Annotated in this window: 50 protein-coding genes, 2 pseudogenes and 1 riboswitch (2 of these 53 running past the window's edge); of the genes and pseudogenes, 30 read left to right on the top strand and 22 right to left on the bottom strand. The window is 67.6% G+C overall.

The features are described from left to right. Window positions 1-2158, bottom strand: the 5' portion of a protein-coding gene (locus QRM95_RS12450) for a DEAD/DEAH box helicase (protein WP_285248027.1). It extends 1310 nt beyond the left edge of the window; 2158 of the gene's 3468 nt are visible here — the first part of the coding sequence; its start codon is at window positions 2156-2158; its stop codon lies beyond the left edge, outside the window. Between the two features lie 220 nt (window positions 2159-2378). On the opposite strand from QRM95_RS12450, the gene QRM95_RS12445 reads away from it, so the two are divergent. The 4 genes from QRM95_RS12445 (at window position 2379) to QRM95_RS12430 (ending at window position 5648) form a co-directional block, all read left to right on the top strand. Then, on the top strand, window positions 2379-3224 hold the full coding sequence (locus QRM95_RS12445; RefSeq protein WP_285247898.1) for a DMP19 family protein: 846 nt from the start codon (window positions 2379-2381) through the stop codon (window positions 3222-3224). A 225-nt stretch (window positions 3225-3449) separates the two neighbouring features. Further along, window positions 3450-4151, top strand: a complete 702-nt coding sequence (locus QRM95_RS12440) for a protein tyrosine phosphatase (RefSeq protein WP_285247897.1) — start codon at window positions 3450-3452, stop codon at window positions 4149-4151. Between the two features lie 167 nt (window positions 4152-4318). Then, on the top strand, window positions 4319-4897 hold the full coding sequence (locus QRM95_RS12435; protein ID WP_285247896.1) for an RNA polymerase sigma factor: 579 nt from the start codon (window positions 4319-4321) through the stop codon (window positions 4895-4897). Further along, a complete protein-coding gene (locus QRM95_RS12430; protein WP_285247895.1) occupies window positions 4890-5648 on the top strand; it encodes a hypothetical protein in 759 nt (252 codons plus the stop codon). The genes QRM95_RS12435 and QRM95_RS12430 overlap by 8 nt, the downstream gene beginning before the upstream one ends. A gap of 23 nt (window positions 5649-5671) precedes the next feature. Here the strand turns inward: QRM95_RS12430 and QRM95_RS12425 are convergent, their stop codons facing one another. Then, window positions 5672-6220: a COG4315 family predicted lipoprotein gene (locus QRM95_RS12425; RefSeq protein WP_285247894.1), complete on the bottom strand. Its 549-nt coding sequence runs from the start codon at window positions 6218-6220 to the stop codon at window positions 5672-5674. Window positions 6221-6411: 191 nt separating this feature from the next. Here QRM95_RS12425 and QRM95_RS12420 point away from each other — a divergent pair, with 191 nt between their 5' ends. Both QRM95_RS12420 and QRM95_RS12415 read left to right on the top strand, forming a co-directional pair. Then, a complete protein-coding gene (locus QRM95_RS12420) occupies window positions 6412-6912 on the top strand; it encodes a sigma-70 family RNA polymerase sigma factor (protein WP_285247893.1) in 501 nt (166 codons plus the stop codon). After that, window positions 6909-7565: an anti-sigma factor family protein gene (locus QRM95_RS12415; RefSeq protein ID WP_285247892.1), complete on the top strand. Its 657-nt coding sequence runs from the start codon at window positions 6909-6911 to the stop codon at window positions 7563-7565. The genes QRM95_RS12420 and QRM95_RS12415 overlap by 4 nt, the downstream gene beginning before the upstream one ends. Here QRM95_RS12415 and QRM95_RS12410 read toward each other — a convergent pair. Together QRM95_RS12410 and QRM95_RS12405 are read right to left on the bottom strand one after the other, a co-directional pair. After that, complete coding sequence (locus tag QRM95_RS12410; RefSeq protein ID WP_285247891.1) at window positions 7552-8055, bottom strand: SRPBCC family protein; 504 nt, start codon at window positions 8053-8055, stop codon at window positions 7552-7554. The two genes, QRM95_RS12415 and QRM95_RS12410, sit on opposite strands and share 14 nt — an antisense overlap. A gap of 29 nt (window positions 8056-8084) precedes the next feature. Continuing rightward, window positions 8085-8921 (bottom strand): DUF1206 domain-containing protein, encoded by an 837-nt coding sequence (locus QRM95_RS12405; RefSeq protein ID WP_285247890.1) that lies wholly within the window; start codon window positions 8919-8921, stop codon window positions 8085-8087. Window positions 8922-9155: 234 nt separating this feature from the next. Between QRM95_RS12405 and QRM95_RS12400 the strand changes: the two genes are divergently transcribed. Both QRM95_RS12400 and QRM95_RS12395 read left to right on the top strand, forming a co-directional pair. Further along, window positions 9156-10736, top strand: a complete 1581-nt coding sequence (locus QRM95_RS12400) for a fimbrial protein (protein ID WP_285247889.1) — start codon at window positions 9156-9158, stop codon at window positions 10734-10736. A gap of 4 nt (window positions 10737-10740) precedes the next feature. After that, entirely contained in the window at window positions 10741-11187 is a 447-nt protein-coding gene (locus tag QRM95_RS12395) for a hypothetical protein (protein ID WP_285247888.1), read from the top strand. 44 nt (window positions 11188-11231) lie between these two features. Here QRM95_RS12395 and trmB read toward each other — a convergent pair whose 3' ends face one another. Then, complete coding sequence (gene trmB / locus QRM95_RS12390) at window positions 11232-12155, bottom strand: tRNA (guanosine(46)-N7)-methyltransferase TrmB (protein WP_285247887.1); 924 nt, start codon at window positions 12153-12155, stop codon at window positions 11232-11234. A 143-nt stretch (window positions 12156-12298) separates the two neighbouring features. Between trmB and QRM95_RS12385 the strand changes: the two genes are divergently transcribed. Beyond that, window positions 12299-13654: a CynX/NimT family MFS transporter gene (locus QRM95_RS12385; RefSeq protein ID WP_285247886.1), complete on the top strand. Its 1356-nt coding sequence runs from the start codon at window positions 12299-12301 to the stop codon at window positions 13652-13654. Next, complete coding sequence (locus QRM95_RS12380; protein ID WP_285247885.1) at window positions 13654-15060, top strand: MFS transporter; 1407 nt, start codon at window positions 13654-13656, stop codon at window positions 15058-15060. The genes QRM95_RS12385 and QRM95_RS12380 overlap by 1 nt, the downstream gene beginning before the upstream one ends. Here the strand turns inward: QRM95_RS12380 and QRM95_RS12375 are convergent. After that, entirely contained in the window at window positions 15057-15815 is a 759-nt protein-coding gene (locus QRM95_RS12375; RefSeq protein ID WP_285247884.1) for a class I SAM-dependent methyltransferase, read from the bottom strand. The genes QRM95_RS12380 and QRM95_RS12375 overlap by 4 nt on opposite strands. Window positions 15816-16131: 316 nt before the next feature. Between QRM95_RS12375 and QRM95_RS12370 the strand changes: the two genes are divergently transcribed. Beyond that, window positions 16132-18027, top strand: coding sequence for a DEAD/DEAH box helicase (locus tag QRM95_RS12370; RefSeq protein WP_285247883.1), 1896 nt, complete (start codon window positions 16132-16134; stop codon window positions 18025-18027). An 89-nt stretch (window positions 18028-18116) separates the two neighbouring features. Here QRM95_RS12370 and QRM95_RS12365 read toward each other — a convergent pair whose 3' ends face one another. Beyond that, window positions 18117-18767: an MBL fold metallo-hydrolase gene (locus QRM95_RS12365; RefSeq protein ID WP_285247882.1), complete on the bottom strand. Its 651-nt coding sequence runs from the start codon at window positions 18765-18767 to the stop codon at window positions 18117-18119. 20 nt (window positions 18768-18787) lie between these two features. Continuing rightward, the gene (locus QRM95_RS12360; RefSeq protein ID WP_285247881.1) at window positions 18788-19090 is read right to left on the bottom strand and encodes a putative quinol monooxygenase; all 303 of its coding nucleotides are present in this window, start codon (window positions 19088-19090) and stop codon (window positions 18788-18790) included. A gap of 300 nt (window positions 19091-19390) precedes the next feature. Between QRM95_RS12360 and betT the strand changes: the two genes are divergently transcribed. From betT to QRM95_RS12345, 3 genes are read left to right on the top strand one after another with little or no spacing between them, the layout of a single operon-like run. Further along, complete coding sequence (gene betT, locus QRM95_RS12355; protein ID WP_285247880.1) at window positions 19391-21565, top strand: choline BCCT transporter BetT; 2175 nt, start codon at window positions 19391-19393, stop codon at window positions 21563-21565. Further along, window positions 21562-23058, top strand: coding sequence for an aldehyde dehydrogenase family protein (locus QRM95_RS12350; protein WP_285247879.1), 1497 nt, complete (start codon window positions 21562-21564; stop codon window positions 23056-23058). The genes betT and QRM95_RS12350 overlap by 4 nt, the downstream gene beginning before the upstream one ends. 5 nt (window positions 23059-23063) lie before the next feature. Beyond that, window positions 23064-24647 (top strand): GMC family oxidoreductase, encoded by a 1584-nt coding sequence (locus tag QRM95_RS12345; protein ID WP_285247878.1) that lies wholly within the window; start codon window positions 23064-23066, stop codon window positions 24645-24647. Window positions 24648-24716: 69 nt separating this feature from the next. Here the strand turns inward: QRM95_RS12345 and QRM95_RS12340 are convergent, their stop codons facing one another. The 5 genes from QRM95_RS12340 to QRM95_RS12320 form a co-directional block, all read right to left on the bottom strand. After that, the gene (locus QRM95_RS12340) at window positions 24717-25730 is read right to left on the bottom strand and encodes an aldo/keto reductase (protein WP_285247877.1); all 1014 of its coding nucleotides are present in this window, start codon (window positions 25728-25730) and stop codon (window positions 24717-24719) included. A gap of 41 nt (window positions 25731-25771) precedes the next feature. Further along, complete coding sequence (locus tag QRM95_RS12335; RefSeq protein ID WP_285247876.1) at window positions 25772-26398, bottom strand: nucleoside/nucleotide kinase family protein; 627 nt, start codon at window positions 26396-26398, stop codon at window positions 25772-25774. 9 nt (window positions 26399-26407) lie between these two features. Then, entirely contained in the window at window positions 26408-26767 is a 360-nt protein-coding gene (locus QRM95_RS12330) for a DMT family transporter (protein ID WP_285247875.1), read from the bottom strand. A 2-nt stretch (window positions 26768-26769) separates the two neighbouring features. After that, entirely contained in the window at window positions 26770-27093 is a 324-nt protein-coding gene (locus QRM95_RS12325) for a DMT family transporter (protein ID WP_285247874.1), read from the bottom strand. Window positions 27094-27103: 10 nt separating this feature from the next. Then, window positions 27104-27169: riboswitch (guanidine-III (ykkC-III) riboswitch) on the bottom strand. Between the two features lie 68 nt (window positions 27170-27237). Further along, the gene (locus QRM95_RS12320) at window positions 27238-27822 is read right to left on the bottom strand and encodes a HutD/Ves family protein (protein ID WP_285247873.1); all 585 of its coding nucleotides are present in this window, start codon (window positions 27820-27822) and stop codon (window positions 27238-27240) included. 115 nt (window positions 27823-27937) lie between these two features. Here QRM95_RS12320 and QRM95_RS12315 point away from each other — a divergent pair, with 115 nt between their 5' ends. Continuing rightward, complete coding sequence (locus QRM95_RS12315; protein ID WP_285247872.1) at window positions 27938-28549, top strand: phosphoribosylanthranilate isomerase; 612 nt, start codon at window positions 27938-27940, stop codon at window positions 28547-28549. Window positions 28550-28620: 71 nt separating this feature from the next. Beyond that, window positions 28621-29022, top strand: a complete 402-nt coding sequence (locus tag QRM95_RS12310; protein ID WP_285247871.1) for a YccF domain-containing protein — start codon at window positions 28621-28623, stop codon at window positions 29020-29022. A 3-nt stretch (window positions 29023-29025) separates the two neighbouring features. Here the strand turns inward: QRM95_RS12310 and QRM95_RS12305 are convergent, their stop codons facing one another. Both QRM95_RS12305 and QRM95_RS12300 read right to left on the bottom strand, forming a co-directional pair. After that, entirely contained in the window at window positions 29026-29847 is an 822-nt protein-coding gene (locus tag QRM95_RS12305) for a 2-phosphosulfolactate phosphatase (RefSeq protein WP_285247870.1), read from the bottom strand. Then, window positions 29844-30713 (bottom strand): DUF4031 domain-containing protein, encoded by an 870-nt coding sequence (locus QRM95_RS12300; RefSeq protein WP_285247869.1) that lies wholly within the window; start codon window positions 30711-30713, stop codon window positions 29844-29846. Before QRM95_RS12300 ends, QRM95_RS12305 begins: the two co-directional genes overlap by 4 nt. A gap of 153 nt (window positions 30714-30866) precedes the next feature. Here QRM95_RS12300 and QRM95_RS12295 point away from each other — a divergent pair, with 153 nt between their 5' ends. From QRM95_RS12295 to clpB, 6 genes are all read left to right on the top strand, one after another. Continuing rightward, window positions 30867-31241: a TOBE domain-containing protein gene (locus QRM95_RS12295; RefSeq protein ID WP_285248026.1), complete on the top strand. Its 375-nt coding sequence runs from the start codon at window positions 30867-30869 to the stop codon at window positions 31239-31241. Further along, window positions 31238-32074 carry a molybdate ABC transporter substrate-binding protein gene (modA, locus tag QRM95_RS12290; RefSeq protein WP_285247868.1) on the top strand — a complete coding sequence of 279 codons (837 nt, stop codon included), beginning with the start codon at window positions 31238-31240 and terminating at the stop codon, window positions 32072-32074. Before QRM95_RS12295 ends, modA begins: the two co-directional genes overlap by 4 nt. A 123-nt stretch (window positions 32075-32197) precedes the next feature. Continuing rightward, window positions 32198-32632, top strand: coding sequence for an SRPBCC family protein (locus tag QRM95_RS12285; protein ID WP_285247867.1), 435 nt, complete (start codon window positions 32198-32200; stop codon window positions 32630-32632). Window positions 32633-32657: 25 nt separating this feature from the next. Beyond that, window positions 32658-33500 (top strand): ABC transporter permease, encoded by an 843-nt coding sequence (locus QRM95_RS12280; RefSeq protein ID WP_285247866.1) that lies wholly within the window; start codon window positions 32658-32660, stop codon window positions 33498-33500. Next, complete coding sequence (locus QRM95_RS12275) at window positions 33497-34609, top strand: sulfate/molybdate ABC transporter ATP-binding protein (protein ID WP_285247865.1); 1113 nt, start codon at window positions 33497-33499, stop codon at window positions 34607-34609. The genes QRM95_RS12280 and QRM95_RS12275 overlap by 4 nt, the downstream gene beginning before the upstream one ends. A 130-nt stretch (window positions 34610-34739) precedes the next feature. Next, window positions 34740-37382, top strand: coding sequence for an ATP-dependent chaperone ClpB (gene clpB, locus QRM95_RS12270; RefSeq protein WP_285247864.1), 2643 nt, complete (start codon window positions 34740-34742; stop codon window positions 37380-37382). Between the two features lie 44 nt (window positions 37383-37426). Here the strand turns inward: clpB and QRM95_RS12265 are convergent, their stop codons facing one another. Further along, window positions 37427-38104: a septum formation family protein gene (locus QRM95_RS12265; RefSeq protein WP_285247863.1), complete on the bottom strand. Its 678-nt coding sequence runs from the start codon at window positions 38102-38104 to the stop codon at window positions 37427-37429. A gap of 272 nt (window positions 38105-38376) precedes the next feature. On the opposite strand from QRM95_RS12265, the gene QRM95_RS12260 reads away from it, so the two are divergent. Continuing rightward, window positions 38377-38610, top strand: a complete 234-nt coding sequence (locus tag QRM95_RS12260; protein WP_018760828.1) for a DUF3073 domain-containing protein — start codon at window positions 38377-38379, stop codon at window positions 38608-38610. 208 nt (window positions 38611-38818) lie between these two features. Then, window positions 38819-39589, top strand: coding sequence for a VOC family protein (locus tag QRM95_RS12255; protein WP_285247862.1), 771 nt, complete (start codon window positions 38819-38821; stop codon window positions 39587-39589). Between the two features lie 53 nt (window positions 39590-39642). Here the strand turns inward: QRM95_RS12255 and purM are convergent, their stop codons facing one another. The 3 genes from purM to QRM95_RS12240 are packed head-to-tail and all read right to left on the bottom strand — an operon-like array spanning window position 39643 to window position 42827. After that, window positions 39643-40788 carry a phosphoribosylformylglycinamidine cyclo-ligase gene (gene purM, locus QRM95_RS12250; protein ID WP_285247861.1) on the bottom strand — a complete coding sequence of 382 codons (1146 nt, stop codon included), beginning with the start codon at window positions 40786-40788 and terminating at the stop codon, window positions 39643-39645. Further along, complete coding sequence (gene purF, locus QRM95_RS12245; protein WP_285247860.1) at window positions 40785-42455, bottom strand: amidophosphoribosyltransferase; 1671 nt, start codon at window positions 42453-42455, stop codon at window positions 40785-40787. The genes purM and purF overlap by 4 nt, the downstream gene beginning before the upstream one ends. 57 nt (window positions 42456-42512) lie before the next feature. Further along, a complete protein-coding gene (locus tag QRM95_RS12240) occupies window positions 42513-42827 on the bottom strand; it encodes a hypothetical protein (protein WP_285247859.1) in 315 nt (104 codons plus the stop codon). Window positions 42828-43138: 311 nt separating this feature from the next. On the opposite strand from QRM95_RS12240, the gene QRM95_RS12235 reads away from it, so the two are divergent. The 3 genes from QRM95_RS12235 (at window position 43139) to QRM95_RS12225 (ending at window position 47313) form a co-directional block, all read left to right on the top strand. Next, on the top strand, window positions 43139-44245 hold the full coding sequence (locus QRM95_RS12235; protein ID WP_285247858.1) for an S-(hydroxymethyl)mycothiol dehydrogenase: 1107 nt from the start codon (window positions 43139-43141) through the stop codon (window positions 44243-44245). Continuing rightward, window positions 44242-44862 (top strand): MBL fold metallo-hydrolase, encoded by a 621-nt coding sequence (locus tag QRM95_RS12230; protein WP_285247857.1) that lies wholly within the window; start codon window positions 44242-44244, stop codon window positions 44860-44862. Before QRM95_RS12235 ends, QRM95_RS12230 begins: the two co-directional genes overlap by 4 nt. 96 nt (window positions 44863-44958) lie before the next feature. Then, the gene (locus tag QRM95_RS12225) at window positions 44959-47313 is read left to right on the top strand and encodes an FdhF/YdeP family oxidoreductase (RefSeq protein ID WP_285247856.1); all 2355 of its coding nucleotides are present in this window, start codon (window positions 44959-44961) and stop codon (window positions 47311-47313) included. A gap of 194 nt (window positions 47314-47507) precedes the next feature. Here the strand turns inward: QRM95_RS12225 and QRM95_RS12220 are convergent. Beyond that, window positions 47508-49092, bottom strand: a pseudogene (locus QRM95_RS12220) (HNH endonuclease signature motif containing protein). A 368-nt stretch (window positions 49093-49460) separates the two neighbouring features. On the opposite strand from QRM95_RS12220, the gene QRM95_RS12215 reads away from it, so the two are divergent. From QRM95_RS12215 to fdhA, 3 genes and pseudogenes are all read left to right on the top strand, one after another. Beyond that, window positions 49461-50765 carry an aromatic ring-hydroxylating oxygenase subunit alpha gene (locus QRM95_RS12215; protein ID WP_285247855.1) on the top strand — a complete coding sequence of 435 codons (1305 nt, stop codon included), beginning with the start codon at window positions 49461-49463 and terminating at the stop codon, window positions 50763-50765. Beyond that, entirely contained in the window at window positions 50762-52174 is a 1413-nt protein-coding gene (locus tag QRM95_RS12210; protein ID WP_285247854.1) for a ferredoxin reductase, read from the top strand. The genes QRM95_RS12215 and QRM95_RS12210 overlap by 4 nt, the downstream gene beginning before the upstream one ends. Before the next feature lie 136 nt (window positions 52175-52310). Then, window positions 52311-53525: pseudogene (gene fdhA / locus QRM95_RS12205) on the top strand (formaldehyde dehydrogenase, glutathione-independent). A gap of 177 nt (window positions 53526-53702) precedes the next feature. Here the strand turns inward: fdhA and QRM95_RS12200 are convergent. Together QRM95_RS12200 and QRM95_RS12195 are read right to left on the bottom strand one after the other, a co-directional pair. Beyond that, on the bottom strand, window positions 53703-56210 hold the full coding sequence (locus QRM95_RS12200; RefSeq protein WP_285247853.1) for a GcvT family protein: 2508 nt from the start codon (window positions 56208-56210) through the stop codon (window positions 53703-53705). Window positions 56211-56455: 245 nt separating this feature from the next. Then, window positions 56456-56827 carry the final stretch of an MFS transporter gene (locus tag QRM95_RS12195; RefSeq protein ID WP_285247852.1) on the bottom strand. The gene runs 1035 nt beyond the window's last position, so 372 of the gene's 1407 nt are visible here — the last part of the coding sequence; its start codon lies off the right edge, out of view — the gene reads right to left on this strand; it ends in the stop codon at window positions 56456-56458.

Raw genomic sequence — 56827 nt, 5'->3', positions numbered from 1 at the left:
CGGACGCAAGCCCATGGTCCTTGGCGGCGCACATCAGTGCCAGCGCCTGCACGGTCTTGCCCAGGCCCATATCGTCGGCCAGGACGCCTCCCAGCCCGTGCTTGTACAGGAAGCTGAGCCAGTTGTAGCCTTCCAGCTGGTACGGGCGCAGCTCGGCGTTCAGGGACGCCGGCAGCGGCAAACCGTCCACCCCGCCCTCCAGGAGCCCGCCCACGGCCGAGCGCCAGGCGGCGGCCTGCTGGTCCACGATGCCCAGCTGCGCCAGCTCGTCCCAGAGTCCTGCCTGGAAGCGGCTGATCTGCAGAGGGGCATCCTTGTTGTCCTGCAGCGAACGGGCTTCCTCGATCAGTGCCCGCAGCTGGTGCAGTTCCGGCAGGTCGAGCGAGAAGTAGGCGCCGCTGGGCAGCAGCATCTTGGTCTGGCCGGAGGCGAGTGCGGAGAACACGGCCGCGAAGGACACGGGCTGGCCTTCCAGGGAGATCTGGATGCCGAGGTCGAACCAGTCCCGCTGTTCGGTGGCCTTGGTGGAGATGGACACCACCGGAGCTTCCTCCGCTTCGCGGTAGTCGGCGATCTCGCCCACGGTTTCCACGTCCACGTCCGGGGCTTCCCGCAGCCTGGGCAGCACTTCCTCGGTGAACGCCAGCGTATCCAGGCCCGTGAGTTCCACCGACGCCGCCAGGCGCGGCGTGCCCCAGCCGCCGGTGGCTGACTCGCCCAGGGCGGCCACGGTGTCCCAGGGCTGGCCGATCCCTTCCAGGATGCGGGACTCGGCGGTGTCGTCCCGGTACCCCTGATCGCCGGGGTGCCGCCACAGCGGTTGCGCCGTGACCAGTTTCCCGGTGCGGTAGTGCCACTCCCAGTGCAGCCGCACCCGGTGGTCCGCCCCGTAATTGGCCAGCAGGGACAGGGTGGGGACGCCCAGCTCGGGAAGTTCCACGGACTCATCCCGCGCCGTGACCCGGGCCGCCTGCTTGAGTTTCGGATAGAAACCCGTGAGGAACCGCGATTCGTCCTTGGCGGGAATGTGGAGGGCGCTGCCGGCCGTGACGAACGCCAGCAGCTCTTCGCTCAGCCCGTTCTCCAGCGGCGCCAGCGTTATGGCGCCGTCCGGATCCGGGACACCCGGCAGCGCGGCCTCACCGGAGGTGAAGAAGAGGCCGTGCGCGGGCCGGCCGATGGTGCCCACCGCTGCCGGATCAACCTCTTCCCCCGCCACGGTGATGGTGGGGGACAACTCCAGCCCGGCGTCGGACACCGCACTGCCGGACCCGTCGGGATCCGCCGGTGCTCCGAACCTGCTCAGGGAAAGCCCGACGGCGGCGGGGGCCTCCGCGACCCGGACCGGCTCGGTGCCGCGCGAGTGGACCAGGGCCAGCCCGATCTTGCGGGCATCGGAAAGCAGGCCCCACAGGTTCTTCCCGGCATAGGAGTTCATGCCCAGCCACAGGCCGGAAGAATTGTGCATCCGGCTGGGGGACGACGAGTGCCCGGCCAGGAACTCCTGCATCCATTCCACGTGCGCGTGGTTGGATTCGCGCCGGAAGTTCAGGTAGCTCAGCGTGTTCCAGGAAACGTCCCCGCGGATCCACTTGCCCTTGGCCCCCATGATGACGGGCCGGACCTTGAGCTGGCGCACGCCGCGTACCGGGTCGCGGCGGCCGGTGTAGGAGAAATGCGGCGGCGGCTCTTCAACCTCGAACTGCAGCGCCAGGGGAACGCCGCTGGTGGACGGGGCGGCGCCGGGCTGGGAAATCAGCGGGCTGAGGGCCTGCTCCCAGTCCGAAAGGGCCGCGGAGGGGGCGCGGGAGACCTGCGTGGCCGTGGACGGGGCCAGCAGCTGCATCCGGATGGCCGGATTGTCCTCCGCCGCAAAGAGCAGGGCGGCCACATGCTTGCAGTCCTTGCGCACGGGGCAGCTGCAGACGCCTACGGTGCAGCTCCAGCCGCCTGCCTTGCGGACCAGCTTGGCGGTCGTGGAGTACGGAACTTCCGCGCCGCCCCGGACCTTGCCCAGCATGAGCCCGGTGCCGGCGTCGAACGACATGCCCGAAACCCTGCTGGCCATGGCATACGCCAGCCCGGCCGCGAGGGAGCGGTCGTTGATGGCGGGTGTCTGTATTGCCAGTGCCGCACTTTCGTCCGGTTGGGATGGCATGGTGCGCGCTACTTTCGGCAGGCCACGGCGGAGCCGGGTCCGGTGGTTGGTTATCTGATCCATCTTAGTTCTCCCGGCAGCAGGCCCACGTTCCGCGCTCTTTCTTGGGCCGCCTCGAAAACTTCGCTTGACGTTCACCTCCTCCTCAATGCTGCCGTGAACTGGCCCCCGTAGCGTGAAAAGCGTCCGGAGCACCACCAGCCCAGCAGCGAGGATTTCCATGATCACCACGCCCCAGCCCGTCGTCCTGACCAGCAGCAGCATCGAAGCGAGCGATGAGGAAGTGGTCCAGGCCAACGTCACCGTCGTCGACGCCATGCATACGGCCCTGCTCCGCACCGAGGAAATGTCGCCGGTGGCCGTCCGCAGCTACTACGTCGACTTCTACCTGACCCAGGCGCTGGAGGGCGGCTTCGCCCAGTACGCCTTCCTGGCGGTCGACCGCGCCGCGACGGACACGCTCATCCGCGAAGGCATGGCGGGCATGGGCGCCACCGCGCACTTGGAACTGTTCAACCGCGCCGTCGAATGCTACGACGCGCTGTCCGAGGAGGAAACGGAACTCTACCTCGACGGCAGCGTCGATAACAGCGGCGACGTTCCCGACGCCGTCCTCCGGATGGAGGAGCTGGACGGCGAATTCGAGGAACTGCTGGAGCAGGAGAACATCACGGCGCTCAACGCCGGCTGGCTGCGCCGCCAGGCAGACCTCGTGGTGCTCGACGACGAGGAGGTGGGCCCGTACATCCAGGGCCTGGTTGCGCTTATCCCGGACCTGCCCGAACGCCGGGCCCAGGCCGACGCCGAAGCCCTCGAGGACGCCCCCGACTTCGAAGTGATCATCCGCGAACTGTGCGACATTGCCGGCGTCGAGCTGACGAAGATCACCATGGGCGACCCCAACTACATTCACGACGGCGGGAAGACCCTGGCGTGGCACTTCAGCACCGACAACGGCGACTTCCTCATGGTGGAAGAGGAGGACGAGGCGTTCATGATCAACCCCGAGACCCAGGAAATCGTGGCGGCCGTGGAATTCGAGGACGCAGACCTGGTGGAGGCCTAGCAGCGCCGGTGGCCGCTCCGTTCCCGGCGCGGCCATAGGGTTTCCAGGGACATGGAAAAGGCGCGGGGCAGCAGTGCGTCAGCTGGCCCGCGCCTCCCACACCAAGGGGCCGGAAAAATAAAAAACAGACACCCGTAACCTCCGCGACGTCCACGGCGATGTAGTCAGTGATGGGTCCGCCCGCCGGGCCCAATCCGATGTGTTGTCTAGGTTTGGAGAAGTTAAATGTCTGTGTTTACCGTGCTCGCCACCAGCAAAGTCGCCGCCGGAGTCCTGGCTGCAGGAACCCTGGCCGTTGGCGGAACCGGCGCCGCCGCCATCTCGGGCGTCCTGCCCGCCCAGGCCCAGCAGACGGCCCATGAAGTCTTCGGTGCACCGGCCCCCAAGCTCGGCGCCGACGCCGCAGCCAACGGCCAGGCCACCCCGGCGCCCACCGCCACCGCCGCCGTTTCCGACGCCCTGAAGACCGCTGACGCTTCCTCGGATGCCAGCGCGAAGGCAACCGGCACCGCTGCGGCCGGTGACGAGAAGGTTTCCGCCAACGCCACTGCCTCCGGCGAGGCCAAGACCGCTGTTGACGCTGCCGGTCCGGCTGCCCTGGGCCTTTGCACCGCCTTCGCCAATGGCGGACTGAACGCTTCCTCGACGGCGTTCTCCTCGCTGTCCATCGCCGCCAAGGGTGACGCGAACATCAAGAGCTACTGCGCTGACGTCGTGGCCAAGGCCGATGTCGCCGCCAAGGCTGCCGCTGCAGCCAAGGGTTCCGCCTCGGTTGAGGCCGAAAAGCCCGCGGTTCCGTCCGTGCCTGCTGTGCCGGCTGTCCCTGCCGTTCCGGGCGCCGAGGGCAACACCACTGTTCCCGCTGTTCCGGCCGTTCCGGCTGTGGGCGGCAACACTGCCCACGCCCCTTCAGTTTCGGTCCGCTAAGGCAGTTGGCTAGTCTGGACTGCGGCTGCAGCCGCAGTCCGGGCAGCCGGGCGGGGTGCGCATGCCGGGGACAGCACCCCTGAACAACCCGCAAGAAGGCAGCCGGAAGACCACGGGAACTGGCAGTCCGTACCGGAAACCGGGATAGGCGCGAGCCGGATCCCGGGATGGAGGAGCCGCTGGTGCTAGACACTTTGGCCCAAGAAGAGTTCGACATATTCGACAACGCAGCCGGAACGGATCCGGCCGCGTTGTTCGCTGCTGCCTACAGAACCTTCGCGGGGCCGGTGCAGGGCTACCTCAAAGCACGCGGACTTGATGACCCCGAAGCCGTCACCCAGGACGTCTTCATGGCGTTCTATCCCAGGATCGGCAACCTCACCGGCGGGATTCAGGGCGCCAAGTCGCTGATCTTTTCCATTGCCCACGCCCGCATGGTGGACCACTACCGCCGGCTGGAGCGGCGCCCGCAGCTGACACCCTACGACCCCCAGCATGACGGCCGGACAACCCCGTCCGCGGAGGACCACGCCGTTGAACTGACCGGCGGAGCCGCCGCCATGCTGGAAGGACTCAGCGAAGAACACCAGGAGGTCCTGGCCCTTCGCGTCGTGGCTGACCTGTCCATCGAACAGGTGGCCGCCATCATGGGCAAGAGCGCCGGAGCCATCAAGCAGCTCCAGCGCCGCGCCCTGCAGAACCTTAAGGCCCAAACGCTCAAGAGAAACCAGGCGAATCATGAGTGACACCGCAGGATCCCGCAACGACGGGGTGGTTGCCCAGCTCCTGCTGGAGGCAGGCCTCGACGACGACGGCCAGCTCCGTGACGCCCTGCTCGACCTGCGTTCGCTGGCAGCCGGGGCCCCGGAGCCTTCAGCCGGGATCGCCGCCCTGATGGCCGGCGCGCCCGCCGCGGCCCCAGCCACCACCGTGCTTCCCGCCGCGGCCCCGGCAACAGCAGCGCTTCCCGCGGCCAAACCGGCAGATGAACTGGCCGCCCGCCGCAGGGCCAAGCGCCGTATCACGCTCACCACGCTCTCCGTTGCCGCGTCCCTCGCGGCCGGCGGCGCTGTCGCCGCAGCCTCAGACCAGGGATTCCGTGACTCGTTCAGCCAGCTGAACCAGGCAGTCACCTCCTTCGTGACCGGTTCCACCGCTGCACCCGCAGGCAGCAAGGGCGGGGAGGTGCCGGCGCCTGGCCCCGCGGTGACCCGGCCCGTGGCCGCGAGCCCGGAAGCCGTTCCAGCGGCACCCGCAACCTCTCCGGCACCGGCCGGCGGGTCGTCGTCGTCCGCTGCTTCGCGGCCGGGCAACACCCCCACCCACGGATCGTCCGCTTCCCCGGCCCCGAAGCCTGCCGGGGTTCCGGAGCCGTCACTGCCCACGGACGTCCCCGGGGATGTCAGGAAGGGCCTGGAACAGGCACCGAAACTGCCGGTCCCCGTCCCCACCGGGGTCCCGCTCCCTGGGAAAGCCACAGAGGTTCCCCTGAAGTAATCCGGACCGCAGTCGGGGGCCGGTCAGTAGGCCTGCCCCGCCGCCTTGGCCATGGCCCCTGACGGATCGGACAGGAACCATACGCCGCCGACGCCCTGGCCTAGGGTGTCACCGGGTTTGGTGTCCTTGGCGAAGTAGTACAAGGGCATGCCGTTCAACGTCACCTGCTTCTTTCCGTCCGCGCCGGTGATGGTCCCCAGCTTGCCGGTGACCCCCTCTGCGGTGGGCGTCCCGGATGTGGTGGTCAGCGGCGGCCACTGGACGGCGCAGGAGCCGGTGCACGCGCTGGTGCCGGAATCCTTGGTGTCCTTCGTGAAGAAGTAAAGGCTCATTCCCTTCCCGTCCACCACAATGCTGCCCGCGACTGAGGAGGACGCCGTCTTAAGCTCGACGGCGGCGCCGGCCTGCGGGGATGATGCGGAGGACGAAGCCGATGAGGCGGAGGATGCGGAAGCCGCGGTGCCTGTTGCCGGGCTGGTGGCAGCCGGCGCGGTGCCGGAGCTGCTGCCGCAGCCGCTGAGGGCTGCGGCAAGGGCCAGGATGGCGAGGCCCGGCCCGAGATGGTGCTTCATGGTGTGCTCCCTTGGCTGGATTCTTTCCTTGGTAGGGCCCGGCGCCGGATCACCGGACGCTAACCCCTATGACGCCTCCTGGTGAAGAATGGTTCACACGCTGCGCCCGATTGAACCTTTTCCGCCCCGCGGGCGTCGTAACAGCCGGAAGCGGAGTGTTTCGGCGACAGGCCAGGTGACGGGAGGGTGGGATGCCGCTCGATGACGGCGTGGTGGAGGCGATCTACCGCGAGCACGGCAGCGCCCTGCGCCGCTTTGTGCTCAGCGCGATCCGGGATCCGCAGCTGGCGGAGGACGTGGTCCAGGAAACCGTGCTCCGGGTCTGGCAGCACGCCCCGGACATCAACGGCAGCTTCCGCAGCTACCTGTACCGCACAGCCAGGAACGTCATGATCGACAACTATCGCCGGACCCAGCGCCGGCCGGCTGAGGCCCTCGGAAGCGGCCTCGCAGATCCCGTCGAGGTGGTGGGACGCGTCGACGACATGCTTAACCGGGTGTTGATGGAGGAAGCGCTGTTGAGGCTGAGCAAGGAACACCGCGAGGTCCTGGTGGCCCTGCACTACCGCCGGTTCACGGTCAACGAGGCAGCAGCCCAGCTCAACATCCCCAGCGGCACGGTCAAGTCCCGCGCGTATTACGGGCTCCGGGCCCTGCGCACCATCCTGGACGAGATGGGGGTGGAACGATGAGCACCAACCCGCACCACCTGCTCGGCGCCTACGTCCTGGGCGGGCTCGATTCCCAGGACGTCGCCCTCTTTGAAGGCCACCTCCAGGACTGCACGGCCTGCCGCAAGGAGCTGGCATCGCTGGAAAAGGTGCCCGTGCTCCTGGACGCCCTTCCCGTCCCTGACGCCCTGGCGCTCACCGCGGCACCCGGTGGGAGCGAGGATGTCGGAAGCACCGTCCCCGTCCGACTTTTCGAGGAACTGTCCCGCCGGCGTCGGAACGTACGACGGCGCTGGGTGGCTTTGGCGGGCGCCGTTGCAGCCGCGTGCCTGGCAGTGGGCCTTGCCGTGGGGCCCTTGCTGGTCAGGCCGCCGCAGCCGGACGCCACCTACTCCGTGGCGTCCGGGGACGGGCTGCAGGTCCACATCGACATGGCGCGCAAAGCCTGGGGGACCGAGCTCGCGGTGAGCGGCAGCAGCCTGCCCCCGGACGGGACACTATCGCTGTGGGTCCGCGACCGTGCCGGCGGCGAGGACCGTGCCTGCGCCTGGTCGGCTACCCCCACGGGGAAGGTCAAGGTCACCGGGGCAACGCCCATCCAGCTGGCCAGCATCTCCAGCGTGGAACTGCGCGACGGCGCCCAGCACGCGGTGGCGGTGATTACGGTTCCGTAGGCCCACCTGGCCCGGCGTTCATCGCCCGGAACTCCGCCACCAACGCCGCATCCTCGCAGGCGCGGGCGAAGGCCTCGATCCGCCGTTCGATCTCGTACCCCAGCAGCCGGCTGCCGATCCGTTCCATTGCTCCCCGGAGGACGGCGGGCCGGCAGGAAAAGGTGTACTTCCAGACCGCCCGTGTGCCGCCGTCGTCAGCGGTGAAGCGCCAGCCGCCGCCGAAATTATCGAAGAACCACGGACCGGACACCATGGTCATCCCGACGCTGCGCGGCGGCGCGAAGGAGACATACTGGCTGACCATAGTCAGGCCCAGCCGCGACCGGGTGCGGGTCCGGACGCCTTTTCCCGGAGCCCGGGCCCCGTCCAGGAACCCCTGCGCGGAAATGAAGGGATCCCACTTCAGCCGGAAGGCCCCGGTGGTTTGGGAGAAGGCAAAGGCAGTATCCGGATCGATGCGGATGAAACGTTCGGCTCGTACCTGGGGCATGCCCCAACCCTAGCCACCCGCACCGCCATCTACTTGCTCATTTTGGCCATCCGGGCGCGCATCACCATGTACGCGCCATAGCAAATCAAGCCCGCTCCCACCGCCGCGAGGAGGTAGGGGCCCAAGGGCTGGTCGCGGAGGGCACGCAGGCCACCGTCCAGGCCCGTGGAGTCCTCCGGGTGCTGTTTCACGGTGGCCACCACGATCAGCAGGCCGGCGAGCAGCAGCACCGTTCCCTTCGCCAGGTAGCCGGCCACACCCAACGCGGTGACTGCCGTCCGGGCCGGGCCGGGAGCTGGCATCCGCAGCTGCTTCTGGAAGGACTTCTTGGGTCCCCTGATGCCGTACACCACGCCGGTGACAGCCACCGCCACGCCGATCAGCACCAGCAAGGCCACACCGCCGGGCGCCACCATCATGGAAACGGTGAAATCGCTGGTGGCCTTGCGGTTGTCGCCGCCGGAGCCGGTGCCGGTGACGAAGTGCCACAGCGTCAGGGCCAGCACGGCGTAGACGATGGCCTGCAGGACGGCCTTGGCCTTGTTCTTGACTTTTGTCTTGGTGGGCTGGTGGTTGAAATCGAAGATCGCATCGCTGGTCTGCCACAGAGACAAGGCGGCGCACGCGGCGAAGCTGCCCCACAGCAGGAAGGGGCCAACGGGCATGGTGGCCAACTCGGCCACGGCCCCACTGAAATCGGCGCTGCCGGTACCGCCCACGGCGAGCCGGATGGCAATTGCCCCCACCAGCAGGTGCAGGATGCCGCTGACCGCAAAACCCAGCCGCGCGAGAATTTCCAGGACACGCGAATTCGTGACGTCTTCGGCCTTGTCAACGGCCTGCTGCAATTCTTTTTTGATCGTCATTCCTTTGGCCAAGCGCGGTGGTGCGCTGGTGTGCGTGCCCTTCTTACAAGGGCAATCGTGCCACGCCGGCGCGGTCCGGAACAGTCGGTCCCGCGAGCGTCCGCCTGCCGCCGTACGGCCTACCGTGGCCCCGGACGGCGGGGATGGGGAGGGATCCCCATCGCCGGGTCCGGCCACCTGTGCAACCATAAGGACCAGCGATTCACACGCACCGCACACTTTCCGGGGGAAACCATGACTTTTTACGGCGCTGACGTCAGCCAGTTGCGGGCTCTGGCCAAGGCAGCGGACCAGGCGGCGTCTCTTTTGAGCAGCCGGGCCGGCTCCTTGCAGAGCCAGATCCAGTCCGCTCCGTGGAAGGGGCGGGACGGTGAGCGCTTCCGGCAGGAATGGAGCGGAAGCCACCGGCCCAGCCTGGACAAGGTGGTGGCCAGCCTGCGGGAGAACTCAAAGATCCTGATGCGGCAGGCCGACGAGCAGGAAAAGGCCTCCACCGCAGGTTCCGGCGGCTCCGGGACCAGCACGTGGGACCGGCTGACCTCGCTGGCCGCGCAGGCCCGGGAATGGCTGAAGGAGAAGGCCGAGGCGGCCCGGGCGGCAGCCGAACACCGGAAGGAACTCGAAGCCGGTCTGGAGCGCATGGTCAACGCCAGCCCGGAAGAGCAGGCCAAATGGTGGGACAGCCTCTCCGCGGCGGACCGCAAGTACCTGATTGAGGGCGAAGGCAGCGACGGGCCGTTCGCCGAGGACCTGATGCGCATGGACGGCGGCATCCCGGCCGCCGCGCAGCAACTGGCCAAGCAGCACCTGCAGGAGCTTGCCAAGGCTGACATTCCCATCTACTCCGAGACCGGCAAGGCGTCCATCGAGGCCAGGGTGGCCTGGGTCCACGGCGGCGCCGAAGTGGGCACGGAAGTGGTGGAGAACGCCGACGGTTCCGCCACCATGAAGGTGTACGGAAACATGGGCCTGGGTGTGAACGACACCTCTGGCACAGCGGGCGCCACCCTGACCGGGGAAGTATCCCGTGAGTACAAGTTCGGCAGCGTGGAAGAAGCCATGGCGGCCCGTGAACAGATGTACAAGGACCTGCCGCCGGACAGCATCGGTGACATCAAGGACGTGGCCGGCAACCCGCCCGGCTACATCCTGGACACCATCAACAATGCCGCCCACGACAACGGCTCCACCGGACAGACGGACAAGGCCAAGGGAACTTTCTCGCTGGAGGCCAAGGGCGAATCCGGCCCGGCGTCCGGCTCGGCAAAGCTCGACCTCGCGTACGAGCGCAACCTCACGGACGGGACGTCAACCGCCAGCGGCGAAGTCTCGGCGCAGGGCAAGCTCAATCTGGACGGCCGTGTCTTCGAGGCCTCAGGCAAGGGCGGACTGCAGGTCAACATGGACAAGGGCAACAACATCGATTCGGTATCCGTTTCCATGGACGGGACCGTGGCCCAGGGCGTCACCGAAGGCGTGGACGCGAAAGCCGCCAAGTTCGACTCGACCGTGACCGCGGGTACCCAGGGAACGGTCAAGATCAACGTGGATTACTCCCCGGAAAACCGGCCCGTCATCGACAGCTACCTGCGCAACGTTGCCCTCGGCAATGAGGCCGGTGCAGCCCGGGACGCCGCCAGGTTGTACGAGGCCGGCTCCGCCACCGTCCAGGTGAACTCCGTGGTCACCGCCACCAACGAGGCGGGATTCGACGTGAAGCTCGGCGAGGTGGAAGTGAAGACCGAAAACCAGGCCACCACCAACGTCTCCACGTACTATAAAGTCCCCAACGACACCAAGCTCGAGAGGCTCTGAAACCATGTCAGTGCACATCGAATCCCCGCTGGGCTTCACCGCAGACTTCCCCGAGCACACCCAGGTCCTGGACGACTCCACCGCCGGGCCCAACAGCGAGCAGTACGGCCTGCTGGGCGGCGTCCTGGTCACCGTGATCAAGGACGACACCTCCGTGCAGGATGCCCCGCTGGCCAACGGCTGGGCCCACCTGATGTCGGATTTCTACCGTGAGGAGCGCGGCGGCACCCTGCTGGCGGAGGGCGAGCTGAACCTGCCCGGCAAGTCTGCGTATGGCGTGGTGGTCGGTTATGACGACGCCGAAGGGGCGGCCAAGGTGGCAGCCACCGTAGGCGTGTGGGAGAGCGGCCGGTTCATCGGCGTCGTGGTGATCTGGCCGTACCTGAACGCTGAGGCGGAGCCCCGGCTGGACATGCTCAAGGAGATCGTGGCCGCCATCAACGTGGGATAACCGCCCGCGCCGCAGCAGCCGGGCGGGCCCTGCCGTTCAGCGTGTCAGCGGCGGCGGTAGCAGAGATCGAAGATCAGCCGGCCGGCGTCGTGGGCCTTCGCCTCGAAGCTGGTCCGGATCCGGCCTTCGAACCGTGGCGCCCAGCCGCCCGTTTCGTCCACGCCTTCGTTGGGACCGGTGTGCCCGGTGCTTACGGGCGCCCGTCCCTCCCTGACCGGTGCGCCGCCCACCACTGATTCGACGCCGGACTGCCACACCTGGGTCAGCGGGCTTTCGGGTCCGCGGCGCTCGCCGGTGTGCAGGTTTTCGAAGTCCGCCGAGCCGGCCATGACGTCCCGGACGTGGATGGCGTAGTTGGACCAGTCGGTGGCGATCCGGAACAGGCCGCCGGGTTTCAACGCCTTTGCCGCCAGGCCGGCGAACTCGGGCTGGATGAGGCGGCGCTTGTGGTGCCGCGACTTGTGCCACGGATCCGGGAAGAAGACCCACAGTTCGCTGACGGAGCCGGCGGGAAGCATGGTGGCCAATACCTCCGGGGCGTTGGCCTCCACCACGCGGACGTTGGTCAGGCCCCGGCTGTTGATCTTGATGATGGTGTTGGCGAGCCCGGGCGTGTAGACCTCCACGGCCAGGAAGTTCGTGTCCGGGTTCTGTTCTGCCGCGTGGCAGATGGCATCGCCCAGTCCGGACCCGATCTCGACGACCAGCGGGGCCTCGCGGCCAAACTCGGCTGTTGCGTCGAAGGTGTAATCGGGGTGGACCGAGGTGTTGGCCACGTGCCGGGGAACGTCCACGGCCCACCGCTCCGCATGCTCGGCCCAGGCGGCCTGGCGGCGGCCCTGCAACCGGGTGCCGCGGCGCACGAAACTGACCGGCCGGCCACCGTAGGTACCGAAGGAGGCTTGGGTTCCGGGCGTGACAGGCCTGGGGACATGCGGCTGCTGGGGGTTTTCAGGGGATTCGCTCATCCCTTCCAGAATAGCGCCGCGAAGAGAACGGCGGTCAGGGCATCATTCGGGCAGCCCGGCGGCCTTCGACGGCACCGCCTCCGCGGTGCCCCCGCCGCAGGTGGATAACTCCCGGCGCAGCACGCTCCTGCAAGAATGGGCGGATGACGGACGCAACGAATGCCGACGCAAGGAAGCAACGGCGAGGGGCTGTCTCCGAAGAAAGCCAAAGACGTCCCAGGACGGGCAGCAGCCTGGTGGACCTGGGTACTTTGGTGGACGCGGAGGTTGACGAACTCCCCGCGCCCGGGCCCACCCGTGTGGGCGGCCGGCGTGCCTTGGCCTACCTGGGTGTGTGCCTGGTGCTGATCGGCTTGAACCTGCGGAGTGTCTTCTCCAGCCTGTCTGCTGTGCTGCCGGAGGTGACCGCGCAGGCGGGGCTGCCTGGCTGGTCCGTAGTGGTGTTAACCACGGCTCCGGTGACGTTGCTGGGTGTCTTTGCCCCGGTGGCCCCGGTTTTGGCCCGCCGGTTTGGTGCTGAGCGGGTGCTGCTGGGGGCCATGGCTTTGTTGACCGCCGGATTATTGTTGCGGCCTGTGGATGCCGGGGCGGCGATGGGTGGGGCCGGGCATTTGCCTGCGCTCCTTGCCGGTACGGCGGCGTGCGGTGCGGCGATCGCGTTGTGCAACGTGCTCCTGCCGGGCTTGGTGAAGCGGGACTTCCCGCACCGGCTGGGGCTCATGGGGGGCCTGTATACCACCGCGATCTGCGCGTCCGCGGCGCTGGGGGCCGGGTTCACGTACCCGGTGTACACGGCGACGGGGGAGTGGACCAGGGCGCTGTGGGTCTGGGCGGTGCCGGCCGCCGTCGTGCTCCTGCTGTTCCTGCCTGTAGCCGTGCGGCAGGGGACGGTCCGGCACCAGGCCGTCAGGGACGGGGTGAACGTGTGGCGGTCGCCGGTGGCGTGGCAGGTGACCATCTTCATGGTGCTGCAGGCCATGATGTCGTTCAGCGGTTTTGCGTGGCTGGCGCCCATCCTCCGGGAAAGGGGCGTTGACGGGGCCACGGCGGGGTTGATCGTTGCCGTGTGTATCGTGCTGCAGATGCTGGGGTCCTTGTTTGCCCCTGCCCTGGCCGCGCGGTTCAGCGACCAGCGGGCCATCAATACCGTGGTGGCGTTGATGACCGGGGGAGGGTTCGTGTTGAGCATCGTGGGCCCGCTGGACCTGGTCTGGGTCTGGGCGGGGCTGCTGGGCCTGGGCCAGGGAAGCCTGACGGCCTGTGCGCTGACCTTGATCATGCTCCGTACCCGGGACGGGCACACCGCCGCGCACCTGTCGGGCATGATGCAGGGCGTTGGCTACGGGGTGGGTTCAACCGGAACGCTCCTGGTGGGGCAACTGCACCAGGCCACCGGGTCTTTCGTTCCCGCCGGCGTCCTGTTCACGGTGGTCGGGCTGCTCGCGGCCGTTTTCGGCTACCGCTCCGGCCGGAACCGGTATGTGGGCGAGGAACCGTAATGCAGGACCCCACGCTTCCGGTCGTCCACCACGCCAACGGGATTTTCCGGCCACCGTATTTCTGGGTGACGGTGGGCACCTGCGCCCTGGTGTTCCTGGCCGCCTTCGAATCCCTCGCCGTAACCACCATCATGCCGCTGGTCAGCCGGGAACTGAACGGCGGAAACCTCTATGCGCTGGCCTTCGCAGGGCCGCTGGCCACCGGTGTCATCGGCATGGTGGGCGCCGGCAACTGGTCGGACAGGCGCGGGCCCGCCCTGCCCCTGTACGCCTCCGTAGCGCTGTTCGTGGCCGGCCTGCTGGTCGCGGGCACCTCCGTTTCCATGCCCATGCTGGTCACCGGCCGCCTGGTCCAGGGCTTCGGCGGGGGCGCCCTCACCGTGGCCCTCTACGTCCTGGTGGCTCGGTTCTACCCGGGCACCCTGCATCCCCGGATCTTCGCCGCGTTTTCGGCCGCCTGGGTGGTGCCCTCACTGGTAGGGCCTTTCGCGGCCGGCGTGGTGGCGCAGGTCTTCAGCTGGCACTGGGTGTTCCTGGGCGTCGTGGGGTTGGTCATTCCGGCGCTCGCAATGGTCGTGCCGGTCCTGCGCGGACTGGACCCGCCGGAATCAGCCGGCGGCGCGGGAGGAACCCTCCCGCCGTGGGCACCGGCCCGGCTCGGCTGGGCGGCGCTGGCCGCCCTTGCCGTCCTGGGGCTCAACCTCTCCGCCGGCCTCAGCCTCCCCGCCTTCCCGCCCGCCAAGGCACTCCTGGCCCTTGCCGCCGTCGTCCTTGCCCTGGCAGCGGTCCGGCCACTGGTGCCCGCCGGGACCCTTAGGGCACGGCGGGGCCTGCCCAGCGTGATCCTGTCCCGCGGCCTCGCCTCGGCGGCCTTCTTCGGGGCGGAGGTCTACCTTCCCTACCTGCTGATCGACCAGTTCGGCTTCCCGCCCACCTTTGCGGGCGTTACCCTCACCGGCGGGGCGCTGGCGTGGGCCGGTGCCGCGGCGGTCCAGGGCCGCATGGGCCCGCGGCTGGAGGACCGGAGGGCTGTACGGGTGGGCTCGCTGATGGTGCTCGCTGCCATCCTCCTGGCCCTGGCCACGGCGGGGCTGCACTGGCCGGCCGCCGTCGCCATCGCCGGGTGGGTGCTGGCCGGCGGCGGGATGGGCCTGCTCTACCCCCGGCTGAGCGTGATGACACTGGCACTGTCCAGCAAGGACAACGAGGGCTTCAACAGTTCCGCCATGTCAATTGCCGACTCGCTGGGCGGGGCCCTTTCGCTCGCCGCCACCGGGATAGTCTTCGCGGCCTTTACGACGACGGTCCAGTCCTTTGCCGGCGTCTTCGCCTTCACGGCGGCCCTCGGGCTGTCCGCGGTGCTGGTGGCGCCGCGGGTCACCGGCAGGAAGGGTGCGGAGGGCTAGGGAAGGCGGGTGGCGCGCAGGACGACGTCGGCAATGGTCGCCTCCTGCCCGTCCGGTCCGGTGACAGGGCGCGCCCGGCTGGTAAGGACTTCCAGCTGCCAGCCGGGGCCGTCCAGGGCCAGTTCACGGACCAGCTGGTCTCCGGTATAGAACATGTCCAGGTGCTGGTGGTGGTCGTTGCCCCATGGCGGCAGCCGGTCCGGGTGGTGGCCCACCACCAGCAGGGTCCCGCCGGGCTTGACGGCAGAGGCGGCTGCGCGCAGCGGGACCCGCCAGTCGAGTTCCCGGGAGTGGAGGAACTGTGAGGTCACGAGGTCGTAGGAACCCTCGGGCTGCCACTTCGTGAGGTCCGATTGCTGCCACGTGATCCGGCTGCGGATGTCTCCGCTGGATGCGTTCACGCTTTCGCGTGCCAGCTCGGCCAGTTCGTGCGAGTGGGCCCGTTCCAGCGCCACGGCGGAAACGTCGACGGCGGTGACGGACCAGCCCCGCCGGGCAAGCCAGATGGCGTCGGCGCCCTCGCCGCACCCGAGTTCCAGTGCCTTGCCGGGGCGCAGGCCGCCGGCCTCATGGACCAGTTGGGGGTTCGGCTTTCCGCTCCAGAGCCGGGCTTTGCTCCGGTACCGCTCATCCCAAACCGCCCCGGGGTCGACGCCGGCGCCGCCCTCTTCCGGCGCCCCGCCGGCGTCGTGCGCGTGCTGCCGGTGCGCTTCCTCCTGGTGCGTATCCTGGCCCTGCCCCGGGTGTTCGCTCATGCTCCAACACTGCCCCGCCATGACCCCGTTGGCAACGACGCGGACGGCCGACCGGCGGCGGGATGCTAGACTGGAGGAACTTGATGTGCAGTGATGCCGCCTGCTCCGGATCTGGAGTTCCTTCCAGGGAGTGGGCTTTCTTCATGTGAGAGGCACATCCTGCGTCGATGAACGCGTTCCATTTGGTCCCGGCCGGCTGTCCCTATGTGCAGCGCCCGGTTGATCACCTGACTTTTCTTCGGCGAAACCCCTGGGCCAACCGGCGCCGGGGGCCGATATCCGCCCGGATACCGCCAGAAAGACCGTAAAAAACTACATGACTACTTTTGCTGCCCTCGGTACTCCCAAGGCCCTTGCAGACACCCTCACCGCGCAGGGAATCGTTGAACCGTTCCCCATCCAGGTGAAGACCCTCCCGGACACCTTGTCCGGCCGTGACGTCCTTGGCCGTGGCCGGACCGGATCCGGTAAAACCATTGCTTTCGCTATCCCGCTTGTAGCAAGACTCGCTGAGCGGGAAGCCAAGTACTTCCGCAAGCCCGGCCGCCCCATGGGCCTGGTCCTGGCACCCACCCGTGAACTGGCCACCCAGATCAACGCCACCATCGAGCCGCTGGCCAAGGCCGCCGGTTTGAACACCACCGTGATCTACGGCGGCATCTCCCAGGCCCGGCAGGAGAAGGCGCTGCGCGCCGGCGTCGACATCGTCATCGCCTGCCCCGGCCGCCTGGAGGACCTGATCCGCCAGCGCATCCTCACCCTCGAAGGCGTGGAGATCACGGTCCTGGACGAGGCCGACCACATGGCAGACCTCGGCTTCCTGCCCGTGGTCAAGAAGCTCATGGACATGACCCCCAGCCAGGGCCAGCGCCTGCTGTTCTCGGCCACCCTGGACAACGGTGTGGACAAGATCGTCCAGCGCTACCTGTCCAACCCGCTCACCCACTCGGTGGACGACCCCCAGGCGGCCGTGACCACCATGGAACACCACGTGCTGGTGGTCAACGACCAGACCGTCAAGAAGCAGCTGATCGTGGAGCTTGCCTCCGGCGCCGGCCGCCGGGTCCTCTTCATGCGGACCAAGCACCACGCCCGCAAGCTGGCCAAGACCCTTACCGACGCCGGGATCCCCGCCGTGGACCTGCACGGCAACCTGTCGCAGAACGCCCGTGACCGCAACCTCGCCGAGTTCTCCAACGGCGACGTCCGCGTCCTGGTCGCCACCGACGTTGCCGCCCGCGGTGTGCACGTCGACGACGTCGAACTGGTCATCCACGTGGACCCGCCCACCGAGCACAAGGCGTACCTGCACCGTTCCGGCCGCACCGCGCGCGCCGGTTCCGACGGCACCGTGGTCACGCTGACCCTGCCGGAGCAGCAGTCCGACGTGAAGAAGCTCATGAAGGCCGCCGGCGTTGACGTCAGTTTTGAACGCGTCACCGCCAGCTCGCCGATCGTGGCGGAACTCGTGGGCGACATTGCCGAAAAGGTCGATCCCCGCACCCGCGCCGCACTGCTGGCGGCCAAGGCTCCCAGGCAGGGTGCCGGCACCTCCACCGGTGCCAACGCCGAGCGCAAGCGTGCACGCCGCCAGGCTGCGCCGAGTGCCGGTGGCCGTGGTGGCCGCGGTGGACGTGGCAAGGTTTCGGCCGAGCCCGCCCGCGGTGACGCCCCCCGTGCTGAGCGCCGTGCCGCAGCCTTCGAAGGCCGGACTGAAGCCCGCGCAGCCTTCGACCGGAACGCGGAGCAGAACGAGGACCGCGCTGTGGCAGCTGCGGCTGCCCGCCGCAATGCCCGCGGCCGCGGCACCGCCTCAACCCACCGCAACGACGTTCCCGCAGCAGGTGGCCGCTCATCGGCCGGCCGCGGTTCCGACGGCCGTGCAGCGGAGGGCCGCGGGGATTCCCGGATCACCCGCAGTGATGCCCCGCGCGGCGGCTCCGGCCGCCCGGCCTCAGGCGGACGCCCGGCGTCCGGCGGGGGACAGCGCAGCGGGCGCCCGGCAACCGGCCAGCGTGCAGCGGCAGGTTCGTCCGGCCAGCGTTCTTCAGGCGCCGGCGGCAGCAAGGCCGTCTGGTCCTCCAACACCGGCGGAACCTCAGGCGGCTCCTACGGCTCCGGCAGCGGTAGCAACGGCGGCTCGGGCCGTCCCGCCCGCAGCGGCCCCCGCCGCGCGTCGGCTCCGGCGTCGAACGAGCGCCGCGGCCGCTAGAAGCGCTCCTTAACGTACAGCGGTGGTTGAGCTTGTCGGTTTCGACAGGCTCAACCACCGCTGTGTTTAACCCGGATCGCCGCCTGGCTTTACCAGCCGCGGGCACGCCATTCGTCCAGGTGCGGACGTTCGGCACCGAGCGTGGTCGGCTTGCCGTGGCCGGGGTGCACGACGGCGGTGTCCGGGTAGGCGTCGAACAACCGCTCCGTGACGTCGGACAGGAGCTGGGCGAACCGTTCCGGGTCCTTCTCCGTGTTGCCCACCCCGCCGGGGAACAGCGAGTCGCCTGAGAAGATGTGCGCCGGTCCTTCCGGGTCCTGGTACACGAAGGCGATCGAGCCAGGCGTGTGGCCGCGCAGGTGCACGGCGGTGACGTCGAAGCCGTCGAAATTCCCGACGTCCCCGTGGCTTAGGCGCACGTCCACCGGAACCGGCAACGCATCGGCGTCGTCCGCTCCCGCGCCTGTCCTTGCCCCGGTGGCGTCCACCAGTTCCTTCAGCGCCCGCACGTGGTCCCAGTGCTGGTGCGTGGTGGCGATCAGGGCCAGCCTCGGAGCCACGGCTGTGTCCGCGGCGCCGTCCGCGAGCAACTGCCGGATGGCCGGAAGGTCGTCAGCGGCGTCAATGAGCAGCTGCGCGCCGCTTTCCTTGGCGGTCAGCAGGTACACGTTGTTGTCCATTGCGCTGACGGAGATGCTGCGGATGGTGATGGCCGGCAGGTCGTAGAGAAGTGAGTCCATGGCTTCAGTCTAGGGACGGGCTACAGGCCCAGCGGCAAGGCAGTGGAGTAGACCTGCTTGGACGGCGGGGCCGCCAGGATTTCGTGCAGCGCGTTTTTTCCTTCGGGTGTAGTGCGCCAGGCGGCGTAGTCGTCGTGGTCCTGCGTGGTGGCCCAGGTTTCCACGACCAGGATGTGGCAGGGGTCCGCGTCATCCACCAGCGCTTCGATGCCCTGGTTCCCGGGCCACGCGCGGGTGGCCGCGAGCGTTTCGGACAGGTACTTTGCGGCGTCGTCGCGGCGGGCGGGGTCGATCCGGACTTCGAAATGGACGATGGCAGGCATGAGGCTCCTTGGCATGGGCATGGGCATGGGCGTGGCACGGCCGGCTGGCCGGTACCCACTGCGTGCAACATGGCTGCAAGCCGCTTTCTTCCCGACGTTGCCGGGCCCGAATCCCGGTGTGACCTGCGGCTGAAGCCGCCGTGAGGAGATTCATAAAAGTGGGCCTTTTGCTGATCCGGTTGTTAGCGTCGAAAGTCAAGCCAGACTCTTTGCGACGCCGGCTGAGTGCTTTTCCCCAGTCAGTACCAAGCACGTGGAACCGGCGTCCGGACCGCAGCCTCAAAACTGAAATGGGATCCAATGAGCCAAAAAGCAGCACCCCCCGTGGGCACCGCGGGGCTTGAAACACCGGACCGGAAGCCGCCGGCGGGCGCCGGGACCGGCCACGGAACAGGCAGCCCGGAGGCCAGGACCCGGGTCAACAAAACGGTCTTCCTCGGTTCCGCCGTCGGCGTGGTGGGCATTGCCCTCTGGGCGATTCTTGCCAAGGACAACGCCGACGCCGTCATCGGGTCCATGGTGGGCTGGGTGTCCACCAACATGGGCTGGTACTACTTCCTGATCGTCACCGCCGTGGTCATCTTCGTCCTGGTCGCCGCGCTGTCCCGGGTGGGCAAGACCAAGCTCGGGCCGGACCACTCCAAGCCGCAGTTCGGGATGTTCACCTGGGCGGCCATGCTGTTCGCGGCAGGCATCGGCATCGACTTGATGTTCTTTTCCGTGTCCGAACCCGTCAGCCAGTACCTTGCCCCGCCGCAAGGCGGCGGTGGTACCCCGGAAGCCGCACGACAGGCCCTGGTGTGGACCCTGTTCCACTACGGCATCACCGGCTGGGCCCTGTACGCCCTGATGGGGCTCGCCCTCGGCTACTTCTCCTACCGCCACAACCTGCCACTCAGCATCCGCTCCGCGCTCTACCCCATCTTCGGCAAGAAGATCGAGGGGCCCATGGGGCACGCGGTGGATATCGCTGCCCTGCTCGGCACCATCTTCGGCATCGCCACGTCCCTGGGCATCGGCGTCGTCCAGCTGAACTACGGGCTGAACTTCATGTTCGGCATCCCGGAAAACCTGGCCGTGCAGATCGGACTGATCGTGCTGTCCGTGGTGATGGCAACGGTCTCCGTCGTGTCCGGCGTCGAAAAGGGCATCCGCCGGCTCTCGGAACTGAACGTCGTCCTGGCGGTGGCCCTGATGCTGTTCGTGCTGGTGACCGGCAAGACCAGCTTCCTGCTGGACGGGATCGTCCAGAACGTCGGCGACGTCATGAGCCGGTTCCCGGGCATGACCCTGGACACCTTCGCCTATGACCGTCCCACGGACTGGATGAACGCCTGGACCCTGTTCTTTTGGGCGTGGTGGATCGCCTGGGCCCCGTTCGTTGGCCTGTTCCTGGCCCGGATCTCCCGTGGCCGCACCATCAGGCAGTTCGTCCTGGGCACCATGACCGTCCCGTTCATCTTCATCGTGCTGTGGATCTCCATCTTCGGAAACTCCAGCCTCGACCTGATCATGAACGGCAACGCAGCGTTCGGCGAGGCGGCCATGAGCCACCCGGAACGCGGCTTCTACAGCCTGCTGGAACAGTTTCCGGCCGTCCCGGTTACCGCCGCCGTGGCCACGTTCACGGGCCTGCTGTTCTATGTGACCTCGGCCGATTCCGGCGCGCTGGTCATGTCCAACTTCACCTCGCACCTGAAGGACGCGGACTCGGACGGCCCCGAGTGGATGCGCGTTTTCTGGGCCGTGGCCACCGGCTTGCTGACCCTGGCCATGCTGACCGTTGGCGGGGTGACCACGCTGCAGAACGCCACGATCGTCATGGGACTGCCGCTGTCCCTGCTGCTGGTGCTGATCATGCTGGGCCTGTACAAGGCCCTCCGGGTGGAGAACTCGCTCAATGACAGCTACCGGGCGAGCCTGCCGGGCATCATTACCGGCCGGGCGGCGGACCAGCGTGCCGGCCGGACCTGGCGGCAGCGGCTGGTCCGGGCCATGAACTACCCGGGCCGCAAGCAGACCATCCGGTTCGCCGAAACCGTGGCCATTCCGGCGCTGGAGGAAGTGGAAGCGGAACTGCGCGAGCAGGGCGCCGAAACAACGCTGGCCATCACCACGGTGGAGGCCTGCGGGATTCCGAGCATCGACCTGCAGCTGGCCATGGGGGAGGAGCGTGCGTTCAAGTACCAGATCTACCCGGTCCGGTACGAGACCCCCAGCTACGCCACCCGCCGGGCGGATCCGGATGACCACTACTACCGGATGGAAGTGTTCGCACAGGAGGGAAGCCACGGCTACGACCTCATGGGCTACACCAGGGAACAGGTCATCACGGATGTCCTGGACCACTACGAACAGCACCTCGAATTCCTGCACCTGAACCGTGCAGCGCCCGGAATCACCCTCCTCGTGGAGGACCAGGTGGCAAAAGACAATTGGGAATCCGACTTCGACATGCAGGAGGAAACTAAGTGAGCACGTCAACGCTTTTCATCGGCGGCAGTTGGGTTGCAGCGTCCGACGGCGGCACCCGGGACATCCACTGCCCCGCGGACGGGCAGCTGGTCGGGACCGTTGCGGAAGCAACAGCAGGGGACGCCGAGCGCGCCGTGCACGCGGCCAGGACGGCGTTCGACGCCGGGGAATGGGCAGGCACCTCGGCACTGGAGCGGGGCTCGTTCCTGCTGGGGGTCGCCGCCAGGCTGCGGGAACGGAAGGATGACTTCGCCCGCGCCGAGACGCTGGACACCGGCAAGCGACTGGTGGAAAGCGAAATCGACATGGACGACATCGCCAACTGCTTTGAGTACTTCGGCAAGCTGGCCGGCCAGGACTCCGGACGGGTGGTGGACGCGGGCAGCCGCACCGTGGTCAGCCGGATCGAATACGAGCCCGTGGGCGTGTGCTCGCTGATCGCGCCGTGGAACTACCCGCTGCTCCAGGCCGCCTGGAAAATTGCGCCCGCCCTGGCCGCCGGCTGCAGCTTCGTCCTCAAACCCAGCGAACTGACGCCGCACACCTCCATCCTGATGATGGAAGTCCTGCAGGAACTGGGCCTGCCCGCCGGCGTCGCGAACCTTGTCCTGGGCGACGGCAAGATCGTGGGGCCCGTCCTCTCCGGCCACCCTGAGGTTGACCTGGTCTCCTTCACCGGCGGCCTGGAGACCGGGAAAGCCATCGCGGCCTCGGCAGCTGCCACCGTCAAGAAAGTGGCGCTGGAACTGGGCGGCAAGAATCCGAACATCATCTTCGCGGACGCCGACTTCGACGCCGCCCTGGACAACGCGCTCAACGCCGCCTTCGTGCACTCCGGGCAGGTCTGCTCCGCCGGTGCACGCCTGGTGGTTGAGGAGTCCATTGCGGAGAAGTTCGTGGCCGAACTGGTCCGCCGGGCCGAAAAGATCCGGCTGGGTGGTCCGTTCGATCCCGACGCCGAGACCGGCCCGCTGATCTCTGCAGCGCACCGGGACAAGGTCACCGCCTACGTGGAGAAGGGCATCGCCGAAGGTGCCCGGCTGCGGTGCGGCGGCGCCTGGGGCGGCGGGGAGCTCGAGAAGGGCTTCTACTACCTGCCCACCGTCCTGGACCAGGTCAAGAGCGGCATGTCCGTGGTGGTTGACGAGGCGTTCGGGCCGGTGGTCACGGTGGAAACCTTCAACACCGAGGCGGAGGCCATCAGGATCGGCAACGACACCCACTACGGCCTGGCCGGTGCCGTCTGGTCCCAGGATGCCGGGAAGGCCCAGCGGGTTGCCCGGGCGCTGCGCCACGGAACCATCTGGATCAACGATTTCCACCCCTACCTGCCGCAGGCGGAGTGGGGCGGCTTCGGCCAGTCGGGCGTGGGCCGCGAACTGGGCCCCACTGGCCTGGCCGAATACCAGGAAGCCAAGCACGTCTACCAGAACATCGATCCGCAGGTCACCGGCTGGTTCAGCGACCATGCCGCCGCTGCAGAGGGGAAGTAGGACACATGGCAAGCGAAGCAAAGACAGAGTTCGACTACATCGTGATCGGCGGCGGTTCCGCCGGCGCCGCCGTGGCATCCCGCCTGAGCGAGGACCCGTCGGTGGACGTTGCCCTGGTGGAAGCCGGGCCGGATGACCGCAACATTCCCGAGATCCTGCAGCTGGACCGCTGGATGGAGCTGCTGGAATCCGGCTACGACTGGGACTACCCTATCGAGGAGCAGGAGAACGGCAACTCCTTCATGCGGCATGCCCGCGCCAAAGTGATGGGCGGGTGTTCCAGCCACAACTCCTGCATTGCGTTCTGGGCGCCCCGGGAAGACATTGACGAGTGGGAGAAGAAGTTCGGCGCCGCCGGCTGGAACTCCGGGACGGCCTACCGGCTGTACAAGCAGCTCGAAACCAACGAGGACGCCGGCCCGGACGCGCCGCACCACGGCGACAGCGGCCCCGTCCACCTCATGAACGTTCCGGCCACGGACCCCACCGGCCGCGCCATGCTGGAAGCCTGCGAACAGGCGGGCATCCCCAAGGCACACTTCAACACCGGCGACACCGTGATCAACGGCGCAGGCTTCTTCCAGATCAACCGCCGCGCCGACGGCACCCGGTCCTCCAGCTCGGTGTCCTACATCCACCCGATCATGGACCGGAAGAACTTCACCCTGCTGACCGGGCTGCGCGCCAAGGAACTGACGTTTGACGGTACCAACCGCTGCACCGGCGTGGCCGTGGTGGACAACGCCTTCGCCAAAACACACCAGCTCACCGCAAGGTCCGAAGTGATCGTCTCCACGGGCGCCATCGACTCGCCCAAGCTGCTTCTGCTGTCCGGGATTGGCCCGGCCGCGCAACTGGAAGAGTTCGGCATCCCCGTTCGCGTTGATTCCCCCGGCGTGGGCGAGCACCTGCAGGACCACCCCGAGGGCGTCATCCAGTGGGAGGCCAAGCAGCCCATGACCAAGACGTCCACCCAGTGGTGGGAGGCCGGCATCTTCACCACCACCGAAGAGGGCCTGGACCGGCCGGATCTGATGTTCCACTACGGTTCGGTTCCGTTCGACATGCATACCCTGCGCCAGGGTTTCCCCACCACGGAGAACGGCTTCTGCCTGACCCCCAACGTTACCCACGCCCGTTCCCGCGGCACGGTGAAGCTGCGCAGCAAGGACTTCCGGGACAAGCCCAAAGTGGATCCGCGCTACTTCACCGACCCGGACGGCCACGACATGCGCGTCATGACCGCGGGAATCCGCAAGGCCCGCGAGATCGCCGCGCAGCCTGCACTCGCTGACTGGGTGGGCACCGAGCTGTACCCGGGCGACGCCATCCAGACCGACGAGGAGATCGCCGACTACATCCGCAAGACCCACAACACCGTGTACCACCCCGCGGGGACGGTGCGGATGGGCGCGGCCGACGACGTCATGTCGCCGCTCGATCCCGAGTTGCGGGTCAAGGGGGTCACCGGCCTCCGGGTGGCGGATGCGTCCGTGATGCCCGAGCTGACCACGGTGAACCCGAACATCACCACGATGATGATCGGAGAACGCTGCGCGGAGCTGGTCCGCGCGGCACGCAGCGCCTGATCCCCGCGGCCTGGCCAAAAGGGCGGCTCCCTCTGGGGGAGCCGCCCTTTGCCGTATCCGGCCGGCCGGTTACTCGCGCCCTTCGGACACCCAAGTGGGGTTCGCGGACCGGGAACCGACGACGGCGTCCGATGCCGCGGCAAGGACGGCCAGGTGGGCCGGGGTAAGGTCCAGGCCCAAGGCGCCAAGGTTCTCGTCGATCCGGGCCGCCTTCCGGGTCCCGGGGATGGGGACGACGGGCAGGCCAAGCTGCCTGCCCTGGGCGAAGAGCCACGCCAAGGCAACCTGCGCCGGCGTGGCATCCAACTGTTCCGCAACGGACCGGACGGTGTCCACCACCGCCTGGTTGGCGCTTGCGGCATCGGGGGCGAAGCGCGGGATATTCCGGCGGAAGTCCTTCTCGCCCAGGCTCGACGTATCCACGGTGCCGGTGAGGAAGCCGCGGCCCAGCGGGGAGTAGGGGACAAAGCCCACACCCAGCTCTGCAGCGGCCGGAACCACGTTGCGTTCCACATCCCGGCTCCAGATGGACCACTCGCTCTGGACGGCGGAGATCGGGTGCACGGCGGAGGCGTCCTGGAGCTCCTGTGCCGTCACCTCGGACAGGCCCAGGTGCTTGACCTTGCCCTGCTGCACCAGCTCCGCCATGGCGCCCACTGTTTCCTCGATGGGGACCCTCACGTCGCGGCGGTGCATGTAGTACAGGTCGATGACCTCGGTGCCCAGCCGCTGCAGGCTGCGGTCCACAGCCTGGCGAACGTATTCCGCATCGCCCCGGATGTCCGTGTAGCCGTCCGCCGGGTTGCCCACCAGTGCGAACTTGGTGGCCAGTTGGATCTCGTCCCGCCGCTCCTTGAGGAGCTGGGAGATCAGTTCCTCGTTGCTGCCGCCGCCGTAAATGTCCGCGGTGTCGATGAAACTGACACCGGCATCGACTGCGTGGTGCAGCGTCCGGAGCGCCTCAGCGGGGTCAACGTCGCCGTAGACCGGGGTGAGGGCCATGCCGCCGAAGCCCAGGGGGCTGACGGCCAGGCCGTCGCCGAGCTGGACCGGTTGGCCGTGGTCAGTGGGGGTGTGTGCCATGGGTGCTCCTGTTCGGTTCCTGCGGTGTGGAGAGGGGGTCGTTACAGCCAGGGGATGATCCGGTCGGCCGCCTGCCGGCCGGCCTGGATCAGCCGCGCGTTTGCTTCATCAGGTCCGGTGGCCCAGGCCACGGCGGCCGCACGGTCCATGCCGAATGACACGTGCCGGTCCACCAGCCGCTGCAGGCGGAGTGCGGGCGGAGTTTCAAGGAACCATACTTCGTCCAGCTGCGCCCGCACCTCCTTCCACGGCTCCTGCACGGCCAGCAGGTAGTTGCCCTCGGTGATGACCAGCGGGACGTCCGCGGGCACCGCAATCGAGGCAGCCACCGGCTCGTCCAGGGTGCGGCGGAATTCCGGTGCGTACACCACCGCCTCGTCCCGGCGCGCCAGGCGGCGCAGCAGCGAAAGGTAGCCGCCGCCGTCGAACGTATCAATGGCTCCTTTGCGCTCCCTCAGCGGCGTCCCCTCAATGATCGCGTTGCCCAGGTGGAAGCCGTCCATCGGGACCACCACCGCCGTACCGGGGCTGAACTGCTCCTGCAGCCATGCGGCAAAGGTGGACTTCCCGGATCCCGGCGCGCCCGCGATGCCCAGGATGGTGCGCGTCTCCGGCGCCAGCCTGCGCCGGAGCGCCTCGACGGCCTGGGCGATCTCGGGGGAGTCCATGGCAAGAGCCTAGTCACTGCTGCGCGCGGCCGCCTGGTCCTTCGCGGGAAGGGCCTTCAGGCCGGCGGCACAACCCACGATGCCGGCAATGAACAGGAGCTTCAGGACGCTGAAGGGCTCTACGCCCGTGATCATCGCCCAGCCGACCGTCAACGAAGCACCGATGCCCACCCAGACCGCGTAGGCCGTGCCAAGCGGAATGCTCCGGATGGCCATGCCCAGGCCCAGCATGCTCAGGGCCGCCGTGACGGCGAAAACGACCGTGGGGAGGGGCTTGCTGAAGCCCTCGGACAAGCCCAGGGCGGTGGCCCAGACAGCTTCCAGCACCGCGGAGGCCAGAAGTACCAGCCAGGGAACTGAGCGGTTCACGGTTACGCCACCACCTTCAGGCCGACCACGCACGCGGCGATGCCGGTGAGCAGCGCCAGCCGGGCCGCCGTCGGGCGTTCAACCCTGGTGGCCATGGCGTAGGCGGAGGTCAGGACGACGCCGACCCCCACCCAGACGGCGTAGGCCGTTCCGGTGGGGATGGACTGCATGGCGATCGCGAGGCCGCCGGTGCTCGCCGCGACGGCCACAAGGAACACAGCCGCGGGCGCGAGTCGGCGGCGGCCGGAAACCTGGGCGGACCGGTGCAGGGCGGCTGCCCAGACGGCCTCGAGGGCGCCGGAAAGAAGAAGGATTATCCACGACATGACCAGATCCTTTGGCCAGTCTTGTCGCGTGCCGGGTACTGAACCGTCGTCCGGAGGCTCTGGTGCGGAGCCTTGGATTCCAGCGTAGCAACGCACGACGCCGGGCGGCCACCGATGGTGCCCAACCTCACCATGCGGGGGGCTTTACCCGGCGGTCTCCAGCGGGTCGACCGACACCACTGCCAGGAAGCCCCGGCCCAGGATCTCCGGGCTGTTGGCGTCGGATCCGGCCACGGCGTCGTAGCGGCCCAGTTCCACCGGGTTGGTGTCCGCCTGCCCGCTGCCGCCTTCACTGACCACAGCCTGGCCCTGCAGCAGCACCGCCAGCTGGCCGTCGAACACCGGATGGGCCCGCTTCTTGGACAGCTCGATGATGGAGGTGTACCCCTTGTATGCCGCGGCGCAGGTGATGACGTTCAGGTCCCGGATGTCTCCGGTGGGCAGTGACCCTGTTGTGGCCGCGCCGCCGTCGAACCGGAAGGGACGGTATTTCTCCAACGGCTGCTCTGCGCCGTCCACCGTGAGCAGCAGCAGTTCCCCCTCGATCACGGTCAGGACCCGTTCCATGCCGGGGAACGCGGAAAAGTCACCTGCCTTGGTGACGTCCGCGATGCTCACCCGCCAATCCCAGCCCCCGTCGGACGAGTCCTGGCGCGCGATTTCCCTCGTCACCCCGCCCCCGTTGCGCCATGGTTCGGCCTTGAGCCCTGAGAAGCGGATGATCAGCATCAGCCCAGCCTAGTTCCCAAGCCCGGCAGGTTCAGGGTCCGGCGTCGCAGGTTGCGTCCCGTCCTGCTAATCTCCTCCGGGGGGTCATCACGAAAACAGCCTGAAGGAGCCGGGAATGTTCGTCAAAGTGTGTGGTCTCAGTACGCCCGAATCGGTCCGCGCGGCGGTGGAAGCAGGGGCCGACGCCGTAGGTTTCGTGCTCACCGCCAGCCCCCGGGTGGTTTCACCCTCCCAGGCCGCCTCCCTCTTGTCGGAGGTTCCCGCCGGAGTGCGCCCGATCGGCGTGTTCCGCGACGAACCCGTGGTTGACGCCGTCGCCATCGCGCGCGCGGCGGGCCTTGAATGGATCCAGCTGCACGGGAACCGCTCCCGGGCGGACGTGGCAACGGTGCATAACGCCGGCATGAAGCTGGTCCGGGCCATCACCATGGGTGCCTCCGGCGATGAATTCGAAGACTGGGGCGAGGACCTGCTCCTGATTGATGCGGCGGCGCCGGGCTCCGGCGAGTCCTGGGACTACGCCTCCGTGGCGGCGTTGCCGGTGCTGCAGGGCCGGGAATGGCTGCTTGCCGGCGGCCTGGACGCGGCCAACGTGGGCCAGGCGTCCGCCGATGCCCAGGCCTGGGGCGTGGACGTCTCCTCGGGCGTCGAAGCGACCCGCGGCGTGAAGGACCTGGCAAAGGTCCGTGCCTTCGTGCAGGCCGCCAAGGCAACCGCCGCCGTCTAGTCGCCCGGCTCAGGGCAAGATCAGGGGAGTCCCCTACCTATTTGCCGGAGGTCCGGGGGCAGAATGGGTGCATGAAGACACTTCTGAACGTTATCTGGCTGGTTTTTGGCGGCTTCTGGCTTGCCTTGGGCTATTTCCTTGCGGGCGTGGTCTGCTGCGTGCTGATCGTCACCATCCCCTGGGGCATCGCATCCTTCCGGATCGCTGCCTACACGCTCTGGCCCTTCGGCCGGATGGTGGTTGACCGGCCCGGCGGCAACGGTGTCTTCTCGCTGCTGGGCAACGTGATCTGGCTGCTCGTCGCCGGCATCTGGATCGCCATCGGCCATGTGCTCACGGCGTTCGCCATGGCGATGACCATCGTAGGCATCCCGCTGGCCATCGCCAACCTCAAGCTGATCCCGGTGTCCCTGATGCCTCTGGGCAAGCAGATCGTGCCTTCCAACAGGCCGTTCGCCAGCAACTACCGCTAAGGATCAGTGCGCCGGCGGCAGGGGCCGGAACACCCCGTCCTGCAGGATGGCCACGGACCCGCTGTCGTCCAGTTCGGCCGCGATGTCCACGTCCTCCGCGTAGCCGGCGCCGGTCAGCTCGCGGCCGCTGGAGCACCGTAACAGCACCTCACGCAGGCGCGGCTCGGCGGCTTCGAAAACGGCCATCGCCGCCACGGCTTCCGGAGCATAGCCGTGCCTGCCGTCGCCGGCTTCGTAGCCGCCCTTCCCGGCGGCGGCCAACCCTGCGATGAAAGCTCCGGCCCCGATCTGGTCCTCCACGGCGGCCCGGAGGGTACGGTCCTGCCACCGCTCACCGGCCGCAACCACCGCCACCACCGCGTCGCCGGGAAGGTTGGCCGACACCCAGTCCGCCGTGGCCGCGGCGTTGCGGAGGCACACCGCGGCCACCAGTGGAACCTCGCCTGCCAGTTCATGGCACAGTTCAGAGCCGTTGGGGGACGGCAGGACGATCCGGTCCAGCGTTTCTGCGCTGCGCAGGCTTGCGGGGGAGAGGCTCAGCCCCCCGCCGTCGCGGGGGCCTGCCAGCTGCGCATGGTGGTGGGCGGCGAAGTCTTCGGCCCTGGTGTCGCGCCAAGGGAACGGGAAGACCTCCGCGTTCCGGTCCAGTGCCACGCTGACGCAGGTGCTGAAGGACAGGACGTCCACCACCACCGCGATATCCGCACCCGGGGCCACGGTCCTGGCGCCGTTCAGTCCCCAGTCAAGCCGCACCTCGAAAGGGAGCTGCCGGTGCGCGGCGTTCGCTGAGTGCGTATGCCTCGGCGTGGAGCGGGGAGCGTTCATGCCAGTTCGCCTTTCAGGTTGCGGTGCGCGGCGTCCAGCCACAGTTCCCTGGCGCGGCGGTGGCGGAAGAGCGGGTCCAGTTCCAGCAGGTGGCGCACGACGGCGGCCCGGCCGGCAGCGAAGTCGGCGTCGCCGACGTGCGCGTAGTCCTTCCTGACGGCCGCGACGTAACGGGCGTATTCCTCCGGTTCCCCGCCCAGGATGGACAGGTCCGCGTCACACAGGAGGGCGCCGTCGTCGTCTCCGGGTTCGGGACGGTGGTCCGATGTCAGCAGGACCAGCCGGACCACCTCCGCCACGTCCGCCTCAGGCAGGCCGGCGGCGGTGAGCCGGTCCTCGGCCAGCCGGGCGGATTCTTCCTCGTCCTGTCCCGCCGCGCCCCGGTACACGGCGTCGTGGAACCAGGCTGCCAGCAGTACGGTCCGCGGTGCCTCGGCCGGCTCGGTGAGCAGGTCCAGTGCCTCCAGGACGGAGAGCAGGTGGGTGCAGCCGTGGTAGTGGCGGTGGGGTTCGCTCCAGCGGTCCAGCAGGTCCAGGAAGAGGGCATCGTGCCCGGGCATGATGGCTTCCCAGCGGTTCAGCAGCGGTACTTTCAACGATTTGTTCCGCCGGCGTGCCGGTATCCGCAGTCCACTGGCGATCAGCTTGCGGACCAGGAGCCTGGCTTCCACAGGGACGGCCCCCGCCGCCACCAGCTCGTCGAAGCGGCGCTCCGGGACGTCGTAGTGGTCGCCGTCGAATGCCCGCTCGGGGATTCCCGCGGCAGCAGCGAACGCGTGAAGCTCGTCCAGCGACGTATCGGACACCAGGTGCGAGAAGTGCGTACCGTGTGCAGGCCACAATGGCGGGTCGATGTAGATGGCCATGGAAGGAGTCTAGTGCTGCCCCTGGGCGGTAGCCTGGCGGCCCTGCGCTCCAGTCATATTCCTCATTTGCGCAGATGAGACGACCTTACATTCGCATTTGCGGATTAGGATTGCCGCATGGCCCTTATCCGCGTTTCATAAGCTGCCCGTTTCCTGGGTGTGAGCGACGATACCGTCCGCCGATGGACCGATCATGGAACACTGACGCCGTTCCGCGACGAGTCCGGCCGGCTGGCCGTCGACGGGCTGGAGCTCGCCACGCATGCCCGGAAGCTGGCCCAGCTCCCGGATGATCCGCAACGCGGCGGCAGCTCGGCCCGAAACCGGTTCGTCGGCCTCGTCACGAACGTCATCGCCGACAAAGTCATGGCCCAGGTGGAGCTGCAGTGCGGGCCGTTCCGGGTGGTATCCCTCATGAGCAGCGAAGCCGTGCGCGATCTTGGGCTGGAGCCCGGTGCCGTCGCCACCGCAGTGGTCAAGGCAACAACAGTCATCATCGAATCCCCGAAAGGCCGGGCCACCGCATGAGCAAGCAATCTGTCCGCCCGGTTGCGTCCACCGTCCGGCCGGCCGTCCTCCCGCTGGCGGTACTTTTACTGGCCGTCCTCTCCGGCTGCGCGCCGGCAGGAGGGCCGGCCGCGGGCCCCACGTCCGCTGCGGCCGCCGGTTCCGGCGCGCCAACAGGAACCATCACGGTCTTCGCGGCAGCCTCCCTCAAGGCCACCTTCACCGAGCTGGCGCACACCTTCGAAACGGAAAACCCCGGAACGGCGGTCACGTTGAGCTTCGCGGGATCCTCGGACCTTGCCAGCCAGATTAACCAGGGCGCCCCCGCCGACGTCTTCGCCTCGGCTGACACGGCCAACATGAAGAAACTGCAGGACGCCGGCCTGGCTGACGGCACGCCCCGCAACTTCGCCACCAACACCCTGGCCATTGCGGTTCCGCCGGGTAATCCGGCCGGAATTTCGGCGCTGAAGGACCTGGCGCGGCCGGGGGTCAAGCTGGTGGTCTGCGCCAAGCAGGTCCCGTGCGGGGCAGCGGCGGCAAAGGTGGCGGGCACGGCAGGGATTACGCTGGCCCCCGTCAGTGAGGAAAATGCCGTCACCGACGTCCTGGGCAAGGTCACGTCGGGCGAGGCCGACGCGGGCTTGGTGTACGGCACGGATGTCCGGGCGGCCGGCGCAAAGGTGGCGGGCATCGAATTTCCTGAGTCGCAGGGCGCCGTTAATACCTACCCCATCGCGGGCGTGGCCAGTGGCCGGAACAAGGCGGCCGCGCAGGCCTTCATTGGCCTGGTGACCGGCGCGGAAGGGCAAAAGGTCCTGGCCGCGGCGGGATTCGGACCCGGGGTTCCATAATGCCGGGAAGTATCCCCGCGGCAGTAGTGTGGGGCCAGGCGCGCACCGTGGCTTGAGCCAGGGGCGCCTCTGGCAGACCCGTCCAGATACCCATTGTTCCAATCCACCATCCGGAGGAAACGCATGGCCCACGCGGAGAACAGCATCGTCATCGACCGGCCTGCCGGGGAGGTCTATGACTTCCTCGCCGATGGCCTGAACAACATCGCATGGCGGGAAGGCGTGAAATCCATCTCCCTCCGCGAGGGTGGGGCGGGTGAAGTGGGCGCCGTCTACAACCAGACCCTGTCCGGTCCCAAAGGCCGCCCCATCCGGGGTGACTACAGGATCACGGCGGCCCGGCCCGGGCGCCTGCTGGCCTTCGAAGTGGTGGCCGGCCCCGCCCGCCCCGCCGGCACGTACACCCTCGCTGGGGACGGCGGCAGGACGACGGTAACGTTCAGCCTTGAGGCCAAGCTGCCGTTCCTGATGCGGGTCCTGGATTCGATGGTCACCAGGACCATGGAATCCGAGGTCGCCCAATTGTCCAAGCTCAAGCAGGTACTCGAAAGCCGCTGAGCCAGGCAACACGAAAGGTACCAAAGTGGTCGGGCAAGGCTATTCCGGCGTTCCCGGCTGGGTCCGCGCACTGGCTGTTGTTGCCGCCGTCGTAGTGCTGCTCCCGCTGCTCGCCATGGTGCTGCGGGTGGACTGGACCCGGTTCATTCCACTCGTGACCTCGGACTCGTCCCTGACGGCGCTGGGACTGAGCCTGCGGACCTCCGCGGCCAGCACCTTGCTGTGCATTGTGCTTGGTGTCCCCCTGGCGCTGGTCCTCGCCCGGGATACTTTCCGGCTGCAGGGGCTGCTGCGTTCGCTGGTGCTCCTGCCGCTGGTGCTTCCCCCCGTGGTGGGCGGCATCGCGCTGCTTTACACGTTCGGCCGCCAGGGCCTGCTGGGGCAGGCCCTGGACGTGCTGGGCCTGCAGATTGCCTTCTCCACCACCGCGGTGGTGTTGGCGCAGACGTTCGTGGCGCTGCCCTTCCTGGTGGTCAGCCTGGAGGGTGCCGTGCGCACTTCAGGCTCCCGCTACGAGGCGGTGGCCGCTACTTTGGGCGCGCGCCCGGGCACCGTCTTCCGGCGGGTCACGCTTCCCCTGGTCCTGCCCGGACTCGCTTCGGGCGCTGTCCTCTCTTTCGCCCGCAGCCTGGGCGAGTTCGGTGCCACACTGACGTTTGCGGGCAGCCTTCAGGGGGTCACCCGCACCCTGCCGCTGGAAATCTACCTGCAGCGGGAAACCGACCCGGACGCGGCCGTCGCCCTGTCGCTGGTGCTGGTGGCCGTAGCCGTGGCGGTGGTGGCGCTCGCCTACCGCCGGCCCGCGGCGCGCTGGGGAGCAGGAAAACGGCCGACGACGCCGGTGCCGGCAGGAGGGAACGGCCAGTGACGTTGTCCTTCCAGGCAGCCGTGGCCGGGCGTGGATTCGACGTGTCCTTGACGGTGGGGCCCGGTGAAACCGTCGCCGTGATGGGGCCCAACGGCGCCGGGAAGTCCACCTTGCTGTCCAGTATCGCCGGGCTGCTGCGGCCGGACAGCGGCAGGGCGGAACTCAACGGAAAGACCCTGTTCGACCTCGACGGCGGCAACCGCACTTGGGTGCCGCCGCACCGTCGCGGGACCGCCCTGCTCGCCCAGGAACCCTTGCTCTTTCCGCACCTGTCCGCGGTGGACAATGTCTCTTTTGGCCCCCGCAGTGCCGGCATTCCCAAACGGGAAGCCCGGCAGCGTGCCCTGGGCTGGCTGGCTGACGTTGAAGTTGAAGGCCTGGCCGGTCGGCGCCCCGCCGAACTCTCCGGCGGCCAGGCCCAGCGCGTTGCCGTGGCACGCGCGCTGGCCGCGGATCCCGCGCTCCTCCTGCTGGACGAGCCCCTCGCGGCCCTCGACATCCACTCCGCCCCGCTGTTGCGCCGCCTGTTCAAGCGCGTCCTCGCGGAGCGGCAGGCCATCATCGTCACCCATGATGTCCTTGATGCGCTGATCCTCGCGGACAGGGTGGTCATCCTGGAAAACGGCAGGATTGCCGAGGACGGCCCAACCCGGGAGGTGCTGGAACGCCCGCGCAGTGCATTTGCGGCCGGCCTGGCCGGGCTGAACTTCGTCCCCGGAACGCTGGACGGGGCCGGGGTGCGCACCGAGGAAGGCCTGCGGATCGCCGGTCATGGCGAGGATCCGGAAATCGGCGGGCAGCCGGCGGCGCCCGGGCAGCCCGGCGGGTCCGGCGAACCTTCCCCGGTGGCCGGGGCCGGGAGCCCCGGGGTGGCGGTGTTCCCGCCGTCGGCCGTTTCCGTGTTCCTCGCCGACGCGCACGGCAGCCCCCGCAATTCCTTCGCGGTGACCATCAGCGACCTTGAGCCGCACGGCGACCAGATCCGTGTCCGGGCCGGAGGCCTGGCAGCCGACATTACGCCGGCCGCGTCAGCGGACCTCGGCCTGGTGCCGGGGATGACCGTGCACTTCGTGGTCAAGGCGGCCGCAGTTTCCGTCTACGGGACCTAGCGCGGCGTGGCGGGACCTCCGGCTCTGGACAGCAGTTTCGCCGTGGGCAAACATGGCTTGAGAGCCTCGTCCTGAAAAGTTGAGCGTAGTACACTCAACTTAGTTATCAAGCCCCCGAAAGGAGCCCTCTTTGGACGTCAAATTCACCACCAAGAGCCAGGAGGCTCTTTCCGCTGCGGCGATGAATGCCTCCACCGCCGGCAACCCGCAGGTGGAACCGGCCCACCTGCTCAAGGCTCTGATGGACCAGCGGGAGGGTGTCGCCGTCGCGCTCCTCCGCGCCACCGGTGCCGATCCCGACGCCGTCAGCGTGCATGCCAGCAGCGCCATCAAGTCCCTGCCCGCCACGTCGGGCGGCTCCAGCCAGCAGGCGCAGCTGAGCCGGCCCGCCCTGCAGGCCATCCAGAACGCGAAGGAAGAAGCGGACCGGCTGGGAGACAGCTTCGTGTCCACCGAGGTGCTGCTGCTGGGCCTCTCGGCCGGCAACGACGCCGCCGCACGGCTGCTCCGCGACGCCGGCGCCTCCCGTGAGGCTCTCCTTGCTGCCTTGCCCGGGGTCCGGGGGGACCGCAAAGTGGACAGTCCCGACCCCGAGAACACCTTCCAGGCACTCGAAAAATACGGCACCGACCTCACTGCCATGGCCCGGGCAGGGAAGCTTGACCCGGTGATTGGCCGCGACTCCGAGATCCGGCGCGTGGTCCAGGTCTTGTCCCGGCGGACCAAGAACAACCCGGTACTGATCGGTGAGCCCGGCGTCGGAAAGACTGCAGTGGTGGAAGGGCTGGCCCAGCGGATGGTGGCGGGCGATGTCCCCGAAAGCCTGCGCGGCAAGACGCTCATCTCCCTGGACCTCGGGTCCATGGTGGCCGGCGCGAAGTACCGTGGTGAGTTCGAGGAGCGGCTCAAGGCCGTCCTTGAGGAGATCAAGGGCTCCGAGGGCCAGATCGTCACCTTCATCGACGAGATCCATACGGTGGTGGGTGCCGGGGCCACCGGTGATTCCTCCATGGATGCGGGCAACATGCTCAAGCCCATGCTGGCCCGTGGCGAGCTGCGCCTGATCGGCGCCACGACTCTGGACGAATACCGCGAAAACATCGAAAAGGATGCCGCCCTGGAACGCCGCTTCCAGCAGGTCTACGTCGGCGAACCCAGCGTGGAGGACACCATCGGCATCCTCCGCGGCCTCAAGGAACGCTACGAGGCGCACCACAAGGTGTCCATCGCTGACTCCGCCCTGGTGGCCGCCGCCACCCTGTCCAACCGCTACATTTCAGGCCGCCAGCTGCCGGACAAGGCAATCGACCTGGTGGATGAAGCCGCGTCCCGGCTGCGCATGGAGATCGACTCCGCTCCGGAGGAAATCGACCAGCTGCGCCGCCAGGTGGACCGGCTCACCATGGAAGAGCTTGCGCTGGAGGGCGAGACCGACGCCGCTTCGGTGGAACGGCTCGCCGCGCTCCGTGCCGACAAGGCGGACAAGGAAGAGGAACTCTCGGCTCTGAACGCGCGGTGGGAGGCCGAGAAGGCCGGGCTCAACCGGGTGGGCGACCTGAAAGCCAAGCTGGACGAGTTGCGCTCCGCAGCGGACAAGGCCCAGCGCGAGGGCGACCTGGAGACCGCCTCGCGGATCCTGTACGGCGAAATCCCGGCCCTTGAACGCGAGCTGACCGCCGCTGCCGAGGCGGAGGCAGCCGTGACGGACAAGCCGGCCCAGATGGTGGCTGAGGAAGTGACGGCGGAGGACATCGCCGAAGTCATCTCGGCCTGGACCGGCATTCCCGCCGGCAGGATGCTGCAGGGCGAAAGCCAGAAGCTGCTCCACATGGAGCAGGAGCTGGGCAGGCGGCTGATCGGCCAGTCCAAAGCCGTGGCTGCCGTCTCCGACGCCGTCCGCCGCGCCCGCGCTGGAATCAGCGACCCCAACCGCCCCACCGGCTCCTTCCTGTTCCTCGGCCCCACCGGCGTGGGCAAGACCGAACTGGCCAAGGCCCTGGCGGACTTCCTGTTCGACGACGAACGCGCCATGGTGCGCATCGACATGTCCGAGTACGGCGAGAAGCACAGCGTGGCCCGGCTGGTCGGGGCGCCTCCGGGCTACGTCGGCTACGAGGAAGGCGGACAGCTCACCGAGGCGGTCCGCCGCCGCCCGTACTCCGTGGTGCTGCTGGATGAGGTGGAGAAGGCGCACCCCGAGGTGTTCGATATCCTCCTGCAGGTGCTCGACGACGGCCGCCTCACCGACGGCCAGGGCCGCACCGTGGACTTCCGCAACGTCATCCTGGTGCTGACCTCCAACCTGGGCAGCCAGTTCCTGGTGGACCAGACCCTGGACCCCGAAGCCAAGCGCAATGCCGTCATGGCCACCGTCAACGCGTCCTTCAAGCCCGAGTTCCTAAACCGGCTCGACGAAGTGGTTCTGTTCGATGCCCTCACGGTGGAGGAGTTGGCGCACATCGTGGAGTTGCACGTGGCCGAACTGGGCCGCCGCCTCTACGATCGCCGGCTCACCCTCGAGGTCACCGACGGCGCCAAGGCGTGGCTGGCCCTGTCCGGCTACGATCCGGCGTACGGTGCCCGCCCGCTGCGCCGCCTGGTGCAACGCGAGATCGGCGACCGGCTGGCAAAAGCCATCCTGGCCGGGGATATCAGTGATGGCGATACCGTCCTGGTGGACACCGCGGCGGACCTTGGCGAACTTACCGAGGGCACCGTGGACACGCTGACAGGCGCCCCCAGCTCGGGTTTGTCCGTCCGGCGGAAAGACTAGCCGGCAGGGTCACGCCCAGGCGTGCTGCCCGGACGGATGGACCGTCAGGGCAGCACGCTGGCGGTGATCACGTTGCCGGAGTCGGCCGTGACGTAGCAGTCCACCCGGCGGTCGCCCGAATCCCAGCTGGTGCTGCTTGGGAAGCTGCGCTGGTAGTTGAGGTGGAACTGGCTGGCTGCCGGGCCGAGAGTAGCCGCCTGGCATGCTTCCAGGGCCTTGGCTTTTAGCGGATCAGTCCCCGGGTAGGCGGCTGCTGCGGGGTAGCGGTAGGTTGCCACCAGCTGCGCCGAATGACCGGTATCGCAGGCGACGACGGTGGACGCCAAGGCTTCCGGATCGAAGTCCTTGAAGCAGTCGCCCACCGCGTACGCGGCAGGTGCCACCCCGTTGCGTGGAAGCGGCTGGGGGGTGGCCGGCGCGGTGGCGGTGGTCTGCAGCACTCCGGGCGCGTCGGCGGCGGACTTCTCCGTACCGGAGGATGAGTTCAACCACACGGCAAGCCATGTGAGCGAGCCGGCGACGGCTGCGATTACGACGATGAGGAACACCTTCCAGGAGGTGGCCCTGTTGGCTGCGCGGCGCTGCGGGGGGTCCGGGACCCGGTGGGACCAGGTCACAGCTTCCGGGGCGGGCGCCGAACCCTTGCCCCCGCCTGGGACCGCCGGCAGGCTGCCGGTGTGCGGCGGCGAGGCAGGCTTGGGCGGGATGTCCTGGTGGTTCACGGGTGCGCATCCTCCTGGGTTTATGTTCCGCGGCTCGCCAACGGGCGGGCAAAACAGCCACTTCTTAAGTGACTCTATCGAAGAAAAATCCCGTGTTCCTGCGGGTCGAAGTGCATCATGGTACCCCACGCCCCGTCCCGGGGCCCTGCGCGGCAAGCAGGGGCAGCCGAAAGCATGTAATCTAGGTGTACGACAAATTGACCAAACATTCCGGGGCCTCACCGATCGCCAAGGTGACCACCTCCGGTCCAAGTACAAAAGGGGGTCACGCCATGGGGCGCGGCCGTCAAAAGGCAAAAGCTACCAAGCAGGCTCGGGACATCAAGTACTACTCCCCGAACACTGACTACTCGGCACTTCAGCGTGAGCTGACGGGCCCGGGCAGTCGTTCAACGAGCCATTACTCGAATGAACCGGTCGAGCCGGACTATTCGGCTTATGTGGATAAGTACGCGGATGATTTGGATGACGATGACGACGAGGTTGACAGCCGTCGCATCGGCTAGTTGTCGTAAAGCCGCCGTGGCCCCCGGTTTTCCAGGCCGTGCCGCAGCTACGCGCTAACAAGCTCCGCAGGTGCTTTCCCGCAGCGTTGGGATGGCACAGGACCTCCTTTTTAGTACCCGTTTTCGGGTGACCGCTGACATGAGGAAGCCCGCTGCTTTCCGGGATACCCGGTGGCAGCGGGCTTTCCCGCGTTGGTACCCTGACCGGATGACTGTTCGGACAACCTACGCCGATGGCGAGCCCTGCTGGGCGGATTTGCAGACCCCCGATGTCGCTGCCGCCAAGGACTTCTACGCCAAGTTGTTCGGCTGGACCTTTCAGGACTTTCCCACCCCTGACGGCCGCAGTTACGCGCAGGCCTTCTTGAATGGCCGGTTGGTCGCCACCATCGCGCCGCAGGGCCCCCTGCAGCCGTCGGGCACGCCGGCCCGGTGGAACATCTATTTCGCGGCGTCGGACGCCGCAACGCTCCTTGACGACGCCGCCTTTGCCGGCGGGACCGTCCAGTTCGGGCCTGAGCAGGTGGGCGCCACCGGCGTGCTGGCTTTCCTCGCCCCGCCCGGCGGCGGCACCACCGGGATCTGGCAGGCCGGCACCCACTATGGGAGCCATCTCGTCAACGAACCGGGGGCGCTGGCCTGGGCCGAACTCTCCACGCCCGGGCCGCAGGCCGCGGTCGGCTTCTTCCAGCAGCTGTTCGGGCACGAGGTCACCGAATATCCCCAGGACGACGGCGGCACCTACAGCACGCTGCTTGTCGACGGCGCCGAGGTGGCCGGCGTCGTTCCTGCCGAAGAAGGCGAGGAAGCGGCCTGGCAGGTCTACTTTGGCGCCGCGGACGTCCGTGCTGCTGCGGTAGCAACGGTCCAGGGCGGAGGAGAAATCGTCGTGGAGCCGGACGAGCATCCCGCTGACGGTTCACTGACTACCCTCCGGGACCCGCAGGGCGGCATCCTGAGCCTGATCCAGGTCAATTAACGCCATTTGGGGTTCCCCACCGTACGGTGGGGAACCCCAAATGGTTATTGGCTTTAGGCGTAGGCGTTGACCATGCGGACGGCGCCGCCGTCCACGCCCTTGGCGCCCTGGACGTAGTCGGGGCCGGTCTTGGAAATGGAATCCGAGTCCTCCGTGACCGTGCCCATGACCCAGGACGGCAGGCCGCGGTCGTTCAGGCGCGCCACTGCGGCGTCAGCGGCGTCGGGGGACACGATAGCCACCATTCCCACACCGAGGTTCAGGGTGCGCTCGAGGTCGGGCAGCGGGACATTTCCCAGTTCGGACACGAGCTTGAAGATAGCGGGCAGTTCCCAGGTGGCGCGGTCCACCGTGGCCACCAGGCCCTGCGGGAGGACCCGGGCCAGGTTGGCGGCCAGGCCGCCGCCGGTGACGTGGCTGAAACCGTGGACGGCGGCGCCGGCGCTGACCGGGAAGGTGCGGGCCAGGTCCAGGCAGTCGGCTGCGTAGACGCGTGTGGGTTCAAGGAGTTCCTCGCCCAGCGTGCGTCCCAGTTCGGATACCTGGCGGTCCAGTGCCCAGCCGGCGTGGTTGATGACGCGGCGGACCAGCGAGTAGCCGTTGGAGTGCAGGCCGGAGGAGGCCATGCCGATCACCACGTCGCCGGCGCGGACGCGGTCCGGGCCAAGGAGGGCGTCGGCTTCCACGACGCCGGTGGCGGCGCCGGCGACGTCATATTCATGTTCGCCCAGCAGGCCCGGGTGCTCGGCGGTCTCGCCGCCCACCAGGGCAGTGCCGGCCACGGAGCAGGCCGCCGCGATGCCGCGCACGATGTCCGCGATGCGTTCGGGGACCACCTTGCCGCAGGCGATGTAGTCGGTCATGTACAGCGGCTCGGCGCCTACCACCACAATGTCGTCCACCACCATGCCCACCAGGTCGAAGCCGATGGTGTCATGGATGTCCATGGCCTGGGCGATGGCCACCTTGGTGCCTACGCCGTCCGTGGATGTGGCCAGCAGGGGCTTCTTGTAAGTCAGGAGCCTGGAGACGTCATAGAGGCCGGCGAAGCCGCCCACCCCGCCGATCACCGAGGAGTTGTGGGTTGCCTTGACGGCGTCCTTCATGAGCTCGACGGCGCGGTCCCCGGCTTCAACGTCCACGCCGGCGGAGGCGTAGGTGATGCCGGAGTTCTCTGCGGCGGTGTTGGCGGAAGTCATACGGAGTCCTTCTTGTCGGCGCTGGTGGCGGCGTGTACGTCGGGCACGAGGTCGGCTTCGGTCAGCAGGTTTTCGAATTCGGCGTCCGGCCCGGGATCGCAGCCGGTGGCGCCGGCCTTCTCTGCCGGGTCTTCCGCGGCGTCAACGGCCAGGGCGGCCGTCTCGCCGGGAAGAGCGGCTGGGGACGGCTTGAGGCCGCCAAGGTCGGTGCGCTCCAGCAGGTTCTTGCCCAGCTTGTCGGCGTCCGGCAGCTTGATGGGGTATTTGCCGGTGAAGCAGGCGGTGCAGAGCCGTTCGCGGGGCTGCCGGGTGGCTCCGATCATGCCGTCCTCGGAGATGTAGGCCAGTGAGTCCGCACCGATGGCCTGGGAGATTTCCTCGATGGTGGCGCCGTTGGCGATGAGCTCCGCGCGGGAAGCAAAGTCGATGCCGTAGAAGCAGGGCCACTGCACCGGCGGGGAGGAGATCTTGACGTGGACGGCTGCGGCGCCGGCTTCCCGAAGCATCCGGACAATGGCGCGCTGGGTGTTGCCGCGGACGATCGAGTCATCCACCACCACAACCCGCTTGCCGCGGATCACGGACTCGAGGGCGTTGAGCTTGAGGCGGATGCCGAGCTGGCGCAGCGTCTGCGAAGGCTGGATGAACGTGCGGCCCACGTAGGAGTTCTTCACGAAACCGTGTGCAAAGGGGATGCCGGATTCCTCGGCGTAGCCGACGGCGGCGGGGGTGCCGGATTCCGGCACGGGGATGACGATGTCCGCCTGCTGCGTGTTTTCGCGGGCCAACTGACGGCCCATCTCCACGCGGGATTCGTAGACGGAGCGGCCGGCGATGGCGGCGTCCGGGCGGGCAAGGTAGACGTACTCGAAGACGCAACCGGCCGGCGTCGGCTCCGCGAACCGCTTGGACCGCACGCCGTCCTCGTCGATGGCAATGAACTCGCCGGGCTCAATCTCGCGGATGAAGCTGGCACCGACAGTGGCCAGGGCGGACTGCTCGGACGCCACCACCCAGCCGCGTTCCAGCCGGCCGAGGACCAGCGGGCGGATCCCATAGGTGTCGCGTGCGGCGTAGAGGGTGCCCTCGTCCATGAAGACGAAGCAGAAGCCGCCCTTGATCTTGGGCAGGAGTTCCGTGGCGGTGTCTTCCAGGGTCTTCCCCGGCTCGCCTTCCAGCAGGGCGGTGACCAGCGCGGTGTCCGAGGTGTTGCCCTGCTTCATTTCGCCGGTGAGCTGGCCGCCGTTGCGCTCGTTGATCATGGCGTTGAGTTCGGCGGTGTTGGTCAGGTTGCCGTTGTGTGCCAGGGCAACTGTGCCGGTGGAGGTGGCGCCCAGGGTGGGCTGCGCGTTGGCCCAGTGGCTGGCGCCGGTGGTGGAGTAGCGGCAGTGGCCCACGGCCAGGTGCCCGGTCAGGGTGTTCAGGGTGGTCTCGTCGAAGACTTGGGAGACAAGTCCCATGTCCTTGTAGACGTTGATCCGTTTGCCGTCGCTGGTGGCTATGCCAGCCGACTCCTGACCGCGGTGCTGCAGTGCATACAGCCCGTAATAGGTAAGTTTTGCTACTTCTTCGCCTGGTGCCCAAACGCCGAAGACGCCGCAAGCGTCCTGCGGGCCTTTTTCGCCGGGGAGAAGATCATGGGAAAGTTTTCCATCGCCGCGTGCCACTGATCGATTATCGCACGATATGGGGTAGGACTTTTCCGGCTGCCCGATTGTGACCTGCTAGGCCTGGGGGTCGGTATCCGGTTCGGAATCCGGCACGGCTTCCACCACTGCCCGCTGCTGGCGCTTCACGCTGCGGCGGTCCAGCACGAGCGCCAGCCCGGCGCCCAGGATGGCCCCTGCTGCCGCGAACATCACCAGGAAGAAACCGAACACGGCCCCTGGGTCGAAGGTGGTGTCCCCCGGTACTCCGTACGCCACCACCGCGGCCGCGAGGGCTCCGAGCAGCGCTCCGACCACCAGGAAGGGAACGTACTTGGGCGCCCGGCGGACGGTAACCTCGCGCCGCTCGGCAGGGGTTTCTTCAAAAGACATGCCATCCAGCCTACTGCCCACTGTTTTGCTCCAGGTAACGGGGGCGGAGGAGGTCAGGCGCTCCCGGCCCGGGGAAACGGCGAGTGGCGCCCTGGCAGGTGACTGGTCGGAGACTGATATATCTATTGACACAGGAAGCTGCCGCTGCCATATTCTGCTGTGAGCACTATGTGCATTCTGTTGTTTATTATGCAACTCGCTGCGCCTCGAAGGCTGAGGCGCCGTGGTCTCCGGGCCTGGCCTGTCAGCTAGATTGGCACTTGGTGCCGACTCACGGATCCGGCCGGATCCAGGAAAGGAACACAAGAACCATGGTCCACAAAGTTCAAGCAGTCGTTGTCCGGGAGAAGAACGCCCCCGTGTCGTTGGAGACCATCCTGGTCCCGGATCCGGGGCCGGGGGAGGCGCTGGTGGACATCCTGACCTGCGGTGTCTGCCACACGGATCTTCACTACAAGCAGGGCGGTATCGGTGATGACTTCCCTTACCTGCTCGGGCACGAGGCCACGGGGGTTGTCAGTGCCGTTGGCCCCGATGTGACCCAGGTGGCCCCCGGGGACCGCGTCATTCTGAACTGGCGCGCCGTCTGCGGCGAGTGCCGGGCCTGCGCCAAGGGTCAGCCGCAGTACTGCTTCAATACGCACAATGCCACGCAGAAGATGACCCTCGAGGACGGCACGGTGCTTTCGCCTGCCCTGGGCATCGGTGCTTTCGCTGAGAAGACCCTGGTGGCGGCCGGGCAGTGCACCAAGGTGGACCCGGAGGCTGATGCTGCCGCGGTGGGCCTGCTGGGTTGCGGCATCATGGCCGGCATCGGCGCTGCGATCAACACCGGCGAGGTCAAGCGTGGCGAATCCGTGGCCGTCATTGGCTGCGGCGGTGTGGGGATTGCCGCGATCGCCGGCGCCAGGCTGGCCGGTGCGACGACGATCATCGCCGTGGACATCGACGACAACAAGATCGGCATGGCCAGGTCCCTCGGCGCCACCCATGGCGTGAACTCGCGCCAAGAGGACGCCGTGGAAGCCATCCGTGCACTGACCGGAGGCAACGGGGCGGACGTGGTGATTGACGCCGTCGGCCGCCCTGAAACGTACAAGCAGGCGTTCTACGCCCGCGACCTTGCCGGCCGCGTGGTGCTGGTGGGTGTTCCGACGCCGGAGATGACGCTTGAGCTGCCGCTGCTGGACGTCTTTGGCCGCGGCGGGTCGCTGAAGTCCTCCTGGTACGGCGACTGCCTGCCCTCCCGCGACTTCCCCATGCTCGTCTCGCACTACAAGCAGGGCAACCTGGACCTGGACGCGTTCGTGTCCGAGCGCATCACGATCGACCAGGTGGAAGAGGCCTTCGAACGGATGCATGAGGGCAAGGTGCTGCGCTCCGTCGTCGAGGTCCAGCCTGCTGGAGCGTCCGCATGAGCGTCATCGTCGAGAACCTGGTCACCTCCGGCACGTTCTCGCTCGACGGCGGCACCTGGGACGTGGACAACAACGTCTGGATCGTGGGCAATGACGAGGAGTGCATCATCATCGATGCGCCGCATGACGCCGCGGCGATCATCAACCAGGTCCGCAGCCGGAAGGTGAAGGCCATCCTGCTCACGCACGCGCACAACGACCACATCGGCGCCGCGCGTAAGGTCGCGGACGCACTGGGGGCACCGATCCTGCTGAACCAGGAAGACCTGGTGCTCTGGGAGCAGGTCTACCCGGACGCCGCACCGGACCGCTACCACTCCGACGGTGACGTGTTCGAAGTTGGCGGGGCGACCCTGCAGGCGATCCACACACCCGGCCATTCGCCCGGGTCCACGTGCTTCTACCTTGAAAGCGAAGGGACGGTGTTCACCGGCGACACCCTGTTCAACGGCGGCCCGGGCGCCACCGGACGGTCCTACAGCGACTACCCCACCATCCTGGCGTCCATCCGCGAACGGCTGCTGACACTGCCCGCCGGCACCGTGGTCCGCACCGGCCACGGCGAGGACACCACCATCGCCGCCGAGCAGGAAACGCTGGCGAAGGTTCCCCAGTAACCAGAAGTCAAGAAAGCGCCCGGCGGAGGCGCCGGGAGGACCCGGCGCGCCTCCGCCGGCGGTCCATCAGCACAATCCGGTAAGGACGTTGGAACGATGAAGTTCGGTAAGCAGCCCGCCCCCGTTGCGGACATCAATGAGGACGATCTTTCGGTCCACAAGCCAAAAACGGAGGCGGCCGGGGTCAAGGCCGTCATGGTTGCGCTCGAGCGTGCGGTGGCGCAGGCGGGCGTAACCCGGACAGCGCAGTCCCTGCTGCGGTTGAACCAGCGGGGCGGTTTCGACTGCCCCGGCTGCGCGTGGCCCGAATCGGACAAGAAGCGCAAGGCTGCCGAGTTCTGCGAGAACGGCGCCAAGGCCGTGGCCGAGGAGAACACCCTCCGCACCGTCGGGGCGGAGTTCTGGGCCCAACACTCCATCGCCGAGCTCTCGGAGAAGACCGAGTACTGGCTGGGGAACCAGGGCCGGCTGAGCGAGCCGGTGGTGATCCGCGAAGGGGAGACGCATTACTCGCCGATCTCGTGGGCCGACGCGTTCGAGCTGATCGGCGAACACCTGCGGGCGTCCACCCCGGAGCGCAGCGTTTTCTACACCTCCGGCCGCACCGCGAATGAGACCGCCTTCCTGTACCAGCTGTTCGCACGGTCCCTGGGCACCAACAACCTTCCCGACTGCTCCAACATGTGCCACGAGTCCTCCGGCTCGGCTTTGAACCCGACCATCGGCATCGGCAAGGGCACGGTCTCCCTGGATGACATCCACGACGCCGAACTGATCTTCGTGGTGGGCCAGAACCCGGGCACCAACCATCCACGGATGCTGTCCGCGTTGAAGGAATGCAAGGACAAGGGCGGCAAGGTGGTGGCCGTGAACCCGCTGCCCGAAGCGGGCCTGTTCAACTTCAAGGACCCGCAGACCGTTTCCGGAGTGGTGGGCGGCGGGACGCCGCTGGCCGATGAATACCTGCAGATCAAGGTGGGCGGGGACCTGGCGCTGTTCCAGGCGCTCGGCCACCTGCTGCTGGAGGCCGAGGCCGCCAACCCGGGGACCGTCGTCGACCAGTCCTTCATCGCCGCCCAGACGGACGGGTTCGCTGCCTATCGCGAAGCCCGGCGCACCCTGGACTGGGGCGAAACCGAGAAGGCCACCGGCCTCACCCGGGGCCAGATCGAAAAGGTCGCGGCGATGCTGGTGGCGTCCAAGGCCTCGATCTTCTGCTGGGCGCTGGGCGTGACGCAGCAGCCGCACTCGGTGGACACCATCAAGGAAATGGTCAACGTCCTGCTGCTGCAGGGCAACTTCGGCAAGCCCGGCGCCGGCGCCTGCCCGGTCCGCGGGCACTCGAACGTCCAAGGCGACCGGACCATGGGCATCTGGGAGAAACCCAAGGAGTGGCTCCTGCAGGCCTTGGACGCCGAGTTCGGCATCACCTCCCCGCGGCACCACGGCTACGACGCCGTGGAGTCGATGGAGGCCTTTGAACGGGACGAGGTGGACGTCTTCGTATCCATGGGCGGGAACTTCTCGCTCGCCTGCTCGGACACCGAAGCCCTGGAAGCGGGCATGCAGCGGATCGGGCTGACCGTACACATCAGCACCAAACCCAACCGCTCCCACGTGGTCCATGGCCGCACCTCGCTGATCCTGCCCACCCTGGGCCGCACCGACAAGGACGACAAGCATCCCAACGGCGCACAGTTCCTCTCCGTGGAGGACTCGATGTCCGTGGTCCACTCGACCCAGGGCCGCCTCACCCCGGTCTCCGAGCACCTGCTGGCCGAGCCCGTCATCGTGGCGCGGATGGCGGAGGCCACCTTTGGCCCGGACCACCCCGTGGACTGGAAGGCAATGGCGGAGGACTACGACGTGGTCCGCGACCACATCGCCCGCGTCCTGCCCGGCTTTGAGGACTTCAACGCCAGGGTCCGGACCAGGAACGGGTTCGTGCTCCCCAACCCGCCGCGCGACACCCGTTCCTTCGCCACCGACATCGGCAGGGGCCGCTTCACCGTCAGCCCGCTGGAGTACCTCACCCCGCCCGCGGGGCACCTGGTGCTGCAGACCATCCGCAGCCACGACCAGTACAACACCACGTTCTACGGCCTGGACGACCGCTACCGCGGCATCTCCGGCGGCCGCCGCGTCATTCTGATCCACCCCGAGGACCTCGCCGAGCAGGGATTCCAGGACCGCGAGCTCGTGGACGTCGTCAGCACCTTCCAGGGCGTGGACCGCAGGGCGGACAAGTTCCGGCTGGTGGCCTATCCCACCGTGAAGGGCTGTGCCGCGGCGTACTTCCCAGAAGCCAACGCCTTGGTCCACAAGGAAAACGTGGCCCGCGTATCCAACACCCCCGGCTTCAAGGCCATGTTCGTCCGCTTTGAACCGCACCAGGGCGGGGCGGCAGCAGCCGAGGACTCTGCAGGGGAGCTGGCCGGCACGCACGCCTAGCCCCACCGGGTGGGGAAGCTGCGCCGGTGCGGGCAATGTCGACGGCGGCAGTCCGGCAGGTGCCGGGTGCCGCCGTCGCTGTTCCCCCGCACAGGTTCTTATGCCGGGTGGTTCCCGTCGGGACCGGCCTCCGGGTACAGGTCCTTGCCATAGCGGAGGACGACGCCTGGCGGGACCGCAACATACTTACCGTGTCAGGCGGAGGGCGCGTGCAGGACCAGCTCCAGCCAATCTTCGGCTGGGGATACCTGGATCTGCACCAGGTCCGGAACGGTGCAATGCGAGCTGCCCTCCTCGGGAACCCGGACGCGGCGTTGGGTGTCCGGCCACCGCGGTGGTTCCCAGTCTTGATGCTCGCTTTGATAAAGGCGGCCGGTGGGTGAGGTCCAGCCGGGTGGTTCGTTCTTGCTTGCCAGGGTGGGTTTCCAGCCGGTGGCGTGTCGGAGTTTGTGGTGTTTGGGGCAGGGCTGTCCCAGGTTGCTGATTCCGGTGGTGCCGCCCTTGGCCCAGGCGAGGATGTGATCGGCATCGTTGTCCAGGGAGTTGTTGCTGCACCCCGGGAACGGACACTTCCCGTCCCGCATCCGCAACCAAGCCCGCATCGGACCTGTGACCCGGTAACTCGTCCGGCCGATCTCCAACGGGGCCCCGTCCCGCGGGTCCACGAACACCCGGTAAAAGGACCCCGCCCCGTTTGCGACAAGTTGACGGGCCATGGACGGCGGAATGGGACCGTACCCGTCCAGCACCGCCGGTTCGTCCGTCAGGCCGATCAGCGAGAACACCGGAACCGTGACCAGCACCTGCGCCCGGATTGGCGACAGCACACGGTCCCGGACAGCACCCGCACCGCCGCTGGAGCTGCCGCCAGCGCCCGCACCCCCGATGAAGCTGCCACTCGCACCCTCGCTCAAACCGCCACTGCCGCTGCCACCGATGTAGCGGACTCCGGTGCCGTTGGTGAGGATCGCGTCGGCGAAGGCGTCGGCCCGGAGCTGGGTCAGGGTCCTGCCCTCGCCGGGGCCCTGCAGGCTACGGGCGGTCGCGGTGAGCCGATTCCACCCCGCCAGGGCCTGGTCCGCAGGCAGGCATGCGGACAGCCAGGCCATTCCGTCCTGGTCTGCCCGGAACTCTACCCGCCGATCAGACACCCCCTTGACGTGGCGTTTCTCGATGCTCTCGGCGTGGTGGCGTTCCCGCCAGGTCCGGGCCTTGGCCTTGAACCGGTGCGCCGGCAACGCACCCACCGGGCAGCCCCGTGCTGGGTCCGGGGCGTCCGGGGTCCGCGGCGCCCGGGTCCAAAAAATGGGCTTCCAACGCGGCCGCCCCCGCGGCATTAAGGCACGCCGTTTCATCCGCCATCACCACCGCATGCTGCCAAGACAGGGTCCCGGCCTGCAGCCCCTCCAATGTCCTCGGCAATGAGGTAACTACGGCGTGCGAGGCTGTCAGGAACGACGACGCGGCGCGCGGACCCAGGGCCAACACACACCCGATCTCCGCCGCGACCGCCATCTCCTGCGCCTGCACCGGCACATCCGGCCCCGCAACCACGTCGGCGATCTCCGCGTACGCCACCGCAGCCCTCGCCTTCAGGCCAGCGAACCCGGCCTCGACCTCCCGGGCACCGGCAAGAATGTCCAGGCACCCAGCTGCCACCGCAGCCAACGGATCGGCCACCGAAAACGGCTCGGAACCGCACCCATCGACCTCGGCATTCAGCACAGCCAGGGCAGCCCGGATGTCCTCATAAGCCGTAGCCACCGCTGCCCTCCCCATAAACCAAGCATGACGAGGGGGTACGACATTCAGAGGACTGCCGGGCTTGTCCGCGGCAGTGGGGGTCAGCTAAACATGGGTTCCGGTCCCGGATTCTTTACGTTCAGGGATGGCAGCCCTCCGTGCCACCGACCATGCTTTTTCGTCATATCCGGAATTGATTGACAGTGAGCGTGGCTGGAGTCACACTGTTGCATATGGTGATTGGTGTTGCGTTAGGTGCTTCCAGATTCTTCCGGTGTCATCGCTTCTTTTGCTGATGGACCTCCCCGCATTCGCGAACAGGACGTCTTGGCACACCCTGTTGCCCCGTCTGCTCCGTAATCACCGCAAATCGCTTATTACACAGCCCTATCGGGAGGAAACACATGACTACCTCAGTGAACGCGCCCCTCAGCGCACGCGGAAAGCTCGCCTCAGCATTGCCTGCCGAGCAGCTGGCTGAAATTACCGAGTTGTTCGCCCTGCGGCGCACCGGCTACTCCCTTGACGCCCCGTTCTACACTGACCCCACAATCTTCAAGCTCGACATGGAGGCCATTTTCGGCCAGCACTGGATCTTTGCCGGCAGCGTTGCCGAGCTGCCGGAGCCGGGCGACTACATCACGGTCGACTACGGCCCCTACTCCCTGATCGTGCTGCGAACCGACGAGGGCGCCGTCAATGTCCTGCACAACGTCTGCCGCCACCGCGGTGCACGCGTCCTGACCGAAGCTGCCGGTTCCACCGGAAACCTGGTCTGCGGCTACCACTCCTGGACGTACTCCCCCGAGGGCAATCTGATCCACGCATCCGCCCCCGGCGAAGCCAAGTTCGACAAGAACTGCTTTGCCCTCAAGCGCGCCCACAGCCGCGAGGTTGCCGGGCTCATCTTCGTCTGCATTGCTGACGAACCGCCCGCAGACTTCGACGAAACCGCCAAGATTTTCGAGCCCTACCTCGCGCCCCACGACCTGTCCAAGACGAAGATTGCCTACCAGCAGAACATCATCGAAGAGGGCAACTGGAAGCTCGTCATGGAGAACAACCGTGAGTGCTACCACTGCGACGGCCACCCGGAACTCGCCTGCTCGCTCTTCCCCACGTGGGGCCTGACCGAGGGACTGATCCCGGCCCACCTTGAAGAGGTCTGGGACCGCAACAAGGAAGCCCAGTCCTCCCTCGAGGAGCGGTGCCGCCGCTATGGCCTGCCCTACGAGGTGGTGGAGGAACTCGACACCCGCATTGCCGGTATCCGCATCTCGCGCGAATCCCTGGACGGCGAGGGCGAATCGTTCTCCGCCGACGGCCGCAGGCTCTCCAAGAAGCTGCTCGGCGACCTTCGGGACTTCCGCCTGGGCCGCTGCTCGATGCACCTGCAGCCCAACAGCTGGTTCCACTTCCTGGGTGACCACGTCATCACGTTCGGGGTTTTCCCCATCAACGAGCACCAGTCCTTGGTCCGCACCACCTGGCTGGTGGCTGACGACGCCGAGGAAGGCGTTGACTACGACCTCGAAAAGCTCACCTACACCTGGAAGCAGACCAACCTGCAGGACAAGGCGTTCGTCGAGCTGTGCCAGCAGGGTGCTGCCAGCCCCGCGTACGAGCCCGGCCCTTACATGAAGAGCGAATACCAGGTGGAGGCCTTCATCAATTGGTACGTCCAGCGCGTGCAGGAGCACTTGGCATGATTGACGTCCTCACTCAGGCGCCGGTCCGGGAACCACAGCGCATCCGCGGCCTTGAAATGCCGTGGAACCGGGTGATGGGCAGCATGGAAGGACCGGCCAGCGCAGCCAAGGCGCTGGGCCCGTGGCATCCGCAGGAGTTCATGGCCGAATGCGTCGAAACCGTTCCCGAAGCCGGCGGCATGATGACCTTCGTCTTCCGCCGCTGCGACGGCGCGCCCCTGGCGTTCCGCGCGGGCCAGTACGTGAATATCGCTTTCCCCGTGAACGGCGAGGACCAGGAACCGGTGGACCGCAGCTACTCGCTGTCCAGTTCACCCACGGAACCGTGGACCTTCAGCGTCACCGTCAAGCGCGACCCGGGCGGACTGGTTTCCCCGTGGGTGCACGGGAACGTCAGGCCCGGAACTGTCCTGGACATGCTGGGACCTGTCGGGGCCTTCCACCTGCCTGACGCCGATCGGCGGGCACGGTACCTCTTCCTGGCTGCGGGCGCAGGCATCACACCCATCATGTCGATGCTGCGGACCATCCACTCGTTGCCCGGAACCGCCGATGTGGTGGTGCTTTACCACGGCGCGGAAGCCGGCGGCTTCGCCTTCCACCGGGAATTGGCCTACATCGCGTCGGTGGACTCGCGCGTCAAGGTCTTCTACGCCCTTGGCGACCGCGGCAGGCCCGAGGACTGGGAGGGCTTCACCGGAAGGCTGACGGCGGCCATGATCGACGAGGTGGCACCCGACGCCAACGGCCGGCAGGTGTACGCCTGTGGACCCGAGGGGTATTTGAACACCGCCACCGAACTGCTCAAGAACGTGGGCGTCGACGATACGTCCATCTACATGGAGTTCTTCTCCGGCGACCGGCAGACCCTCCTCGAATACCAGGCCGAGCTCGCCCTGGCGGCGGACATCGCCGAGGAAATCGCGGACGAGATCGCCGAGTCCGCCGGGGACTATTTCGAGAGCCAGCCGGCGGCGTTCGGGATCTATGAACCCGGCTACGACGATGACGGAACCCTCCAGGCCACGGGACTGGCGCTGGAAGCTGCAGCCCCGGCCTCCGCGGAGGCCGCCTCCGTGGACGCCGCAGGAGCCGCAACCGAAGCCGCCACCCCGGATGCGTCCAGCTTCGACACCGTGGGAACCGGAAGCCTCACCCTGTCTTTCATGCGCACCGGAATCAATGTGCGGATCGACCCGGAGGAACCCATCCTTGGGGTGGCCCAGCGGGCGGGTGTCCGGATCGGCGCCAACTGCAAGGAGGGCATGTGCGGCTCCTGCAAGGTGGTCAAGCTGTCCGGGGAGATCGACATGAACCACCAGGGTGGAATCCGCAAACGGGAAATCGATGCCGGCAAGTTCCTTCCCTGCTGCTCCACCGCGCGCACCGACATGGTGATCGACGCCTAACCGCTTCCCTGAGCCGCCGGCGCCCCGCGCCGTCCCAAGTTTCACGCAAGTGAAAGTCATAACCACACGGAAGGTCTGATGCAGCCGGCGTCAGGCCTTCCGTGGCAATTGAACCCTAACCATAGGAGCCACGCCCATGTCAGGTAACAAAGCCGTTGCATACAAGGAGCCCGGGGTCGTCGAGGTCATCGATACCCCGTATCCGTCGTTTGAACTGAAGGCCGGCCCCGGTGTCAATCCCGCCAACGTGGGCCGGAAGGTGCCGCACGGGGTCATCGTGCGCACCGTGAGCACCAACATCTGCGGCTCGGACCAGCATATGGTCCGCGGCCGGACGACGGCCCCGGCCGGCCTCGTCCTGGGCCACGAGATCACCGGCGAAGTCATTGAGACCGGACCCGACGTCGAATTCATCAAGGTCGGGGACATCGTCTCCGTCCCGTTCAACATCTCCTGCGGGCGCTGCCGGAACTGCTAGGAGCGCAAGACCGGGATCTGCCTGAACGTGAACCCGGACCGCCCCGGCTCTGCCTACGGCTATGTCGATATGGGCGGTTGGGTGGGTGGACAGGCGGAATACGTCCTGGTTCCCTACGCGGACTGGAACCTGTTGCGGTTCCCGGACCGGGACCAGGCCCTGGAAAAGATCATGGACCTGACCATGCTTTCCGACATCCTCCCCACCGGCTTCCACGGTGCGGTCACGGCAGGCGTCGGCGTCGGGTCCACCGTCTACGTCGCCGGTGCCGGCCCCGTCGGGCTTGCCGCTGCCGCCAGCGCCCAACTGCTGGGAGCTGCGGTGGTGATCGTGGGCGACCTCAACGAAGACCGCTTGGCCCAGGCCCGCTCCTTTGGCTGCGAAACCGTCAATGTGGCCAACGGCGACCCTGCCGACCAGATCGAGCAGATCCTTGGCGTCCGGGAGGTCGATTCCGGCATCGACGCCGTCGGCTTCGAGGCGCGCGGACACGGCCACGGCGCCCAGGAGGCGCCCGCCACCGTGCTGAACTCGCTGATGGACCTCACCACCGCCGGCGGCTCCGTGGGTATCCCCGGCCTCTACGTCACGGGGGACCCGGGAGCCGCGGATGAAGCCGCACGGAAGGGCAGCCTGTCCCTGTCCCTGGGCACCGGTTGGGCGAAGTCCCTGTCCTTCACCACCGGCCAATGCCCCGTGATGAAGTACAACCGGCAGCTGATGATGGCCATCCTCCATGACCGGATCCAGATCGCCAAGGCAGTCAACGCCAAGGCCATTTCGCTCGACGACGCCCCGCGCGGGTACGCGGAGTTCGATGCCGGCGCGGCAACGAAGTACGTCCTGGACCCGAACGGCTACCTCAACAACTGATGCCCGGTTCCCGTTTGTAAGAACGGCAAGGTTCCAACGGCGGCGCCCCGCTCAGCAGCAGGGGTGCCGCCGTTGGCATGCCGGGGTGGAACAGCGCGCGCTCCGCGGGCAACAAAAGAGGTGGTTGGGCCTGCCGGTCTCAAGCAGGCCCAACCACCTCGTGGGGGATGGGGCAGATCAGCCGCGGAGGCGCTCCATGCCGGGGTCGAAGAGCGGCTCGGCGCTGACCGTGGCGGCTACGCGACGGCCGAAGTACTCGATCTCCACGGGGTCCCCCTCGGACACCGATGAGGGCAGCCAGGCGTAGGCAAGGGGCTTACCGATGGTGAAGCCATACGCCGCGCTCGTGACGTAACCAACGGCTTCCCCGGCAACGTACACCGGTTCCTTGCCCAGCACTACCGACGTGCCGTCGTCGACCGTCAGGCAGCGCAGAATCTTCGCCGCCGGCTGCTCGCGGAGCGACGCCAGTGCCTCTGCACCCACGAATCCGGTCTTGTCCTTGGCCACGGAGAAACCGAGGCCCGCCTGGTACGGGTGGTGCTCTGACGTCATGTCCGCGCCCCACAGCCGGTAGCCCTTCTCAAGGCGCATGCTGTTGAAGGCGCCGCGGCCGGCAGCGATGATGCCGTGCTCCCGGCCCGCCTCGAACAGCAGGTCCCAGAGCTTCAAACCGTACTCGGCGGTGGTGTAGAGCTCCCAGCCGAGTTCGCCGACGTAGGAGAGCCGCATGGCCGTGACGGGGATGCCGCCCACCGAGATTTCCTTGGTCCGGAAATACTTCAGGCCGTCATTGGTCAGGTCGTCCGTGCTGACCTTGCCAATCACTTCGCGGGCCAGGGGACCCCACAGGCCGATGCAGCAGGTGCTGCCGGTGATGTCGGTGACGTGGACCCACTGGCCGGGGTCGGCGGCGGACTGCCGGCGGGCTTCGACCCGGAGGTAGTCGAAGTCAACGTTGCTGTTGACGCCCAACTGGAACTCTTCCTCCGCCAGCCTGGCCACGGTCACGTCACTGCGGATGCCGCCGTCGTCCGCCAGCAACAGGCAATAGGTCACGGCACCCGGCTTCTTGGCGATGTTGCCCGTGCTGAGCCGGTGCAGGAGTGCCTGCGCGCCCGGGCCGGCGACGGAAAGGCGCTTCAGCGGCGTCATGTCGTAAAGTCCGACGGCGGTCCGCGTCTTCCACGCTTCGGCTGCGGAGATGGGGGAGTGGAACATTGCGGACCAGAAGTCCCGCTCCGGGGTCTGCCATTCGGCCGGAAGTTCTTCGAGGAGCGCGCGGTTGGCTTCGAACCAGTGCGGGCGTTCCCAGCCGGCGGATTCCAGGAAGAACGCGCCCAGCTCCTTTTGGCGGACGTTGAAGGGGCTGACCCGCAGGTCGCGCGGGGATTCACGCGGCTGCAGCGGGTGCATGACATCGTAGATTTCCACGAAGTTCTGTTGCGAGGTTTCGCTGACGTAGGCGTCCGAGGTCTGCACCTTCTCGAAACGGGTCAGTTCGCAGCCGTGCAGGTCTGTCTGCGGCTGGCCGTCGATGATCAGTTCTGCCATGGCCTTGGCAACGCCGGCCGAGTGCGTGACCCACACGGCTTCGGCCACGAAGAAGCCCTCGAGGTCAGGCGCCTCGCCCATGAGCGGGCCGCCGTCGGGGGTGAAGGAGAAGATGCCGTTGAAGCCATCCTGGATTTCGGTGCTGCGCAGTGCCGGCAGCAGGTCCTGGCTGTCCTCCCACGCGGGAACGAAGTCTTCCAGGGTGAAGTCCAGCCGGGAGGGCATGCGGTGGTCGGACATCTCCCCGGCCGGGACCTTCGGCAGTGCAGACATGTCCACCGGCATCGGGCGGTGCGCGTAGCTGCCGATGCCGATGCGGTCGCCCCACTCGCGGTAGTACAGGTCCTTGTCCTGGTAGCGCAGGATGGGCTTGCTGGCACCCTTCGGCAGCTCGTTGACGCCCTCAAGTTCGGCGAGGGGCGTGGTGACCACGTACTGGTGGGCCAGCGGCAGCAGCGGTACCTCCAGGCCCACCATCTTGCCGAGCTCACGGCCCCAGAAGCCTGCGCAGGACACCACGATATCGGCAGGGATGAGACCGGCCGAGGTTTCGACGCCGGTGACCTTGCCGCCCTCACGGGCGATGCCGGTGACGGTGGTGGACCCACGGTAGGTGACGCCGTGTTCGCGCGTGCGCTCGATCAGCAGCTGGACGGCGCGGGCCGCTAGGGCGAGGCCGTCGGTGGGGATGAGCAGGCCGCCCAGGACTTCCCGGCCGCCGCTGAGCTTCCCCGTGTTCAGCAGGGGGTAGATCTTTTCGCATTCGTCGGCGTCCACGATCCGGCTTTCGACGCCCCAGGAGGTCATCACGCCCATCTTGCGTTTGAGGTCCGCCAGGCGCTCCGGAGTCGTTGCCAGTTCAAGGCCGCCCACCTGGTTGAAGCAGGACTGGCCATCCTTGCCCAGGGCGAGCAGCTTGTTGACGGTGTAGGTCGCGAATTCCGTCATGGTCCTGGACGGGTTGTTCTGGAACACGAGGCCCGGAGCGTGCGACGTGGAGCCGCCGGCCAGCTCCAGCGGGCCCTGTTCGACGACGGTGATGTCGTTCCAGCCGCGGCTTGCCAGCTCGTCGGCGATGTTGGTGCCGACGATGCCGGCTCCGATGATGACGACGCGGGGTGATGCGCTCATAGTTCGTGGTTCTCCTGGTTGGTGCGTGGCTCCGCGCTTCGCTATAAGCAACGCGCATCACTATATGCAACACGGTGGCGCAGCTCACAGGGAATGTCAAGGGTTTAAGGCTTTGTTGCGTCGGCTGCCGTCACTGTTTCAGCGGTGTTTCGCCGGCTTCAGGGCAGGCGCGCTGGATGCAGAACGGAGGCCTCCGCCGCTGGTGCGGCGAAGGCCTCCTGTGTGTTGCGGCGGGTTGCCCGGTGTCAGTGCGAGAAGTTGGTTGAGATCTCGGCGAGGGTGCGCCCCTTCGTCTCAGGCGCGAGCCATTGCGAGAGTATTGCGCCGAGTAATGCGACCGCCGCGGCCACGACCATGCTTGGACCCATGCCGATGTTGCTGATCGCCCACGGCAGGGCGAAGGTGCCGAGTGCGGCTCCAATACGGCTGAAGGCTGCGGCGAAGCCCATGCCGATGCCGCGCAGGTCGCCGGGGAATACCTCGGCCGGATAGACCTGGGTCAATGTGGTGTAGCCGGCATTGAAGAAGGAGAAGGCGAGGAACAGGGCGAGCACCAGGATCGCCGGTGCGTCCGCCCAGACCCCAATGACCAGCAGGATGCCTGCGCAGAGCCACTG

It is taken from the genome of Pseudarthrobacter sp. efr-133-R2A-89 (assembly GCF_030209315.1).
Lineage (GTDB): Bacteria > Actinomycetota > Actinomycetes > Actinomycetales > Micrococcaceae > Arthrobacter.
Note: the sequence above shows the minus strand (reverse complement) of the source record. Positions and strands in the feature narration are given on the sequence as shown.

Coding starts and splice junctions, on each gene's coding strand:
- QRM95_RS12415 (WP_285247892.1), top strand. CDS start 6,909: ATGAGCACCAACCCGCACCACCTGCTCGGCGCCTACGTCCTGGGCGGG.
- QRM95_RS12260 (WP_018760828.1), top strand. CDS start 38,377: ATGGGGCGCGGCCGTCAAAAGGCAAAAGCTACCAAGCAGGCTCGGGAC.
- QRM95_RS12400 (WP_285247889.1), top strand. CDS start 9,156: ATGACTTTTTACGGCGCTGACGTCAGCCAGTTGCGGGCTCTGGCCAAG.
- QRM95_RS12405 (WP_285247890.1), bottom strand. CDS start 8,921: ATGACGATCAAAAAAGAATTGCAGCAGGCCGTTGACAAGGCCGAAGAC.
- QRM95_RS12425 (WP_285247894.1), bottom strand. CDS start 6,220: ATGAAGCACCATCTCGGGCCGGGCCTCGCCATCCTGGCCCTTGCCGCA.
- QRM95_RS12365 (WP_285247882.1), bottom strand. CDS start 18,767: ATGGACTCACTTCTCTACGACCTGCCGGCCATCACCATCCGCAGCATC.
- QRM95_RS12230 (WP_285247857.1), top strand. CDS start 44,242: ATGAGCGTCATCGTCGAGAACCTGGTCACCTCCGGCACGTTCTCGCTC.
- QRM95_RS12370 (WP_285247883.1), top strand. CDS start 16,132: ATGACTACTTTTGCTGCCCTCGGTACTCCCAAGGCCCTTGCAGACACC.
- QRM95_RS12375 (WP_285247884.1), bottom strand. CDS start 15,815: ATGAGCGAACACCCGGGGCAGGGCCAGGATACGCACCAGGAGGAAGCG.
- QRM95_RS12340 (WP_285247877.1), bottom strand. CDS start 25,730: ATGGCACACACCCCCACTGACCACGGCCAACCGGTCCAGCTCGGCGAC.
- QRM95_RS12210 (WP_285247854.1), top strand. CDS start 50,762: ATGATTGACGTCCTCACTCAGGCGCCGGTCCGGGAACCACAGCGCATC.
- modA (WP_285247868.1), top strand. CDS start 31,238: ATGAGCAAGCAATCTGTCCGCCCGGTTGCGTCCACCGTCCGGCCGGCC.
- QRM95_RS12335 (WP_285247876.1), bottom strand. CDS start 26,398: ATGGACTCCCCCGAGATCGCCCAGGCCGTCGAGGCGCTCCGGCGCAGG.
- QRM95_RS12300 (WP_285247869.1), bottom strand. CDS start 30,713: ATGGCCATCTACATCGACCCGCCATTGTGGCCTGCACACGGTACGCAC.
- QRM95_RS12235 (WP_285247858.1), top strand. CDS start 43,139: ATGGTCCACAAAGTTCAAGCAGTCGTTGTCCGGGAGAAGAACGCCCCC.
- QRM95_RS12445 (WP_285247898.1), top strand. CDS start 2,379: ATGATCACCACGCCCCAGCCCGTCGTCCTGACCAGCAGCAGCATCGAA.
- QRM95_RS12430 (WP_285247895.1), top strand. CDS start 4,890: ATGAGTGACACCGCAGGATCCCGCAACGACGGGGTGGTTGCCCAGCTC.
- QRM95_RS12315 (WP_285247872.1), top strand. CDS start 27,938: ATGTTCGTCAAAGTGTGTGGTCTCAGTACGCCCGAATCGGTCCGCGCG.
- QRM95_RS12360 (WP_285247881.1), bottom strand. CDS start 19,090: ATGCCTGCCATCGTCCATTTCGAAGTCCGGATCGACCCCGCCCGCCGC.
- QRM95_RS12385 (WP_285247886.1), top strand. CDS start 12,299: ATGACGGACGCAACGAATGCCGACGCAAGGAAGCAACGGCGAGGGGCT.
- QRM95_RS12395 (WP_285247888.1), top strand. CDS start 10,741: ATGTCAGTGCACATCGAATCCCCGCTGGGCTTCACCGCAGACTTCCCC.
- QRM95_RS12345 (WP_285247878.1), top strand. CDS start 23,064: ATGGCAAGCGAAGCAAAGACAGAGTTCGACTACATCGTGATCGGCGGC.
- QRM95_RS12380 (WP_285247885.1), top strand. CDS start 13,654: ATGCAGGACCCCACGCTTCCGGTCGTCCACCACGCCAACGGGATTTTC.
- QRM95_RS12225 (WP_285247856.1), top strand. CDS start 44,959: ATGAAGTTCGGTAAGCAGCCCGCCCCCGTTGCGGACATCAATGAGGAC.
- QRM95_RS12325 (WP_285247874.1), bottom strand. CDS start 27,093: ATGTCGTGGATAATCCTTCTTCTTTCCGGCGCCCTCGAGGCCGTCTGG.
- QRM95_RS12285 (WP_285247867.1), top strand. CDS start 32,198: ATGGCCCACGCGGAGAACAGCATCGTCATCGACCGGCCTGCCGGGGAG.
- QRM95_RS12435 (WP_285247896.1), top strand. CDS start 4,319: ATGGAGGAGCCGCTGGTGCTAGACACTTTGGCCCAAGAAGAGTTCGAC.
- QRM95_RS12240 (WP_285247859.1), bottom strand. CDS start 42,827: ATGTCTTTTGAAGAAACCCCTGCCGAGCGGCGCGAGGTTACCGTCCGC.
- QRM95_RS12200 (WP_285247853.1), bottom strand. CDS start 56,210: ATGAGCGCATCACCCCGCGTCGTCATCATCGGAGCCGGCATCGTCGGC.
- QRM95_RS12310 (WP_285247871.1), top strand. CDS start 28,621: ATGAAGACACTTCTGAACGTTATCTGGCTGGTTTTTGGCGGCTTCTGG.
- QRM95_RS12420 (WP_285247893.1), top strand. CDS start 6,412: ATGCCGCTCGATGACGGCGTGGTGGAGGCGATCTACCGCGAGCACGGC.
- QRM95_RS12215 (WP_285247855.1), top strand. CDS start 49,461: ATGACTACCTCAGTGAACGCGCCCCTCAGCGCACGCGGAAAGCTCGCC.
- betT (WP_285247880.1), top strand. CDS start 19,391: ATGAGCCAAAAAGCAGCACCCCCCGTGGGCACCGCGGGGCTTGAAACA.
- QRM95_RS12440 (WP_285247897.1), top strand. CDS start 3,450: ATGTCTGTGTTTACCGTGCTCGCCACCAGCAAAGTCGCCGCCGGAGTC.
- QRM95_RS12255 (WP_285247862.1), top strand. CDS start 38,819: ATGACTGTTCGGACAACCTACGCCGATGGCGAGCCCTGCTGGGCGGAT.
- QRM95_RS12410 (WP_285247891.1), bottom strand. CDS start 8,055: ATGCCCCAGGTACGAGCCGAACGTTTCATCCGCATCGATCCGGATACT.
- QRM95_RS12305 (WP_285247870.1), bottom strand. CDS start 29,847: ATGAACGCTCCCCGCTCCACGCCGAGGCATACGCACTCAGCGAACGCC.
- trmB (WP_285247887.1), bottom strand. CDS start 12,155: ATGAGCGAATCCCCTGAAAACCCCCAGCAGCCGCATGTCCCCAGGCCT.
- QRM95_RS12320 (WP_285247873.1), bottom strand. CDS start 27,822: ATGCTGATCATCCGCTTCTCAGGGCTCAAGGCCGAACCATGGCGCAAC.
- purM (WP_285247861.1), bottom strand. CDS start 40,788: ATGACTTCCGCCAACACCGCCGCAGAGAACTCCGGCATCACCTACGCC.